Source organism: Marinomonas sargassi, from assembly GCF_025716875.1.
GTDB classification, from domain to species: Bacteria; Pseudomonadota; Gammaproteobacteria; order Pseudomonadales; family Marinomonadaceae; genus Marinomonas; species Marinomonas sargassi.
This window is the reverse complement of the sequence record NZ_JAOVZB010000001.1, coordinates 288,358-346,028: the sequence shown is the minus strand read 5'-3', so window position 1 is coordinate 346,028 and position 57,671 is coordinate 288,358. Positions and strand designations below refer to the sequence as shown.

Here is a 57,671-nt window from a genome sequence, read left to right as displayed (position 1 = left end):
GTTGTAAACGGTTTTCGATTTCTCCTAATTCAACACGGAACCCACGAATTTTTACTTGTTGGTCCACACGTCCTAGGTACTCCATGACATGTTGCTCATTCCAACGAACAAGGTCTCCTGTTCGATACATTCGCTCGCCATTATTCATAAAGGGATCAGGTAAAAAACGTTCACTTGTTAGATCGGGTTTATTTAAGTAACCACGAGCCAAACCAACTTCACCGCCAATGTATAGTTCACCAACTTGGCCTGATTTCACTGGGTTTAATAGATTATCTAGAACATATAGACGACGCTTTCCGACAGGTAGGCCAATTGGAGCATAGGCACTTTTTAATGATTCATTCTTTTCTTCAGAAGCTGTATCTGCACGCCAAATCATAGGAGTAACGACAGTTTCTGTCGGTCCATAGCCATTTATAATTCGAGGGGGCGACAACAATTGTTGCATTCGATCATAAGTTTCTTTGGTAAAGGCCTCTCCACCTAAGGTCCAAGAGCGAACTTGTAGGTTAGGTTGTACTTGTTCGATCCAATCTAATAGTGGTGCGATATAGCTCGGTGGGAAACAAGCGACAGTAACGCCTTCATCTTGAAGGGTTTGGCATGTTTTCTCGGCACTCCAAAGAGCTTGATCTCGGATGATCAGTTTCGAACCAAAAGCAAGGGGCACAGTCCAGCGTTCTACGGCCCCATCAAAGCTGATAGAGGCAAAATGAAGCTCTATATCGGTAGGTGTCATCTTGTATAGCTTGCCAATCGTTTGCACATGCATGCTTAAGCCTTGGTGATTGATGGCAACGCCTTTGGGCTTACCTGTTGAGCCTGAGGTATAAATGATATAAGCCAGCTGTTCGGGGTAAATGCGAAGGCTGAGGGCTGCTTGCGGAAACTCACTGAGCTTGATAGAGGCTAATGGCAAGTGTTGGATATGACTGTGCTGAAAATGACTGGCAATGGTACTCCAGCTGGTATTTATGTCGTTATTTACAGAGCTATTGGAAAGCACCCACTTCACACCTGAATCTTCCATCATATAAGCGAGGCGTTCTTTAGGGTAGTCCGGATCTAGTGGTAAAAAGGCACCGCCTGCTTTCATAATAGCTAGCATAGCAATGATCATTTCACTGCTTCTTTCAAATAAAACTCCGACTGGCTCATCACGTTTAATACCTAGCGTTAACAGATAGTGTGCGAGCTGATTAGATTGTGTTTCTAGTTCTGAGAAAGTGTATTCTTTCGTTGAATGCTTGATTGCGACTTTATCTGGATGTTCAATTGCTTGAGTCGCGATTAACGCTGTGATGTCTTGATATACCCATTCATACTCAGGACCCGTATGAGGCAGAGATAGCTGTTGTATTATGGCCTTTTCTGACGTTGTGAATGTGTTCTTCTGTGCGAGAGGCGTGTGCAATTCCGTGTCAATACTATTTAGAAGTGCTTGGAGAACATCATAAAGTTCACGCATTTTTTCTGAGTCAATGCGATCTTTTGCATAGGTAAGCACTACGTTGCTGGTGGTGCCGCTAGAGTCGCTGGTGGCTTGTTCTCGTATATCCAAAGCAATATCGAACAGTGCAAATTGTCCCTGTTGAGGAACAGTAGAAATACTGACATCTTGTGCAAGCTGAACCTGATTATTAGATTCCACTTGATGATTAAAGAGCGCCTGAAAGAGAGGTGTTTCACCTGCAACACGCTCTGCGTTCGTAGTTTGGGTATGGCCTTTTTCTTTTCTATTTTGTGTTAATGAAGCGACAAGTTGATCAAAAGGAAGTAGCTGGTGCTCTTGCGCCTGTAGTACTTTTTCATGTGAAGACTTCACACATTGGCTGAATCTGGAGGTTGGCTTAATGTTTTGTCGAATCACCATAGTATTGACAAAAAAACCAATGACATCGGTAACTTCTTGGCGGTGTCTATTTGCCATTGGCATGCCGATATAGATGTCTTCAACACCAGTGGCTTTTGCCAAAGCGGTTTGCCATAAAGTTAGCCAAAAGCTGGATGTGGTGACAGCCATTTGGCGTGCTAGCTGGGCCACTTTTTCATGTTGCTCTTGTGGTAACTGAAAGGAGAGTGTTGCAGCACTACGTCGTTGATTCAGCTCAACCTTTTGGTTCCATTCATAGAGCTTTTGAGGTTGCTCTGTGCCCAATTCCTTGTGCCAAAAGTCTAAGTGGTTTTTGTCCTTCCCTGCTTTTAACAATGCATTTTGCCAAGTTGCGTAGTCCCTGTATTGAATGTTTAGTGGTGCTAAATCTATACCTTGATAAGCAGTAATAAGGTCTTGCATGAATAAGCTGACAGACCAGCCATCGGACACAAGGTGATGCATGACGATTTGAACTCGGTAGCAATGCCTGTTTATTTTTACACATTGAAAGCGTATGGGCGTTTGATTGTATAGGTCGAAAGGTTTAGCGACAAAATTTTGAAGAAGTGCTGGTAATGCGTCGCTTGGTTGCGAAGAGTAATCCAATATTTCCATCTGGACGATAGGTTGCTTCTCGACATATTGACGAACTTCATAGGAGGATGTTGCCTCTTTTTCTGGTGCAGCACTCTCAGGTTTAATTGAGACAAATCGTGTACGCAAAATTTGATGCTTATCGATTATTTTGCTTAACGAGTTTTCTAGTTTTGTTAAGTCCAACTCACCCTGAATATCAAAAGCACCACTCATATGGTAAGCACTATTAGCAGGGTCTAATTCATAAATATCCCACATGCGCTTTTGCGCCGGAGATAAGGGTGCAAGGGTGCTGCTTGACTCGGATGTGTGGATATCATCAGCAGTTACGATAGGTAGCTTTTCAAAGTTAATGCCTTTGCTATCTAATAGACTAATAAATTTAGCTTGTTCTTGTGTGCCTAACTGCAAAAAACGCTTTGCTAAAGCCGTTTTGTCGGCCTGCTTATTGGTGTTAGCTTTCATTTATAAGAGCTCCAGATCGTCCATTAACGCAGCCATAGCGTCGAGATCATCTTGTTCATTTTCATTTTCTGTTTGGTAGCGGTCATTCAGGCTATCTGCTAACGACTGCAAACTGTTTGCGTCAAAAAATTCCTTGAGCGTTATCTCTAGCCCTAAGTCCTTTTGAGCTAAGGCAACAATCTTGGTGGCTAACAGTGAATGCCCACCGAGTGCAAAGAAATTGTCGTCTAGCCCCACTTGCGGCACATCAAGGACGGTTTGCCAAGTTGAAGCCAACCAAATCTCTAAATCGGTTTCGGGGGCTCTATATGCCACTTTCGAGAATGTGGGCTCAGGTAATGCTTTACGATCACGCTTTCCACTTGGTGACAGGGGCATAGTATCAAGAGGAATAAATATGGCGGGCACCATATAATCAGGAAGGTGCTGAGCTAAATGGGCTTTTATAGAAGCTTCTAACTCGTCTCCCCAGGTATTACTCACAATATAAGCAACCAGTTGAGTAGCGCTTTGATTCGATGATTCTGTTGTGGCGTAAGCGCTATAACGATGGGCAATTACGGCAGACTCCTCAATCATTGGGTGTTGATTGAGGGTGTTTTCAATCTCTTCCAGCTCAATACGAAGACCACGAATCTTCACCTGATTATCCAGCCGATCTAAATACTCAAGCCTGCCGTCAGGCATGCGAATGACCTTATCCCCTGTACGGTACATACGTGATCCAGCTTTCCCCCAAGGATTAGGGAGAAAACGTTCAGCAGTTAGATCTGGACGACCAAGGTAACCACGAGCAAGTCCATCTCCAGCGAGATAAAGTTCGCCCGGTAATCCAATAGGAGTTGGGTTTCCATAGCTGTCTAAAACGTGTAGCTGGATGTTGTTGATGGCATACCCAATAGGTGTGCGTTTTCCCACAGGTTGCTGGCATTGCCAGTAACTCACATCTATTGCCGCTTCGGTCGGGCCATATAAATTATGTAATTCGCTAGTGGATTGAGACAACACTCGGTCTACCAGTTCAGCAGGCAACGCTTCACCACTACAGATGATACGTTTTAGGCTTGTGCAGGCGGCTATGTCTGTTTCACTTTCAAAGGCGTGTAGCATAGAAGGCACAAAATGAATGGTAGAGACCTTCTGTTCAATAATGGTTTTATGTAACAGCTCTGGTTGGCGGTGATGGTCTGGTGGTGCAATGGCAAGTCGCGCACCATACATTAGTGGCCAGAAAAACTCCCAAACAGAAACATCAAAGCTAAAAGGTGTTTTTTGTAAAACACAGTCCGAGTCAGTGAGCTGATATGCATCTTGCATCCACTCTAAACGGTTCTGTAAGGCTGCTTGGTGATTGATAACCCCTTTGGGTAAGCCAGTAGAACCAGACGTAAATATGGCATATAAAGCCAATTCTTCATGCCAGTGAACAGAGGGTGGGACTAGGCTCTGTGTATTTACTTCGGGCTCGTTAAGTAGAGTGTCGATAGTAATATAACGGCATTCGGGCTTAGTCGTATCTTCTTGAGAAACTGCATTTTCTAGATCAGTCTTAGAGGTTGGCCACTGATTGATAGTTGCAGTATCCGTTAACAACAAAGGCACATCAGCTGATTCAAGAATATAGAGCAGTCGATCACTTGGGTAACTAGGATCTAGAGGAACGTAGGCGGCTCCAGCACGCGTAATAGCATGTAAGCCTATCACTAACTCAATGGATCGAGGCAGGCCTAATCCAATACGACTTTCTTCCTTTACTCCTTGAGAACGCAGCCAGTTGGCTAACTGTGTTACCTTGCGATCGAAGTCGGCATAGGTGATGGATTCATTTTGGAAAGAAAGTGCGATGGCATTTGGTGTTTTCTTCGCTTGTTCAATAATGGTAACGACAGGCGACTGGAATTGCCCCCAACTCCTTTCGGTTTCATTGAATTGACTGATGAAAGTTTGTTCACTTTTATCCACTAATGTGAGTTCAGCAATACGTTTTTTATCATTATCTTTTATGGAATCTATTGCTATTTGATCCAGTAAAATAAGCCAGTGTTTGAGTATTGAGGCAGCAAAGTTTTCATCGAAAACGGGCGAAGTGTAGTTGATAAAGCCTCCCCAGTCGCTTTCGCTGAATTGTTGTATATCAAGGCTTATTTCAAGCTGAGCGGCAACAACGCCAGGATCAAAAGGCTGTGCTTTTATATCTCCCCATAGATCAAAGAGGCTTTTATCTAACTGCTGAAAGTTGAAGCTAGTTTGATAAAGAGGGTGATGTTGTAGATTTCCTGTTACTCCAAGTGCTTCTACTACCACTTCAAAAGGTACATCCTGACGGCTAAGAGCTTGTTCATTGAATGCTTTAATGTCTTGTAGCAAGGAGGAGAATGTAGTCTCTTCGGTAAATACAGAAGAGGTGACTAGGTTGTTAATAAAGCAGCCTTGCATGCTCTCTGTAGCAGGTTGACTACGGCCAGCCACAGGAATGCCAACACGAATATCTTTACGGTCAGAATATTTGTGTAGCACCAAATGCCAAAGGCTCAACATCACATTAAACACAGTGGTTTTATGGGCGCTGGCCAGAGAAGTAATTTGCTCTATTTGTTGCTGAGTCAAAGTGAAGTGCTGACGTTTACCTATCGTTTGCAGGTCTGAACGTGAGACTTCACTTTGTAAGACTAAAGGTTCTATGTCACTTTTAAGGGTGTTCTTCCACCATGCTAAATCACGTTGAGCTTGGTCGGATTTTAGCCAGTTTTGTTGCCAATGGGCGTAATCTACGTATTGAGTGTCAGGCTGTTTAAGGGCTATTTCCACTGTTTTAGCTTGCGGATCTTGAGCTATATCAAGGTAGTTTTCAGCTAGCTCTTTAATAAAGCGCTGCATAGAGACACCATCAGAAATGATGTGGTGAATAACGAGTAAAAGTTCAAATTGAGTTGGACTATTTTCGACGATATAAGCGCGCAGTAACCTAGGTTTTGTTAAGTCAAAAGGTTGCCCAATCCACTCTAGTCTTTGTTGCTCAATTGACTCAAACTCAGCAACGTGATGACGTGATAATAAAGGTAGTTCTTTTGTATAATCGAGTTTAGGGTGAATGAGCTGCATTAGCTCACCATCTATTTGAGTGAAAGAGGTGCGTAATATCTCATGGCGATTCACAAGAAGCTTTAATGCTTCTTCTAAATGTTCTAATTGTAGCTGCCCTAATAAGGTAAGACCGAGTGGCATATGATAAGCAGAACTTTCTGGCATTAACTCTTGCACAAACCACAGTCTTTTTTGTGAGGTGCTTACAGGCATTAGGTCTAAACGAGGCACTTGAGCAATAGGTGTAAGTGCATCCGTTGCAGTGCTTTGGTTTTGAGTGCAATGAGCTGCCATGGAACATAATTCACTAGCTGAAAAAACATCTTGTAGAGGCAGATGAATGTTTTGTTGTTGTAATCGTCCGACCAGTTGCGTGGCGAGTAAAGATTGCCCACCTAAATTGAAGAAGTCATCATGACGGCTTACCTTTTCAATATTGAAAAGCTGTTGCCATTGCTCGGCAAGTTGCTCTTCCATATCTCCTTTAGGTGGAACGTAGTCGATGGTCTTTGCATGCAGTTCAGGGGCAATTAAACGTTTTTTATCTATTTTACTGGCTGGAGTTAAAGGTAATTGCTCCATTACAACTAATTGAGATGGCACCATATAGTCAGGAAGCTGCTTACCTAACTCAGTTAATATAGCTTGAAGGTCTGTATCAGAATGAGGTGCTGATGCGTGTTCATTACTTTCTAGGTAGCCCACTAAATACTTATTAAGAGAGGAACCTTCAGTTTGCTCAAATGCTACGACAGCACATTGTTTGCAGCCGCTTACCTTTTGTAAAAGACTTTCAATTTCACCTAATTCAATACGGAAGCCGCGAATTTTTATCTGGTCATCTATACGGCCTTGATACTCCATGATTCCGTCTGTGCGCCAACGAACTAAATCGCCGGTACGGTACATGCGTTCACCATTTTGGCTGAATGGGTCGGGTAAAAAACGCTCGGCTGTGAGGTCTGGTCGGTCAAGATAACCTCGTGCTAATCCTGCCTCATTGCCAATATAGAGTTCGCCTATAACACCAGCAGGAACCGGTTGTAATGCACTGTCGAGGATATACAAAGATCGTGCGCCAACGGCGTTACCTATAGGAGCATATGCGCTACTCAATGGTGTATCCGGGTAGGCTTGCCATATCATTGGTGTGACTACGGTTTCGGTTGGCCCATAACCGTTAATAATACGTCGAGGCTGCAGTGTTTCTTGAAGTTTGAAGTAGGTTTCTTTTGTAAAGGCCTCACCACCTAACGTCCATGAACGAACATTTAGATTAAGTTGGATATCTTTCTGCTGTTCTAATTCTATCCATTCAAGTAAGGGTCCGACATAGCTAGGCGGGAAACAAGCAATACTAACCTGCTCTTTTTCCAAAACATCACAGGTTTCACTGGCACTCCATAATTGCTGATCACGAATAATAAGAGAAGAGCCAAATGCTAGTGGCACACTCCAGCGTTCGATGGCCCCATCAAAACTAATAGAGGCAAAGTGCAGCTCTATATCATTGGGCTGCATACCATAGCGCTGCCCAATGGTTTGCACATGCATGCTCATGCCGAGCTGTGATACACATACGCCTTTGGGTTTTCCTGTCGACCCCGATGTGTAAATAACATAGGCGAGTTGATCAGGAAGTAAATGGGGTCTTTCTTTAAGCTCTTTCTGTATGTCTATGTCGGCGAAGAGAATGGTTTTTTCAGGTTGATAGATAGTATTCGCTAGCTCTTGGGAGACATTGTCAGTAATTAAGCTGAGAGCGTGACTATCTTCCAACATATAAGCTAGGCGCTCTTTTGGGTAGTCAGGATCAAGTGGTAAGAAGGCGGCACCAGCTTTGAGAATGCCAAGCATAGTTACCAACATATCCGTGCCTCTTTGATGTAGAGCACCGATAATATTGTCTGGTTTTACCCCCAGTTCAATGAGGTGTGCCGCAACGGCATCACTTTGTTGGTCAAGTTGTGAATAGGTCAAAGAAATTCGTTTACTGCTGTGTGAGGTGACGATTCCTAATGGGTTAGCCACAATGGCTTCTTTGGTTGGTAATGCTTTTGCTTGTTCACTAACAAGCTGAGAAAAAGGGATATAACTCCAAGGCTCGCTGGCCTTATGGTAGCTGTTTAATGTTTGTGCTTGTCTTTCATCCAGTATTGATAAACTGCTAAGAGGCTGACTAAGATGTTGTATTAATTGATCTAAGTAATGGTTTGTTGTGGAGGCTAAGTTTTCGATGTCCCATTTACTAAAGTGAGACGAATCATAGGCGAAGACAATACGCAGGAAATCACCAGGCAACACGGCTAAGGTTAGTGGGTAGTGTGTAAATTCATAGCTATCTGGTTCACCTACTTCTAAGCCGCTTTGCTTCAGTAAGTTTTTATCGAGAGGGTAATTCTCAAAAACCATTAGTGTGTCAAATATGTTGCTGTCATCTAATGGTGACTGGGCTTGTACATCGGCTAATGAAGAATAACTAAATTCACGTTGAGTACTGGTTTGTGATTGCAGCTCGTTGAGCCAATCATTTGTATTTGATGAAAAGTCGATTGAGTGAGTGACTGGGAGCGTATTAATAAACAGCCCAACCATAGACTCACTGTTTTCTAGAGAAGTGGGTCTGCCTGCCACAGTGTTACCAAATATAGGGTTGTTTTGCCCGGTATAGCGTTGCAGAGTTAGCAGCCATGAAGCCTGAATGAGAGTGTTTAATGTTAATCCTGCATTTTGCAAAGCGGCTTGCCATAGAGACAAAGTAGGCGTTTCAATATCAAGATTATAGCGAACATGACCTTGATCTGATTCTAAGGCCGTCACATTACTGTTCTTTCTTCCATAAAGGTTTGCTAGGTGAGTCGGTGCTTCAATATTAGCGAGGTAAGATTGCCAGTAGTCCACTGAATTCTTAGCATCTTGGTCGGCAACCCAGTCGAGATAATTTGAAAAATCATGATGTATTTTAGGTAGTTGCGTGCCTTGATACAAAGAGAATAGCTCACTTAGCAGCACCCCCGTGCTCCATCCATCCATTAATATATGGTGAATTGTGAAAATACATTGTAGTTCGTCTGCTGTGGTTTGAACTAAATCTATTCTCCATAAAGCTTCTAGTGAACTTGTATCTAGAGCTTGCTCTAATTTAAAGCCTTGTTGGATTAGTTGGCTTTTATAACTTTCAAGGTCAAATGACAGTGTGTGTTGAGTATCTTTTATCTTGTAATTAAGTGCGAGTTCCGGCCAGGTAACTTGATATGCCTGCCCATCAATTTGGCTAATTGTTGTGCGTAAAATTGCATGTCGTTCCATTAAACTTTGCCAATACTTGATGAGCCTTTCAGACGAAGCTCCTCTAATGGGAAGCGTTATCTGGTTGACGTAAGTGTTATTGCTATTGGACAGTTTTGCATGGAAGTACAGACCCTGCTGTAAGGTAGATAGAGGGAGGACTTTTTGTGGTAATGCACCTTTGTTATCGTGTGAATGTTGGCTTACTTTCGCTAAGGTTGCTAAAGATAATTCTGTATGCGGTGCATCACTTTTGGTTAGCGTTGGCGTGTGTGCTAAACAGTAATTCGTAATGGAAAGTATTGTGGCCTTTAATTCATGGATTAAATTGTTACTACTTTTTGCAATTGAGATGTTACTGTCTAATTCAATGTCTAACGATAAACCTTGCTCATTTTCACTAATATTAAAAGTGATTCCAGTTTCGGCTGGCATATTGCTGTTTCGCCATAAGCCAAATTTCGATACTTCTATTCCAGTGACTTTTGTATTGGTAGCACTGCCTAAATAATTAAAGAGCACATCAATTGAGTCTGAGTAAGACCAGTGTTTCTGTACAACGCCTGCCGAGTAGCCTATTCCACCAGAAGTGACCGATATAGCAAGGTCTTTAAAATGGCCTAAAGTAAGCCCTAACTCGTCATGAATATTGATCTTGTGTGGGAATAACGCAGTAAACCAGTTAATACTGTGTGATAAGTCTAGTCCAAACTGCTCTGAGTAACGGCCATGACTTTCTTTGTGCACAGTGAAGGTATTCTTACCTGTTAGCTTGGCCAGTGTACAAGATATTGCTGCAAGTAAACTGGTTTCTTTATCTAATTGAGCGAAGCGCTTTGTTTGCTCAAATAATGTATTTGCTGTTCCAGTGTCAATTTGACAGTGGAGAGATGTAATTTCACCTCGCTTGTTAGGGAAGAGGCTATCACTTACTTGTTCATTCCAATACTGCTGCTCTTTTGTAGATAAAGAATAGCCGTTGAGAGCCTGATGCCAGTCCGCTTGGTGGTGTGTCTTTTGAGGTAAAAGATACTTGCTGTTATCAAGGGTTAGGTTCTGAGTATAGAGACCAATCAGATCCTGAACCAGAGTCAACCAAGACAGAGCATCGACCACAAGGTGGTGAACAGCAATTATGACTTCGCCACTTGATGTATTGGCTCCAACAGATATATTTCTCCCTAAACTGGGGGAAATGGAAGTTTGTACCAGTGTTGCTGTACTCTCTGTTATACCCTGAGGGTTATCCAATACTTGAAAAGAAAATAGAGGTTCATTAGCGTTAATGTCAGCGTAGTTTGCCGTATCTGTCGATGAGGAAAACTTAAGTCGTAAAGCGTCATGATGAGATACTAATAAGGCGACAGCATGACGCAAAGCGTTTGGGTCAATATTGTCTGCAAGGTGAAATTGCATGTATTGATTACATAATGCATGGTCGAGTTGCTGTATAAAACGAGCTTGCATGGGTAATAAAGGTACGGGGCTATTTTGCCCGCTTGGAAGGACGTGCTGATCTGCATTTTTTATTTTCTTACTTACGCTTTCGGTTAAACGGTCAGCCATTTCTGCAAGGGTCGGCTGATCAAATACCTCTTTGGGTGTCAGTAGTAAATTCTTCTGTCTTAGTTTTCCTACTAATTGTAGTGCCATAATAGAGTCGCCACCTAGGGCGAAGAAGTGGCTGTCAGCTCCGACAGAGTCAAGACTTAGTAGCTCACACCAGATATTGGCAAGTAGTTTCTGTTTGTTTGTTGTTAATTCAGAAAATTCGGAGTCTTCCTTTTTAGGTTGCCACTCTAAATTAGCGAGCTTGGTACGGTCGATTTTTCCTGCTGGTGTTAGCGGCAGCTTTTCATGAGTTATGATATCCACTGGAACCATGTAGTCAGGTACTTGCTCTGCCAGTTGTGCTAACCAGTCATTTTTTTGTGCTTGTTCAGGGTTATTTAATTGTATGTAAGCAATAAGCTTGGTGCCTGAATGAGCTTTATGGGCAACTACAGCACACAGCTCTGATCCTGCAATAGCTTGCAGGCGCGACTCAATCTCTCCTAACTCGATTCGAAATCCTCGAATCTTGATTTGCTGGTCTGCACGGCCTAGATATTCAACAACACCATCTTGTCGGAAAGAAACTAGGTCTCCAGTACGGTACATACGTTCGCCATTATTGGCGAATGGATCTGGTAGGAAACGTTCTGCAGTTATATCCGGTCGATTGAAATAGCCTCGGGCAAGCCCTACTTCCATGCCTATATAAAGTTCACCAATTGAACCTACAGGCAGTCTAGATAGGTTTTCATCCAATACGTAAAGTTTTCGTTCTCCTACAGCGGTACCAATTGGAGCATAGGCGCCAGTGAACGACTCACCATTTTCAGCACTCCAAATCATGGGGGTTACTACTGTTTCTGTCGGACCATAACCATTAATAATTCTAGGTGGGTTGATAACAGATTTAATTCGTTCAAATGTTTCATGAGTAAAAGCTTCACCTCCTAATGTAATTGAGCGCAAAGCAAGGGATGGTCTTGTTTCTTCAATCCAATCAAGCAATGGCCCCATATAACTGGGAGGGAAGCAGGCAATGGTTACGTTTTCTTCACATAATACCTTTGTGGTTTTTTCTGGCGTCCATAGCTCTTGATCACGAATAATTAAGCGTGAGCCAAAAGCTAATGGCACGGTCCAACGTTCGACGGCACCATCAAAACTTATAGAGGCAAAATGAAGCTCACAGTCATCTGGTGTCATGCCATAGCGTGCTCCAATTGTTTGGATATGCATTGTTAGTCCCAAATGATCGACTGCAACTCCCTTTGGCGTGCCTGTAGATCCAGATGTATAAATCAAATAGGCCAAATTATTTGGGTGTAAATTGGCATTCGGTTCTGTGTCTGGAAGGTCCTCTAGCAGTAAAGAGCTAAGGGCAATGATTTCCTGTTTTGTCAGACTCTGTGCGCTTTCAAATAAATGTTGCTGAGTTAAGAGAAGTAGAGATTGGCTGTCTTTTAGCATGAAGCCTAAGCGTTCAGAGGGGTAGTCAGGGTCTAATGGTAAAAATGCAGCACCAGCTTTCATGACCCCTATCATGGCAATAAGCATATCTGTCCCACGTTCCATCATGACTCCGATTACATTATCTTTCAGTGATGGAGAGCGAGCCGCTAAAAAGTGAGCTAATTGGTTAGACCTTTTATCTAGCTGAGCATAAGTGAGTGTTTCTGCGTTGTGTTGAATTGCAATAGCATCAGGCTGTAATAATGCTTGTTCTGTGAGTAGCTGAGTAAAAATAGTAGGGGAGTACGTTTCTCTTATGGCAGAGGTTTTATCTAGCCATATATTATCTTCAGCAGTAATTATTGATAGTTGTGCCTTTGGCTTTGTAGGAGACGAGCATATCTCCGCTAAGATTTGTTTGTAGCTTGATATAAAGCGGTGGATGAAACTTTGGGTGAATTTTTCTTTCGCATAAACAAAACGCAGTGAGAGTTGATCGCCACTTATTGCATCCAGTACAAGTTCGAAAGGAGTTTCTACAACAGGGAACTCTTTAAAGACGGCTTGAAAGTCACTTGCACTCAAAAGCAAACCACTTCCGTGTGCCCTAAAGTTAAAGGCGGTGGTGGGTAGTGATAGAGTGGATTGGCCATCTGCTTGTTCACCCAATTGCTCGATGGGTAAGGCAGAGTATTTGACCGACTCTTTCATAATGCGTTGAACTTTATGCGATATTTCTTCGAGGGTTTCTAGTGGGGAAAGTGGCATGCCTAGAACGGCATTGTTTACGTAAAAACCTACTGAACGTCTAGTTTTACTATCTCTGTTTAAAGCTGGCACAATGATAGATGGGTGAGCATTGTTGGCGTACGAAGATAGGGTAAGTAAAAGAGCTGATGAAAGTAGTTCAAAGCGTGTTACACCTATTGATTTAGCAGCCTCTGTTATCTTTTGTGTTTCACTTTCAGTCAACGCATTTTCAATATGTCCTGCGGAATAAGATAGATCGCTTTTTACGTCTGCCACTGGAAGTTCAAGAGGGGTATCACCTAATAGGTTTAGCGCTCTCCAGTGCTGTTGTGATCTTTTTAGATCTTCTTCAGAGACTCGCTGAGTGGCAAACTCTAAATAGGAAGAGCCAGAGTTTTTCCCTGCTTTTCCTTTCCCTGTTAGGAGATTAAGCAGTTTTTTACAGCATAATGATAGAGACCACCCATCCATTATTAAGTGGTGTGCCCCTAGAAATATGGCAAAATGATTGTTTGATATCTCATAAACACATGAGCGAGTCAGATTTTGTTTTTTTAGATTATAGGGTTTATACATCCTTTCTTGTGCATCTTGTTCAATCCAAGTGGTCGCATCAACTATGTTTGTATTTTGACTCATATGAGATAAGTCAATGAAATCTGAACCTAAGAATAGGCTGTGATCAACCCTTTGTAGCGGCTCTCCTTTACTGTCATCAAATATTAGATTTAGGGAAGGCGTTTGTTCTGCTAAATCAGATAAGGCTGCTAATAATTGTTTTTTGTTAAGATTATTTCCCTTGAACCAAAGTAAACCTCCAAGGTTATAAGCGACACTTTGAGGTTTAATCTGGTGGAACATCCATAAACGCTGTTGTGAGTAAGAAAGAGGGTGCCATTTATGTTGTGTCGGAGTCATATTCATACTTTCCATTACAGTGCGGTAGGATGTCTAATAATCTTTTTAGTTTTTAGTTTTTAGTTTTTAGTTTTTAGTTTTTAGTTTTTAGTTAGAGTTTGTACTTGCTAAATTCTCTTTTAGGTTTTTTGGGCGCATGTCTATCCAAGTGGTTTTTATGTATGCCAAGCATGTTTCTTTATTGCCAATTACTCCTACTTCTTTCCAACCTGTTGGGGTGTTGTGGTAAGTTGGCCAAATGCTGTATTGCTCTTGTTCGTTGATCACGACAGTGAATTCTGTGTTTGGATTATCAATACTCATTTAAGGGCTCCAATAACTTTCTATATAGTGTTTGTGTAAGGCATATAGATAGCCCTACCTTTGGTTTTCGGTCGCTGTAATTGCTTCTCTGACCTGTGAACTATTTGTTGGATTAAGTTCTGATAACTTACCATTGTCCATTTTCAAAACACGGTCAGCACAGTCGAAATACTTATCGTCATGAGTGATAGCGATAATGGTGATGCCTCGCTCCTTTAATAGAGGAAGCAATTGTGTGTAGAATATTTTTCGGAAGCGAGGGTCCTGATCTGCAGCCCATTCGTCGAGCAAAATACAGCCTCTTTGTTCAGCAATAGACATGATGAGAGCTAGGCGTTTTCGTTGTCCCTGTGAATAACGAGTGTCGGATAAATAGCCATTTTCATGTGACACTTTATGCGCCATTTCTAGATGTCCCATCCAGTTGTCAATCTCATTGTTTGAGATGTTCTTTCCATTGCCATCGGTAATCTGCTGGAATAAGTGGAAGTCACTAAACACTGCGGAAAAATAATGGCGATATAGGTGCCAACTATTTGCATGAATTGTTGATCCATCGACATTCACTTCACCAGAATGTGGGCGATATAAGCCTGTAAGTAATCGAGCAAAAGTCGATTTTCCACTACCATTGCCTCCGATGATGAAGATCAACTCTCCACGCGTAATGGTCAAATCAATAGGCCCAACTTGAAACGGCTTTTCTTCGTTATTAGATCTATATTGGTAAGTGACGCCCTGAAGTGTTAGTTGTTGAAATGATAGAGTGGAGGCGCTTTTTTCATCTATTAGTTTATCGCTCTCATTAAGGGATAGTGAGGCTAGCTTTTTCATCGAGATATTTGCTGTGACAAAGGCTGGTAAGGCGCCTATGGCAGCCATCAGTGGCATTCGAATAAAAAGAATAACCAATGCAAAAGATGAAGCCACTTGAAAACTGCTCCAGCCGAGGCCTAATGCAAGAGCGTAATTCACTCCGATTAGCGCTAGCACAATGGTGTTAGCCAGATTGGCTGCAAAGCCGTTTAGTATGTCGGCGCCGATTACTTGATCTCGGTAGCCTGCGGCATTTTTGTTGAATTCCTCTTTAAAGTAGCGCTTAGCTCTAGCTGGATTTAGCGATAGCTCTTTTCGACCGTCAATGAGTGTTTGGTAATCTTGATATAGCTTGTCATCGTATTCCCTTACTTTTCTGATATGAGAAGAAATTCTGTTTATTAACCAGAACCCAAGCAGTCCTGTCATCGATAGCATGAGAAGACTAATGGAAAATAACGGTATAGATAAAAAAGCAAGATAAGCCATAGATACCGCAGAGAGAATGATGCCATATAGCAACTCTGGTAAATGGACAAAAGCGATGGTTATGTTACGTATGTCAGTGTTTAGCGATGCTAAAATCTTAGCGTCACCAATATTTTCTATTTGTTCTATATCTGTATTTATTAGCTGAGCAACCAGTCGGCGACGTTTCTTATATACAAACTGATGCCCTAGCTTGTGTAGAGATATTTGTGCAATCGTTGCAGTTAGTAGTAATGCAATGAGTAATAAGAAAAATTGAATTAGGGATTGGCTAAAAGAAGCGTGCTCGTTTAATAGTCTGTACTGGATGAAAGCAATGACGCTAATAGTGAGTAATGCGCTCGCCATACTTAAAAACATAACTAGCAGTAGAGTCTTTGATTGTTTGCCTGCTAGCTGAAGTAATAGCTTCATTTGAAATTGCCTGTAATGTTGTTGTTAATTGTATTGATAATGATTATCGTTCAATTTTATTTTCTTTATGTTCTCTTGTCTACAGCTGAAGTAAGTAATATGGATAAGAATTTACAGTGAAGGAGCGAAGCTTTATTTAAATCGAGGGTAGTGTATTCATAGCTTTCTTAGCCCCCACATTAAATACATCCCTCCGATAATTGAAGCAACAATGCCTGCTGGTATTTCCTGTGGGTATAGCCATTGACGCCCTAGCCAATCTGAGAAAAGCATTAGGGCTGAGCCAATTAATATAGCAATGATAAGGTGTTCTTTTGCTCTGCTGAAACCAAAAATACGAGCTAAATGAGGGGCCATCAAACCTACAAAGCTAAGTGGGCCGACAACAAGGGTTGCACTTACAGTAAGGCAAGCAACTAATAGTAATAGCAGTATTCGCGCACGTGAAACTTTTATTCCTAGGGAGTTGGCGCTACTTTGTCCTAAAGGCAGTACATCAAGCCAGCGACTACAAATAAAACATAAAGATATGAAAATAATTGCTGTGGCACATAGGATGGGAATGCTATCCATTGTTACATAATAGGTTGTGCCAGCCAGCCATGATAAAGCTTGATAGCTTCTTGGGTCTCCTCCAGCCAAAATAATACTCTGAATAGCATTCATTAATGCTGTGATAGCAACGCCGGTAAGTAAAACTCGCTCAGGTTGAAAACCTGACTTTCGGTTTAATAGGATTATGACGAGCATAGTGATTAAGGCGCCGATTAAGCCACCCGTATATAGGCCGATTAAGCTGGAGCCTAAACCGCTAAATAAAGTGAGGATTAATCCTAGGGCGGTACCTGAACTGATTCCTATAACTTCGGGGCTGGCAATAGGGTTACCACTTAATCTTTGTATCACTGTACCTGCTGCTGCCAACATCGCTCCTGCTAATGCGGCAGCGGCTAGTCTAGGTGCACGCCAGTCCAGCATTGACCAGTCATTAGATGAAAGAGCATTAACTAATAATATCTGCCACCCTGTTTTCTGGATGGCTAGATTATTCAGCAAGAGGAAGGCTAGTAAAAGGAAAGCTATAATTCCCCAAACTGCATTTTTGTTGAGCTGCCTAGTGTGGGTTTTATGTCGGGTTAAAACAGTGGTTGTCTGGGTTTGACTTCGTGTGGATATTCGTGGAAGTAGCCAGAGTATTAGAGGGGCGCCTAAGGCTGCCGTTGCAGCGCCTGTTGGTAAAAACATTGCGAGTGATCCAGGTAATTTTTGGATCAATAAGTCGGTTAAAGTTAATAATAATGCGCCGATGAGCATAGCAATAACAAGTTTAGGTGTGAGGCGGTGAATGCCTAAGGTTCGAGTGATTGCGGGTGCGGCAAGGCCAATAAAACCAATTACGCCAACACTAGCAACCACCCAAGAAGTTAAAAGTACCGCTAGTGTTAAACATATAAAGCGAAGTTTGCCTAATGATACGCCTAAGCTTCTTGCGCCAGAGTCAGATAGCTCTAGCAGGCTAAGGGGTTTTAAACATAGAAAGGCGATGCAAATGGCAGGGATGATTCTGGTTAGTAGGTATTGAGTGTTACTCCAGCCTGTTTGCGTTAAAGATCCTGCGCCCCAAATCATTAAGCCAGATAGTTGCTCTTGATTCATCATGAGTAGCACTGTGCCAGCTGAGCCAAAATACAAGTTAATGACAAGTCCGGAGACAACGACAACGGTTGGGGATAGTGCTCTCCTCCATGAAAGTAAAAAAACAATCCCCATTGCTAGCAGGCCTCCAGCTAGAGCTACAAAACTGTGAGATAGATCCAGAAGCCATGGCGCGTAAAGGGTGGAGGTCATAAGTGCAAAGCTCGATCCACTAGCGACACCTAGAGTGGAGGGTGATGCTAGAGGGTTTCGAAGAACTTGTTGCATTAAGACACCTGCAACCGCAAGTGCTGCACCAGCGATAATAGTGGTAAACAGTCTGGGCCACCATGTTAGGTGTAGGTTGATGGCGCTGCTGGATGACCAGTTCGGTTTGAACAAACTGCTCAAATTGTTGTTACTGAGAGAGAGTTCTTGGGTTGCCATAAACAGCACTAGAGCGAATAGAAGTGCAATTAGACCAACTGATATAGCCCGCATTATTTGTTTCCCTCGTTTAATTTTTCGGTTAATAAGCTAGCAAATCTCATAGCAGAGGGGATGGCGCCAAAGCTCCATACAGGGTCTATTTCTAGTAGCGGGTGCCCGCTTCGTTGGATCAGGTGTTGCCAAAAACGGTTTTCTTTTAAATGCTTTTCTGCGCCAGTAGGATAAGGCTTAACAACAAGAATTTGTCCCTTAATATTCATTAGTTGGTCCATGCCAACCAGTGAAAATCCCCAGCTATTTGTGTTCTCTGTCCAAGCGCTTTGTAGGCCAATTTGATTAGCTGCGGTTTTATAGAGACTGTTATTACCAAATACTCGCACGTGTTGCGAGTCCATGAATTGAACCATTAGCAGGGGAGGGGTGTTGTTTGGTACTTGTTTGGATAGTTGATTGAATAGATGCTCTGCAGATGAGGTGAGGGTGTCTGCTGCTTCATCTGCATTAGCTTCTCTTGCTATTGCGTAGGTCGCTTCTTTTATCGAATCCCAAGAAACATTTCCTTTTTTGTATAGACCAATATTGGAGACTGGGGCAATACGCGATAAAAGAGGCTCTAAGTTATGAAACATGGGTGAAACTAATATTCTATCTGGCTTTAATTCTGATAAAAGTTCCATGTTTGGTTGTGTGCGCAAGCCAATGTCGATTACTTCATCGGGTACCTTCGGCTCGTTTACCCAAGATTTGTACCCTGCTTTTTTCGCCATAGCAATTGGCTGTACTCCGAGTGCCAATAGTGTTTCTGCGTGTGTCCAATCAATTACGGCAATGTTCAGATGTTTTGGGTGTTTGGGTTGATCGTAATCTTTTCTTGGTTCTTCTGCATGAGAGGTGCTTGCTCCATACGTAAGTAGGCAAAACATTATGAAGAGAGGGATGGATCTCATTATGTGTTTTCCATTGAGTGTACTGTTAGTAGGGGATGGCTATTGGATGGCCAGTAGGATGTTGGCTTATATGCATCTCAATGCCGTAAATTTTTTGTAGTTGTTCGCTGCTAAATATATTTTCTACCGAGTCTGAAGCAATCATGGTTCCATTGCGTAAAGCAACAATGTGATCACAAAAACGAGCTGCCATATTGATGTCATGTATGACAATGATGACGCCTAGGTTGAGCTCTCTGCTTAGTTTTTTTATTAAATTGAGGATGTCTATTTGGTGGGCGATGTCGAGGGCTGATAGTGGCTCATCTAGTAGTAGGTATTGGGTTTTTTGAGCGAGCAGCATAGCTAGCCAAATACGTTGGCGTTCACCGCCAGAAAGTGTATCAACCAAACGGTCGGAGTACTTAAGGGTGTTGGTGAGTTTCATTGCGTCTTCAATGTATTGTTTGTCTTTGGTGGTCAACCTTCCTAGTAATCCGTGCCATGGGTATCGACCAAAGCTAACTAGGTCTCTGCCTGATAGGCTGCTTGTATCTGGAGTGTGCTGAGGTAGATATGCGACTTGTTGAGCAAACTGCTTAAGGGGCCATGATGTCAGTGGCTTTTGATTAAGATAGACGTTACCAGATGAAGGCTGCTGCTGTTGAGCTAGAAGTTTTAATAGGGTGGATTTTCCAGATCCGTTGTGCCCTATTAAGGCATATATTTTTCCAGTCTCAAAAGACATATTGAAAGAGCTTAATAACTCGGTTTGACTAGCACTAAATGTAAGTTCTTTTGCCTCAATCATTATAAGTCTCAATTCAGGTGTCTATAAAATTGAATTTATATAGTAACAATGATGCTAATGCAAATCATTTTCATATATATTTTCGAGTCTAGATCTTATTGTTTTTAAGCTTTTATAGATAGTTTGTCCGACTGGCTGGCTCTTGAGTCTATATTTATGGCTCTACTATCTAATGTAGTGTGATGGTGTACAAAAAGAGCGCCAACTCTTTCATCACCTAAAAGAACAGGTTCGAGTGTGTTGTGCTTCGCCTTCCATATGCGTAACCCGTGGGTGCTTTTAGGGATGTTACTTTCTTCTGTCAACCGGCTCTGATTGACAAAGGTATATAAAGGAGAAAGCTGGTCTACTTCCCCATCTTGATCTATGAATACGTGATAGTGAGACACCTGCTGGCGCAGAAATTCCGGCGAATAGGGGGTGCTTAGCATAGGTAGCCAGCTTTCTTGTTGGAAATTCTGGAAAAACTCTGGTATTTCAGGTGAGCCGCTGTGTGGCGATAGCATGAGTGTCATTTCCACCGCAGGGCCGTAAGAGGGTTTAACTGGAATATGAAAAATAAGTGGCTTTGTAGTGTTTTGATATCGCTGAGGTGGTAAATATCCAGCAATCGTTTTTTTCTTTTCAATGGAAATGGGAGGAACTTGTAAAAAAAGCTTCCAATCTTTGTTGTCTAGCCCTAATTCCTCAGGGGAGTGCAAATAGATTTTACTGTTTAGCAAATAAGTAAGTGCGTGCTCAATAAGGTTGGCAAACACGCTAGAGCTGGCTGTGAGAGGCTGTTTGGCATGACTGTCTAGGTGTATTTCTTTCACCTGATGGCCAGCCGAACTTAAGTCAACAGAGTCTTTGTTTGTGACAGACGAGCGCCTTTTGCCTTTAACGAGTAGCTTCTTTTTATCTGGGTGAGCGGCGACTTTGTTGATCGCCTCTATGAATAACATGGTTCGACTCCTCTGCTAGCTATTAAAGAGTATCGACCGTTGTGGGAAAGAGTTTAGAGATAACCGCTATTTCATAAAAAGAAGTTATCTCAATTTTTGGCTTTTAGCGAAGTAGATTAGACAATTTAGGGTTTGGCTCTAAAGCTGCACGATAAAATAGCGCTACCTTGCCAATAGTTTGAACCGTTTCACATTTCATTATTTTACTGATTTCTGCGATAAGTGAACTACGAACTTCACGATCCATCACACTGATGCGAACTTTAATAAGCTCGTGATCTTCCAATGCTCTGTCTATTTCTGTTAATACGGCTTCTGTTAAACCGTTGCCAGCAATCATAACCACAGGATTAAGGTTGTGACCTATTAGGCGATATTGCTTTTTTTGTGCGTTTGTAAGACTCATAGTCAATATTTCTCATCTTAGTTGGCCCTCTTTATTGGAGGCTTTCGAGGTTAAGCGATATTATAGCGGAATATTGACTGATTTAGGTATGAAGAAAACGTGGCAAGATCAAAAAGTAGTAATAGTTGGATGAAGGAACATTTTGATGATAAATATGTCAAAAAATCCCAGCAAGATGGTTATCGCTCTCGAGCAAGTTATAAGCTGCTTGAGATAAATGATAAAGATAAGCTATTTCGCCCTAAAATGAGGGTGGTTGATTTAGGCGCTGCTCCTGGTGGCTGGTCTCAAATTGCCACTAAATTGGTGGGTGATCACGGTACTGTTATTGCCTCAGATATTTTAGAGATGGCGCCATTGCCTGGTGTTACCTTTGTACAAGGTGATTTTACAGAGCAAAGTGTGTATGAAGAAATACTGTCAAAAATGGGAGATGAAAAAGCAGATCTTGTAATTTCAGATATGGCCCCCAATATGAGTGGTAACAGCTCTGCAGATCAGCCACAAGCTATGTATCTTGTAGAGCTTGCGTTAGATATGGCTTCTCAAGTACTTCGACCTGGTGGAAACTTTCTGGTGAAAGTTTTTCAAGGTGAAGGATTTGAAGAATACCTTAAAGTTATGCGGACACAATTTTCGTCTGTTGTTACACGTAAACCCGATGCGTCACGAGCGAGAAGCCGTGAAATTTATTTATTAGGAAGACAATATAAAGGTTAATGGGTTATGTTCTGGTACTATTGCCAGTGACATTATTACTAATAACCGTTTAGAGGTGTGCTCTTGAACGATATGCTGAAAAATATACTGTTGTGGTTAGTGATAGCTGCTGTACTGCTTACGGTATTTAACAACTTTAATACATCAACTGATACCAATAGAATTTCTTATTCTGAATTTGTGAAAGAGGTTCAAGATGGCCGAGTCGCAAAAGTCACAGTAGATGGTTACATTATTAGCGGTACTAGAATCGGTGGCGATAGCTTCGATACAGTTCGCCCTGCCGCTGCAGACCCGAAAATCATGGATGACTTGCTAAGTAATAACGTCATTGTTGAAGGTCGATTGCCTGAGCAGCAAAGCATCTGGACACAATTGCTTGTTGCCAGTTTTCCTATCTTAATTATTCTTGCCATTTTTATGTTCTTCATGCGCCAAATGCAAGGCGGTGGCGGCGGTAAAGGTGGCCCAATGTCTTTTGGTAAATCCAAAGCGCGTTTGTTACCTGAAGATCAAATTAAAACGACTTTTGCAGATGTTGCTGGTTGTGATGAAGCGAAAGAAGATACAGAAGAACTTGTCGATTTCTTACGTGAGCCGGGTAAGTTCCAGCGTTTAGGCGGTAAAATCCCACGTGGTATCTTAATGTGTGGTCCTCCAGGTACGGGTAAAACCCTTTTGGCTAAAGCCATCGCTGGTGAGGCGAAAGTGCCCTTCTTTACTATCTCTGGTTCTGATTTTGTAGAAATGTTTGTTGGTGTTGGTGCTTCTCGTGTGCGAGATATGTTCGAACAAGCTAAGAAGCATGCGCCTTGCATCATCTTTATTGATGAGATCGATGCTGTTGGCCGTAGTCGTGGTTCCGGTATGGGCGGCGGTAATGACGAGCGTGAGCAAACATTGAACCAGCTGCTGGTGGAAATGGATGGCTTCGAAGGTAATGAAGGTATCATTGTCATTGCAGCGACAAACCGACCTGATGTATTGGACTCTGCTTTGCTTCGTCCGGGTCGTTTTGACCGTCGAGTAGAGGTAGGTTTGCCTGATATTCGTGGTCGTGAACAGATTCTAAAAGTACACCTTCGTAAAGTCCCTTGTGATGATAATGTTGAACCACGTAATTTAGCACGCGGTACGCCTGGTTTCTCAGGTGCGCAATTGGCCAACTTGGTGAATGAAGCAGCATTATTCTCAGCACGTTCGAATCGTCGTTTAGTCAGCATGGAACAATTAGAGCTTGCTAAAGATAAGATTCTAATGGGTGCGGAAAGAAAAACTTTGGTTATGTCTGAGAAAGAGAAGCTAAATACGGCTTATCATGAAGCGGGCCATGCCATCGTTGGTTATGTGATGCCAGAACATAATCCTGTATATAAAGTGACTATTATTCCTCGTGGTCGAGCACTAGGTGTCACTATGTTCTTGCCTGAAGATGACCAAACGAGTCAGAGTAAGCAAGGCTTAGAAAGTATGATTGCCGGTCTATATGGTGGTCGTATTGCTGAAGAAATGACCCTTGGTTTCTCTGGTGTAACCACGGGTGCATCTAATGATATTGAGCGTGCTACAAGCATTGCGCGAAACATGGTGACTAAATGGGGCTTGTCAGAAAAGCTTGGCCCATTTGCATACGAAGAAGAAGATCGCTCTGGTGGCTATGTTGCAAGCTCAACAGGTGAAAAAGCAAATTACTACTCACCTGAAACGGGTAAGGTTATTGATGCGGAAGTACAGGGGATTATTACTTCTTGCTACAACAAAGCTAAGCAAGTGTTGCAGGATAACCGCTCAAAATTAGATGTTATGGCAGAAGCGTTAATGCAGTATGAAACGATTGATGCCAAACAAATAAAAGAAATTATGGATGGTAAAAAGCCGACTGCACCTGAAGGTTGGTCTGATCCTGGAGCGACACCACCTACGGGTAACGCTCCTGAATCTGAGCCGGAAGATAAGGGTGCACCTATTTCAGATGATGAGCTTGAAGAGGCTCCAGCTCAGTCGACAAAACCAGCTGGTGAATAAAACGTGTTCATTTTAGATATGGATGTTTCATGTCAGTAATGCCTTTTGGGGACAAGTCGTTAGACTTGTCCCTTCCTCATGTTATGGGGATCTTAAATGTTACACCCGATTCGTTTTCTGACGGGGGCTCCTTTAATTCCTTAGATAATGCATTGCAGCAAACGGAAAAAATGTTGCAAGAAGGCGCTAGCTTGATTGATGTTGGCGGTGAGTCCACAAGGCCTGGTGCATCACCGGTTTCTACTCAGCAAGAGCTGGATCGTGTCTTACCTGTTATAGAGGCAATCAAAAAGCGTTTTGATACTATTGTGTCGGTCGATACAAGTACGGCAGAGGTAATCCGAGGTGCGGCTGCTTTAGGTGCTGGATTGATCAATGATGTTCGTGCATTGGAGCGTGAAGGTGCGCTTCTAGCAGCTTCAGAAACTGAGTTGCCTATTTGTTTAATGCATATGCAGGGAAACCCTGAAAGTATGCAGAATAGTCCTAGTTATCAGTCTGTTGTGGATGACGTGTCTGGTTATCTTCTATCTAGAGTGGCTGTCTGTGAAAAGCTTGGTATTGCTAAGTCTCGTTTACTTCTTGATGTGGGTATAGGGTTTGGTAAGTCCTTAGAGCATAATCTCACCTTGATCAATCAAATGGGGCGCTTCAAAGAGCTAGGGTTTCATCTGCTGACAGGTGTATCGCGTAAAACTATGATTGGTGATGTGCTTAATTTGCCAGTGAGTGATCGTTTATTTGGAACCATGGGGGCAAACGCTTCTGCTTATAAAAGTGGTTCCCGTTTATTTAGAGTTCATGATGTTAAGCCGCATGTGGAAATGTTGGCGTTAATGTCTCGTATTGAGAGAGAAATTTAATGCGTAAATATTTTGGTACAGATGGTATTCGCGGCAAGGTTGGTACATCTCCGATTACGCCTGAGTTTATGCTCAAGCTAGGTTGGGCTGCTGGGCAGGTATTTAAAGAAAAAGATAAAAAAATTCTTATCGGTAAAGATACGCGTATCTCAGGTTATATGTTCGAGTCGGCTCTTGAGTCAGGTATCGTTGCTGCTGGTGCGGACGTGCGCTTAGTGGGTCCTATGCCAACTCCTGCCATTGCGTATTTGACTCGTACTTTTCGTGCCAGTGCTGGTGTTGTTATTAGTGCGTCCCATAACCCTTATTCAGATAACGGCATTAAGTTTTTTTCTGCAGAGGGTGGGAAAATTTCTGATGAGATGGAAGAAAGAATTGAGTACTACCTTGAGCAGCCAATGGACGTGGTTGAATCAAGTCTGTTGGGTAAAGCAAGACGTATTGATGATGCGGCTGGGCGTTACATTGAATATTGTAAGGGCACCTTTCCAATTGGCTTGCAATTAAGTGGTTTAAAAATCGTTGTTGATTGTGCTGATGGGGCGACTTATCACGTGGCGCCTCGAGTCTTCTCTGAGCTCGGCGCGGATGTAATTGCTATAGGAGCTAACCCTGATGGCCTGAATATCAATGAGTTTAGCGGTGCTACAAAGCCTGAGTTATTAAGAAAGAATGTTTTGGCTGAAAAAGCAGACCTTGGTATTGCTTTAGATGGAGATGGCGATCGACTTATTTTGGTCGATGCCAAGGGTGTGGTGCGTGATGGTGACGATATTCTTTATATTATTGCTAATCACTTGATGAAAACAGGACGTTTCAGTGGCGGTGTTGTTGGGACGCTCATGAGTAACTTTGGTCTTGAGTTAGCTTTTTCTGAAACAGGCATTAGCTTTAGTCGCGCAGCAGTGGGTGATCGCTATGTTAATGAGAAGTTGATGCAGCATGGTTGGAGTCTGGGCGGTGAGCCTTCTGGGCATATAGTCTGCCGCTCAATCACGACGACTGGAGATGGTATCATCGCTGCTCTTCAAGTTCTTCGCGCTATGGTGGAAGAGGATAAACCTCTAGAGGAGCTTCTTGTAGGTTTAGTTAAGTTCCCTCAAAAGCTTAAAAACATACGTGTTGCTAAGCGCTTTGTGCCTAATGAAGAGCCTGCTCTACAAAAAGCAATTGCCAACGCTAATGAGCGTTTAAATGGTTTGGGTCGAGTTTTATTGCGAGCATCCGGAACTGAGCCCCTTATTAGGGTAATGGTTGAAGGGCGTGATGACGAAACCGTGGATGAATTGGTTGATTATCTTGTGAAAGAAGTTGAAAAGGTTGTAGCGTCTAAGCAGGCTGAATAAAATAAAGATGCTTGTATAGAATTAATACTTGAAACCATGTTGGGCTTTCCCTAAAATGGGCGCCTCGAATTAGGATGGCAATATGATTCGCAGAAAAATAGTAGCTGGTAATTGGAAAATGAATGGCTCGAAAGAGTCAGTTGATTCACTGGTTAATGGCTTGCTAGAGATTGAAAGTCAAGCCTCAGAAGTAGTTGTTGCTCCTTCTTTTCCGTACCTTTCTCAAGTCGAACAACTTGCTTCAAAAAGCCAGCTTGTATTGGCGGCTCAAAATGTGAGCGATGAATTGAAAGGGGCTTTTACTGGAGAAGTATCAGCATCTATGTTGGACGATTTTGGTGTCAAGTATATATTGCTTGGGCACTCAGAAAGGCGCTCCTTATTCGGTGAAACAGATTCTCTAGTAGCGAAAAAAGTTGCCATTGCGTTGAATGCAGGTTTTGCCCCGATGCTTTGTATTGGTGAGACTCTAGAAGAGCGCGAGTCTGAGCAAACTTTAGAAGTTTGTAAGCGCCAAATTCAAGCGGTTATAGATACGGTAGGTATCGATAAATTTGACAGTTTAGTAATTGCTTATGAGCCTGTTTGGGCTATTGGCACTGGCTTATCAGCAAGTGCAGAGCAAGCGCAGGAAGTGCACAGTTTAATAAGAGCCTTTTTGGCTGAGTCATCAAAGTCTGTTGCTGAAAAAGTACAAATTTTGTATGGCGGTAGTGTTAAAGCATCAACGAGCTCGGCGTTATTCAAAATGCCTGATGTAGATGGTGCTCTGGTAGGTGGTGCATCACTTGATGCAAAAGAATTTATAGAGATAGTAAAAGCGGCAGGTTAATTAATGGAAGCACTTATTTTGGTTTTGCATGTACTTGCAGCAGTGGCAATTATTGCTTTGGTTTTATTGCAGCAAGGCAAAGGTGCAGACGCTGGTGCCTCATTTGGTGGCGGTGCCTCACAAACAGTTTTTGGTAGTCAAGGTGGTGGTAGCTTCTTTGGTAAGCTTACGGCACTTTTTGCATTGATTTTCTTTTTGACTAGCTTTGGTTTGGCGTTTTACGCAAGCGAGCAAGCAAAAGGTATTTCTGGCGCTTTAGACGCTGTTCCTTCAATTCCTCAAGTTGAAGATGCAGTTAGCTTGCCAGAACTTGGTGATGCACCAGCTAACTCAGACATTCCAGTTACAGAGTAGGTTGGATTGACACTCAATTTTTCTATTTGAGTGTGTTGAGTACAGTAAAAGATTTGCGGATGTGGCGGAATTGGTAGACGCGCCATCTTGAGGGGGTGGTGAGCAATGCTCGTGGGGGTTCGATTCCCCCCATCCGCACCATAATTTGGTGACAATTAAAAAAGAGCTTCAATACAGTTTTGTGTTGAAGCTTTTTTTATGGCTTTGATAAGTGTCTATTTCTTTCTGGTTGAATTTGATGAGTTGAATTAGATCTATGTTAAGTGTAGATGATCAAAAAACTCAGTTCTGCTTCGTCCTTTAGCCTTTGCCTCATATAATGCTATGTCAGCTTGCTTTATGTACTTTTCCATAATGTCAGGCTTGGTTAAATTATTTTCTTCTAAGTTGCTTCCCCCAATACTAATTGATAGGTTCTCGCTGCCTGAGAGCGTGATGCTACTGGCCTCTATGTGTAATTTTTGACAGAACACTTGTGTATCTTTGGTGTTTGAATTATTCAGAATGACTAGGAATTCTTCCCCTCCCCAACGAGCCACAATATCACTAGCGTTAGTTGATCGTTTTAGGGTTTGAGATAGGGTGATTAAAACCTCATCTCCTCTATCGTGCCCGTAGATATCGTTTATTTTTTTGAACCAGTCAATATCAATTAAAAGGATTGAAGTCGGTGTGAAATTGATGTCTAGCTCGTTGGTTTTTTGGTTGAAGTCATCAATTGCGGCTCTACGATTTAGTAGGCTTGTTAAAGGGTCCACCCTAGTGAGTAAGGTTAGTTCTTCTGTTTTTGCTTCTAAGTGCTCTCTGGCGGAGAGAAGTTCTTGATATAATTTGTCTCGTGCCACAGCTACGTAGATAGACCAGTAGATTTTCGAATCGGCGAGTTTTGCATTAGCTACAGAGGCAACCTTTTCATTGGTATTGGGTGTTAGAGATATTTGTACTTCTTGGCACGAACCTGTGCTTACAATGGTTGGTCGAATATAGCTTTCAAAGAATATCGAACTAGCCTTAGAAATAATGTCAAACAAGCCATATGTCATAAGCTTGTCTGAATCTAAGTTCAACAATTCTGTTCCGTATTGATTACAATATTCAAGTTTATTGGTGTGTATATCCGTTACTACCAAGATGCATGGGAAGCATTCTAGGGTAGGTGTTTTCATTCTATAAAGTTCTTAATCGCTTGAAATACAGTGTTAGGTTCTGTCATATGTAAACAGTGTCCTTGGGCTTTAATGACTTCTAAAGTCGAGTTGGGTATTTGCTTATTCATGTACTCGCCAATTTCAATTGATGCTAAGTTGTCGTCACTGCTCTGCAGTATCATAGTCGGTGTGTCCAATTTACTTAAAGCGGCTCTATCATCAGAAAAGAAGGTGGCCTTAGCAAATGGCTTAGCGTAATTAGGGTCGGTGGAGCAAAAGCTGTCATCTAGCTCTCTGATTAGTTCTGGATTGTTGTTTTGTCCCATGACTAAAGGAGCTAAATAGTTGGCCCAGCCGATATAGTTTTTATCCATAAGATTGAGCAGCTCTTCTAAGTCGTCTTTTTCAAAACCGCCAAAGTAATCTGGAGGAAGGTTTAAAAAACAAGGTGAAGGGGAGACCATTACTATTTTTGAAAATATCTCTGGAGATTTAAGTGCAGCGTGCATTCCAATAATGCTGCTTACTGAATGCCCAACAAATACAATGTTTTGGAGCTTTAGCTCTCCGCAAATATCAAGAACGTCTTGGGCGTAGCCATCAAGAGTCTGGTAACGTTTTCTATCGAACGCCGAAGTATCAGATTGACCGCATCCAACATAGTCAAACAATACAACCTTATAATCAGATGTTAAGGAGGGAAGCATGAAGCGCCACATATTTTGGTCACAACCAAAACCATGTGCCAACATAAGAGTTATTTTGCCATCGCCTATAACTTTGACATTGTTTCGCGCTTTTACATTGAAAGGTATGTCTTGGTCTCCTAAAGTTGATGCCGCAAGAGTCTATTCATATGATGGGTAAAAATTATACGATAGCTATAGTCTTAAATTCTATTGTTAAGCACAAACAAAAGATAGCTTTATCCACAATTGAGTCAAACTGGATGTTTTAGACGGTTTCTTCTTCGTTATTAGTGTTCGCTTTTTATCTATATGTAGCATTATTTTTGATGTTACTAATATATCATTGTTCATATTCCTCGTGCCTGACATCATTGAATAGTAGTGTTATTTTGTGTACAATGGCGCGAAAACGTACAAAGAGACTTGTTTAGTAATGTTTTGCTTTTTGTATGAGTGCCGTTAAGAGCCCCTATATGGGGTTTTTTGTTATCTGCACTGTATATAAACGATGGGCCTTGAGCCCGTTTTTTGTTTCTGTGTTTTATAAAATGATTTTCGGAGTAAACGATTGTCAGCAAAATATACGATTTTAGAAGAATATATCCGCCCTGTTGTTGAGGGTTTAGGGTTTACATTCTGGGGCATGGAATACTTATCTCAAGGTAAGGATTCTGTGTTGCGTATCTTTATTGATACGGATGAAGAAAAAGGGATAGACGTCGAAGATTGTGCACGTGTTAGTCGTCAAGTGAGCTCAATTTTAGATGTCGAAGACCCAATTACGGGAGAATACAACTTAGAAGTATCCTCTCCTGGTATGGATCGACCATTATTTAATTTAGACCAGTACCAAGCTTATATAAATGCAGTTGTTTCATTGCGCTTACGAGTTCCGTTTGATGGACGTCGTAAATTCAAAGGACAATTAATGGGGATTGAGAACGAAGATATTGTTATTCGTGTCGATCAAGAAGAATACTTGTTGCCTATTGAGTTAATTGAAAAGGCCAACGTTGTACCACAATTTTAATTATTAACCTTGAAGAGAGGCTAAAAGGATGAGCAAAGAAATTCTTTTGGTAGTAGAAGCCGTTTCCAATGAAAAAGATGTTTCGAAGCAAGTTATTTTCGAAGCCGTTGAAATTGCTTTAGCAAGTGCTGCCAAGCGTCGTTTTGAAGACAATGCGTTGATTCGAGTCTCTATTGACCAGCGTACAGGTGACTACAAGACGTACCGTCAATGGAATATTGTAGCAGATGAAGATTATTCTGATCCTGCGGCAGAGTTAACAATTGATGATTCAGAAGAGCAAAACTTAGGCGTAGGTATTGGTGAAGTATACGAGGAAGAAGTTGAGTCTGAAACTTTTGGCCGTATCGCTGCCCAAGCTGCTAAGCAAGTTATCGTACAAAAAGTTCGTGAAGCTGAACGCGCTAAAATGGTCGCTCTTTATGCGCAAAAAGTTGGCAAGTTAGTTCATGGTCAAGTTAAGAAAGTAACACGAGATAGTTTGATTGTTGACCTTGGTGAGAACGCAGAAGCATCACTGCCAAAAGATCAGTTAATTGCCCGTGAAAGCTTCCGCATGAATGATCGTATTCGCGCATTGTTGCTAGAAATTCGTGATGATAGCCGCGGAGCGCAATTGGTTCTTTCTCGTACGGCTCCTGAGTTCATGATTGAGCTTTTCCGTCTTGAAGTGCCAGAAATCGCCGAAGAAATGCTTGAGATTCGTAGCGCTTCTCGTGATCCAGGTTTACGTGCAAAAATTGCCGTTAAAACTAATGACCGTCGTATCGATCCAATCGGTGCTTGTGTCGGCATGCGCGGTGCTCGTGTTCAAGCGGTTTCGAATGAATTGAGCGGTGAGCGAGTTGATATTGTGCTTTGGGATGACAACCCAGCACAGCTTGTTATCAATGCCATGGCGCCAGCAGAAGTAGACTCTATTGTTATTGATGAAGATGCCCACTCAATGGACGTTGCTGTGAAAAGTGACAACCTAGCGCAAGCAATTGGTCGTAATGGACAAAACGTTCGTTTGGCTTCTGCTTTGACAGGTTGGACTTTGAATGTGATGACCAGCGAAGACGCTGAAGCTAAGCAAAGAGAAGAGTCTCAGAAATTGATCGACATCTTTGTTTCTGGTTTAGACATAGATGATGACTTAGCCATGCAAATGGTTGAGGAAGGCTTCACTTCATTAGAAGAAGTTGCCTATATTCCAATGGAAGAAATGTTAGAAATTGATGGATTTGATGAAGATTTAGTGAACGAATTACGTTCACGTGCAAAAGAAGCTTTACTCAATAAAGCGCTTCAAGCAGAAGAACAATTAGATGATGCAAAACCTGCAGCAGACTTATTGGAAATGGAAGGTATGGATAATCACCTTGCATTGGTTCTGGCCTCTACTATAGGTGTTATCACTATGGAAGATCTGGCTGAACAGTCTGTTGACGAGTTGCTTGAAGTTGAAGGCATGACTGAAGAGCGTGCTGCGAGCCTGATTTTGACTGCTCGTGCACCTTGGTTTGCTAAATCTGAATAAAATCTGAGTACATAAGGGGGAACTTAATGACAGTTCAAACCGTAAAGATACTATCCGAGCTGGTAAAAACACCAGTCGATAAGCTACTAACTCAGATGAAAGATGCTGGTTTACCTCAAACGAGTGCAAACCAAGAAGTCTCTGAAGTAGAAAAACAAACCTTGCTTAATTACCTAAAAAGCCAACATGGTGAAGGTGATAAGAAGGATCAGCGCATCACGCTACAAAGAAAAACCACAAGTACCCTGTCTCGTGCAGATGGCGGCAAAGCGGTTAACGTAGCTGTGAAGAAGAAGCGTACTTACGTTAAGCGTGATGACAGCGAAACAGATGCTCAGAAGCAGGAAGAGTTAAAAGCTCAACGTGCAGCGGAAGAGAAAGCTCGCGTTGAAGCAGAAGAAAAAGCGAAAGTAGAAGCAGCTCGTAAAGCAGCTGAAGAAGCAAAAGCTAAGGCTGAAGCAGAAGAAAAAGCGAAAGCTGAAGTAGCTGCTACACCTAAGTCAGACGCTTCTGCTAAGAAAGATGCAGCCGCTGCTAAAGAAGCTAAGCGTAAAGAGCTTGAAAGTAAAAAACCAGCTGCTGCGCCAAAAGGTAAAAAAGGCTCTGGTCGTTCTGATAATGAGAAAGACAAGCCTCGCGGTGGTCGTAATACAGATAATAAGCGTAATTCTCGCGTTAACCTAAATGGCGAAGAAGAATATGGTCGCCGTAAATTAGGTCGTAAGAATAAAAAGTCTCAAGTGAAACAAGAGCATGGTTTCCAAAAGCCAACAGCGAAAATTGTTCACGAAGTGGCTTTGCCTGAAAGTATTACTGTTGCAGACCTTGCTGAGAAAATGACAGTGAAAGGCGCAGAAGTAATTAAGGTGATGTTTAAAATGGGCGCCATGGCGACTATTAACCAAACAATCGACCGTGATACTGCGACACTTGTTGTTGAAGAAATGGGTCACACTGTTAAGTATATCGACGAAAATGCGGTAGAAAACGACATGATGGAAGCCATTGATTACGAAGGTGAAGCGACTAAGCGTGCACCAGTAGTAACAGTAATGGGTCACGTTGACCACGGTAAAACGTCTTTGCTTGACTACATTCGTACAACACGAGTAGCGGCAGGTGAATCTGGTGGTATTACACAGCACATCGGTGCTTACCATGTAGAAACACCACAAGGTATGGTCAGCTTCCTAGATACACCTGGACACGCGGCATTTACCGCAATGCGTGCTCGTGGTGCTAAGGCAACGGATATTGTTATCTTGGTTTGTGCTGCAGATGATGGTGTTATGCCTCAGACAATTGAAGCGATTCAGCATGCTCGTGCTGGTGATGTGCCTTTAGTTGTTGCTATCACTAAAATAGATAAAGAAGGCGCTGATATTGAGCGTGTTCAAAACGCTTTGGCTGCTCAAGAAGTTATCCCTGAAGAGTGGGGCGGCGACGTTCAGTTCGTTGGTGTTTCTGCTAAAACAGGTGAAGGTATCGACGAGCTTCTAGAAGCGGTTCTTCTTCAGTCTGAAGTGCTTGAATTGAAAGCCGTTCCAAGTGCACCTGCGAAAGGTGTGGTAGTAGAAGCTCGTTTGGATCGCGGTCGTGGTTCTGTAGCAACCTTGTTGGTTCAAAACGGTACTTTGAGAAAAGGTGACGTAGTACTTGCAGGCCTACAAATGGGTCGTGTGCGTGCCTTGCTTGATGAAAACGGTAAGCCGATTCCAGGTGCGGGTCCATCTATCCCAGTTGAAATTTTAGGCTTGGACGGCACTCCTGATGCAGGGGAAGAATTCATCGTTGTTGCCGATGAGCGTAAAGCTCGTGAAGTAGCTAACTTCCGTCAAGGTAAATACCGTGAAGTACGTTTTGCTCGTCAGCATTCTGCTAAGTTGGAGAACTTGTTCTCTGAAATGGGCAAAGACGAAATTCGTACCCTTAACGTTGTTCTAAAAGCCGATGTTCGTGGTTCTCTTGAGGCTCTGATCAAATCATTGACAGACCTAAACACAGACGAAGTACAAGTGAATGTTGTATCGAGCGGTGTAGGTGGTATTACTGAAACAGATGCGACTCTAGCACTTGCTTCTGATGCGGTTATCTTTGGTTTCAACGTTCGTGCTGATAGTTCTGCTAAGCAGTTTATTGAGCGTGAAAGTGTTGACCTTCGCTACTACAGCGTAATCTACAACATTATTGATGATGTTAAACAAGCGCTTTCAGGTATGTTGTCTCCTGACTTACGTGAAGAGATTAAAGGTACTGCAGAAGTACGTGATGTCTTTAATTCGCCTAAGTTCGGTCTGATTGCCGGCTGTATGGTTATTGAAGGTACTGTTTACCGTAACAAGCAGATTCGCGTACTACGTGACGACGTTGTTATTTATGAAGGTGAGCTTGAATCACTTCGTCGCTTTAAAGATGCTGTTAACGAAGTTGGTCGTGGCGTTGAGTGTGGTATCGGTGTGAAAAACTACAACGATGTCAAAGTCGGCGACAAGATCGAGGTTTTCGAAACCGTCGAAGTTGCGCGTACACTTTAATAGGACAAGATCATGGCAGGCGAATTTAGTCGCACAAGTCGGATTGGTGACCAGCTCCAAAAGGAGCTGGCTTCTATTATCCAGTTTGAAGTAAAAGACCCCCGCTTAGGGTTGGTTACTATCAACGAAGTGCGTGTAGCAAAAGATTTAGGCTATGCAGATGTGTATTACACTGTGCTTGGCAAAGACGATCAGCCAGAAGTGCTGGCAGAAAACCAAGCTGCGCTTGATAGTGCAAAAGGTTTTTTACGTCGCCGCTTAGCGAAAGAAGTACAACTCAGAGTGATGCCGCATTTGCGTTTCCATTATGATCAGAGTGTGGTCAATGGTTCAAGAATGTCTTCAATCATCGACGATGCAATACGTGATGATGAGTTGAAAAACGGTAATCAAGACGAGTAAGTACTTCGTATGTCTAAAACAAAATGGCGCTCGTTAGATGGTATTGTCTTACTGAACAAGCCTATCGGTTTAAGCTCGAACCAAGCATTACAGCGAGTTCGTCGTCTTTATAGGGCGGCGAAAGCTGGACATACAGGGGCTCTTGACCCACTGGCAACAGGAATGTTGCCTTTATGTTTGGGGGAAGCCACTAAGTTTTCTCAATTCCTTTTAGACGCTGATAAGCGTTATCTCACTTGCATTAGATTAGGTCAAAGAACCACAACGGGAGACCGTGAAGGCGATATTTTGACTGAAGAAGTTGTTCCTGATTTAACAGAAGAAGAGTTAGAGTCTGTCTTGAACCGCTTTCGCGGCGATATCGAGCAAATTCCCCCTATGTATTCAGCGTTAAAGCATGAAGGTAAACCCCTTTATGAATACGCTCGAAAAGGCATAGTGATCGAAAGAAAGCGCCGTCAGGTGACGATTTCTAATATCACTCTTGTTTCTAGAACAGCGAATACTCTGACGTTAGATATTCAATGTAGCAAAGGCACTTATATTCGCACCATTGGTGAAGACATAGGTGAAGCGCTTGGCTGCGGTGCGCATTTGCACTCTTTACATCGAATTTCGACAGCAGGTTATTCTCCTGAGGGTATGTTGACGTTAGAAGAATTTGAAGCGTTAGCAGAGCAGGGTGAGGAGATTCTAGACACCAAATTAATGACGATGGATACTGCCGTTGAACATTTGGATAGGGTAGAATTGTCATCTCAGCATACGAGAGAAATGCTGTTTGGTCGTACCGTTTCTCATGCGGATCTTTCAGTACCTACTGATGAAGGTGTGCTATTTAGAATGTATGATCAAGCGACTCAGCGTTTTTTAGGCTTAGGAGTGCTAAAAGGTAGTGTAATTAAGCCCCATAGGCTGGTAAATACCAGTGAGTTAACTAATTTTTAGTGTTAGAATAGCTCACTTAGGGTAACTGAAAATATGCTCGGCTATCCTTTATTCTTAAATAGCATATTAATTTGGAGATATAGATTATGGCATTGTCTGCAGAAGAAAAAGCAGCGTTGGTTAAAGAATTTCAAGTAGCTGAAGGTGATACAGGTTCTCCTGAAGTTCAAGTCGCTTTGTTGACTAAGAACATCGTTGGTCTACAAGATCACTTTAAAGCTCACATTCACGACCATCACTCACGTCGCGGTCTAATCCGCATGGTAAACCAACGTCGTAAATTGTTGGATTACTTGAAGCGTAAAGATGCAGCTCGTTACACTAGTTTGACTAAAAAACTAGGTCTACGTCGCTAAGACTTAAGAAAGGGCCATAAAATATTATGGCCCTTTTTTTATTGGACTCCCAAGGGACAGCCTGTACTTCATATAAGTTTTTTACTTTTCCTTAAAAGGTTATTGAGAATTTATATGAGTACTGGCTTTAAAAGAGGTCTTTGGGAGAAAAGACATTTTTAAAAAGAAAAGGAATACGTGTGAGTATTACTACAAAAACTTTCCAGTTCGGTAACGATACCGTAACTCTAGAAACAGGTCGTATTGCTCGTCAAGCAACCGGTGCTGTTCTATGTACTATTGGCGATGCACAAGTACTTGCTACTGTTGTTGGTGCTAAGTCAGCTAAACCAGGTCAAGACTTCTTCCCATTGTCTGTTCATTACCAAGAGCGTGCTTATGCCGTTGGTAAAATTCCTGGTGGTTTCTTAAAGCGTGAAGGTCGTCCTTCTGAAAAAGAAACACTAACATCTCGTTTGATTGACCGTCCTATTCGTCCATTGTTTCCTAAAGGTTTCATGAACGAAGTTCAGGTTGTTTGTACTGTTATGTCAACAAACACTGATTTAGATGCAGATATTGCTGCAATGTTAGCAACATCTGCTGCATTGACTATTTCTGGCATTCCATTCAATGGCCCAATTGGTGCTGCTCGCGTTGGTTTTAACGACGAGTCTGGTTATGTTCTTAACCCAAGCTATTCTGCATTAGAAGGCTCTCTACTAGACATGGTAGTAGCGGGTACAAAAGATGCCGTACTTATGGTGGAATCTGAAGCACAAGAATTGACTGAAGATGAAATGCTAGGTGCGGTTCTTTATGCTCATAAAGAAATGCAATCTGCTATTTCTGCTATTGCAGAGTTCGCAGCAGAAGCAGGCAAACCTCGTTGGGAATGGGAAGCAGAGCCAGCAAATGCTACTTTGGCTGAAGCCCTAGAAACAGGTTATGCAGCACAAATCGAAGAAGCTTACGGCATCAGTGAAAAAATGGCGCGCTACGCTAAATTAGGCGAAGTTCGTGAAGCTGCGGTTGCTGCTCTTGTTTCTGAAGAGGGTGAAGTTACTGAAGCAGACGTAACAGGTGCTTTCTCTAAACTTGAGAAACGTACTGTTCGTCGCCGTGTTATTGATGGTCAGCCTCGTATTGATGGTCGTGACAACAAGACAGTTCGCCCAATTAATGTTGAAGTAGGTATGTTGAGCAAGACTCACGGCTCTTCTTTGTTTACACGTGGTGAAACTCAAGCGATTGCAACTTGTACTCTTGGTACAAGCCGTGACGCACAAATGTCTGATGGCTTAGCTGGCGAAAGCAAAGACAGCTTCATGTTGCACTACAACTTCCCTCCATACTCTGTGGGTGAATGTGGCCGTATGGGTGGTGTTGGTCGTCGTGAAATTGGTCATGGTCGTCTAGCTCGTCGTGGTGTACAAGCTGTTCTTCCTACTGAAGATGAGTTCCCATACACAATCCGTATCGTATCTGAAATTACAGAATCAAACGGTTCAAGCTCAATGGCTTCTGTATGTGGTGCATCTCTTTCTATGATGGACGCAGGTGTTCCTCTAAAAGCGCCAGTTGCAGGTATTGCAATGGGTCTTATCAAAGAAGACGACGGCTTTGCTGTCTTGACTGATATCTTGGGTGACGAAGATCACCTAGGTGATATGGACTTTAAAGTAGCAGGTACTGAAGAAGGTATTACTGCACTGCAAATGGACATCAAAATTGAAGGTATCAACGAAGAAATTATGGATATCGCTCTAAGCCAAGCGCTTGAAGCTCGTACTCATATCCTTCGTGAAATGGCGAAAACAATTGGTTACGCTCGTCCAGAAGTGTCTCCAAACGCTCCTTCAATGGCGACAATCAAAATTGATCCTGAAAAAATCCGTGATGTCATCGGTAAAGGCGGTGCAACAATCCGCTCTATCACAGAAGAAACAGGTGCCTCTATCGACCTTGATGATGATGGTACAGTACGTATTTATGCCGCTGATAAAGCAGCATCAGATGCAGCATTGTTGAAAATCCATGAAATCACGGCTGAAGCAGAAGTGGACAAATTGTACAAAGGTACTGTTGTTCGTTTAGCTGAATTCGGTGCATTCGTGAACATCTTGCCAGGTAAAGACGGTTTAGTTCACATTTCACAAATTGCTGAAGAGCGTATTCGTGCAGTGACTGACTTCTTATCAGAAGGTCAAGAAGTTATCGTTAAAGTACTAGATGTTGATGCACGTGGTCGTATCAAACTTTCTATGAAAGATGTGACAGAAGAAGATAAAGCAAACTTTTCTGAATAATCTTCCATTGGGTTGATTAAAAGGGCGCTATTGAATAGCGCCCTTTTTTATTGCCTGTAAAATGACTACACTGTTTCTATTGCTGTTTAACTGAAACGGTTGGCTTAATTATAAATAAAGGGAAATAGAATGAAGTTGAAAATTTTAAGTCTATTAGCGTTAAGTGTCGCTTTGGTAGCTTGTAGTAAAGATGCTGAGAAATCACCAACTGTCGCGGTTCCAGATTGTGTCTTCGCTGATGGCTCTAACCAAGCAGCACCAAATTGGGTATGTGGTGCGCCAGTTGAAGGTGTAGCCTTGTCTGCTGTGGGTTATAGCGAGAAGTCTGCCGCTGGACCAAATTACATGAAGCAAATGGCGGCGACAGCAGCAAGGGTTGAGCTAGCACAAGTACTGAGTGTTGATCTGCAAAATATGGTGAAGCAATACGTCGAAACAACTGGTGCGGGTGATGCGGAAACGGTGGATCGTGTTAATTCTGTTGTGACAAAACAAGTAACGGAGCAGCAATTAATTGGCTCACAAGTCATTCGTCAAATGCCAACCCCATCTGGTGGTTTAGTCGTCTTAGTTGGTTTAGACCCTTCACAAGCTGAAGGTGTTGCTGAGAGCATCTTACGTACTTCCATGAGAAATGAAGCGGCACTGTTTCAAAAACTAGAAGCAGAAAAAAGCTTTGATGAGTTAGCAGAAGAAATAGCGAAACGTTATTAATATTTCGCTAAACAGGTGGTGAATAAAGCATTTAATTTTCACCGCCTGTTTTTATGATGAGAGTTAGTTTTATATCTCTTCTTCAAAGATGGGTGTAGGCTTTTTATTTTCATCCACTGCGACAAAATTAAAATGACCTGTGATCGCTTTGGTCGTTTTATCGCTGTCTAATTCCTCAAGAAAGATTGATACCTCGACCTTTAAAGAAGTGCGACCTACTTTTACAACCCGTGCAACAAGCTCTATTAATATTCCTGAAGGAATGGGATGTTTGAAATCGACCTGTTCTGTAGAGATGGTTACCATGGGCTTTCTTGAAAAGCGGGTGGCTGAGATATAAGCCACTTCATCCATCCATTGCAGAGCTATTCCTCCAAATAGGGTGTCGTAGTGGTTTGTTGTTGCAGGAAAAACCATCTTTGCGACACGTGTTTCGGAGATGTCTTCACGCTTTTGAATGAGTAGCTTATTCATGTTGATACAACCTTTTATTTCGATGAATGCATTATGGCTTATTATACTGTTTGTCGTAACAGGATGTGACTCCCGTTTTAAGACTGAAGATGTTTTAGCTCAATATGTTACCGATTTAGATCGTTCTAAATACATTTCTATTTCTGTACCAGAAGTTTCTCTACCTAATGGCTTGCCTTCGAAAAGGTATCGCCAAAACAATCTATCTCAATTTGATATTGGCCTGTTGGACTTTTTATCTCTACAGCAATGTGATGTGGGTCATGTGGTTGGTCAAAAGAATAGTATTCTCGGTAAGGTGATGCCCAATAGCCAGCGTTTTTTATATGAGTTGGATATTATTAAAGCGATTGAATCTTGCGAAATAAAAGACGCAGATTTGTCTAGAAAATTAGATACTGTTGTAAATCAAAAACGTCAAGAACTGCCTATTGCGTTTGCTAATGCCTTGTTTGATAGCGCTGAAGGAGAGGCATTCTTTAGTCTTTCCAATGGTTTTTTACCTATGAATTATAGCTCTGGAAGCGATCTGGAGTTATTAGCTGCGCTGGATCGATTTATAGGTTTGGGGAAGGTGTTGCAGAGCGCTCCTAATATCAATGGTAATACTTTTGAAAATGATCTGAAGACCTTGATGGATAGTGAATACGCAGGCCGACTACTTTATAGTTTGGTAAGGATTACTCAGTATCTGAATCAGGTATCTAATGCTCTCGATGCGACGGATACTGAGGTGTGTGGCACGCCTCTGAATTATTTACGTCAGCAATTTAAGCAACATTATGTCGAAGTCATTCAGCCTTATATGGGGCGTATTCATACAAGTGCTTATGGAGTATTGCCTCGTCTTAATGAATTAATTGAAATGGGTAATTTTAGTAACAGCTTTCGTGAATATTTAGAAATATTTCTTATGAACTCTGAAGTAGGTATTTGGCGACAGTATCAGCTTGCCTCTCAGAAACACGCTAGAGCTTGGACTCGAGTGTTTGAAACCTGTTCGGTCAGAATTGCTTCCAATACTAAAGGTTAACTATCTAAGCGCTATAGTGTATTTGTTGTTCAACAGTATCAATTATATCGTGTTGATACGCTTGCCCTGTCGCTAAAGGTTCATTACTCAGTGCTTTAATAAGAGCAATATTTGCGATGGGATCCCCTGATAGACCTTGGGACAGTTGAATAGGACGAGTGATGGCATGGGGCTCATGCTTGTTTAAGGTATCTTGATTGTTGACGATCGAGGGGCCAGGCTGGCTAAAAAGACTCATCATCAAAGCGAAATTGGCATTACCAGACATGACTGGGCTGGTTTTGGCGCTTTGGGTGACTTGTGTTTCAACAATTTGTCTAATGTTCATCTTTTACCTGAGTGCCATTGCTTTCGATATTGATATCGGCTGCGATTGTATTTTCTTAATTAAAAAGCATTAGGTAATCGGTGAAATGTATAAACAATTAGAATTAAACTGCATATGGGGCTTTAGTGGGCTAATCAGATGATTTATTGTTATTTTTTGTCTGCTAAACTGAGATATCTTTGCCATTGTATGGTTCTAATTGGATAAGCGTCGTAATATTGTATTGAGAGAAGGTGGACTACCACTTTCATATATGGCAAACGCCTGAGATGATTCGTTAAACTCTGGATAATTGTGCGGTAAGGCATATGAATGCATGACATCAATGAATTGATAGACAATGTTAGGCACAACGAAGAAATTGCACGCAAGTTTTTTGAAATAGAGCGCTGTATTCTTTCTATTGGGCGTTGTGATCAATTTGTTTCAACTTTGACTAAAGAAGTTCAAAAGCAATTCTGTGTTCCTTATGTATGGATTAATCTAATCCCAGAGGCGCCGCTCTCTCATCTAGTTGAAAGCTTAGAAAAACTGCCTGATTTACGTGATCGAGTATTGTTTACTCCTCGCCGTTCAATGGTAGATATAATAAAGTCGAGTAACAAAACAATATTGATAAACTCCGATATGCCCCAGTGCTTATCCATTATTCCTGAAACCTACCGTCACATTGTTTCTTCTGTTGCTATTTCACCCCTAACCATAGATGGAGAATTAGTAGGCTTATTCTGTCAGGCTGATTCAGATAGCAGTCGTTATGACGCTACGACAAAAGACACTTTTTTGCTTGATCAGTTAGCCATAAAAATTTCTATTTGCCTTAGTAATGTCACGGCACGAGAAAAACTTGAATACTTAGCTACGCGTGATTCGTTGACAGGGCTGTTGAATCGTCGCCAACTTGAACTGATGCTAGAGCGTGAATTTATACGATCTAAAAAGCAGGGACGTGATTTAACGGTTGTTTTTATCGACTGTGATGCTTTTAAGGCAATCAACGATACCTTGGGGCACAATTGTGGAGATGAGGTTCTAGAATATATTGCTAGGCGTTTATTGAGGTCAGTCAATAAGCAGGGCTTGGTGTTTCGCTTTGCTGGAGATGAGTTCGTTTTTGTTGTTCCAGGGAAGTCATCGGATACAGCGGCTTTGATTGCGGAAAAGACACAAGAGTATTTACAAGCTAATCCACTGAGGTATAAATCTAACCTAGTACCAATTACGATTAGTTATGGTAGTGCAAGCATGTTGTCAGATAAGCCTAATAACTATAAGCATTTATTGAAAATTGCAGATGAGCGGCTGTACGATTATAAAAATAGTCGGCGACGTTCTGTACCTACAAAAGTGTTTAAATTTTTGAATAAATTACGCTGATCATGTAATAAAATTACATTTTTGGCGTTTATGGTTCGTTTATTAAGTGTTTTTAGAGGCATTTTGTTGTAAAGTTTCATTAATCATTATTAAGGTTCCTGTATGTCCTATGCTTTAATTGCCGATCTTGGTGGTACAAATGCACGTTTTGCTTTAGCTCCAATTCATAAAAACGATCTTTTTGAAGTAAAGGTTTACCCTTGTAAGGACTACCTTGACTTATTTTCTGCCGTTACTGAATATTTGAATCAGAGTAGTGTGGATTTTGAGCAGGTATCGGCCGTTGTTTTTGCGATAGCAGGGCCTGTGAATCAGCCCGTAATACGTTTTACCAATAATAATTGGCAGTTTACCCATGAAGATGTGGAAAACTTCTTCGGTAAAGAGAAAAAAATTGCTTTAATTAATGACTATGATGCCCTTGGTCATTCGTTGGATGCCTTGCCTAAGAGTGAGCTTGCTGCGGTTGGTGATAGTTCTAAATTAGACCTTAATGCTCCTCGTTGGGTAATAGGGCCAGGAACGGGGTTAGGTGTGTCATGTGTTGTTCCTCAAAAAGAGGGGGCTAATATCATTTTACCTGGTGAAGGTGGGCATGTTGATTTGTCCCCTTGTAATGATCTCGAAGATGATATTGTTAAGTTTTTGCGTAAGAAGTATCAAAGGGTATCGGCAGAGCATGTGCTTTCCGGAAGAGGCCTTGAGAATTTGTATGAGGCCCTTGCCTTACGAGAAGGCGTTGAAAAGCGCATTACTGCACCACAAATAGGAAAGGCCGTTTCTTCAGGTGACCCTATCGCTGTTGCAGCATTAAATCAGTTCTTTGTGTTTTTAGGTCGCGTTGTTGGTGATCTTGTACTGTCTGTGGAATCTCGCGGTGGTGTATACATCACAGGTGGGATTGTTCCACGTTATATTGAGGAAATTCGAAAAAGTGATTTCCGTGACGCTATGCAAGACAAAGGTCCTATGAAGGGGCTTGTTTCACCCATTCCTACTTTTGTTGTTATGTCAGAATACCCTGGGCTGATAGGGTGCGCTTGTTATGCGTCTTATCTTGTCTCGAATACCTAGTTTAGTTGGAGAGTAAAAATGAAGGCCAGTTTAAAAGCCTGTGATGTTGTAATCTTTGGTGGTGGTGGAGACCTTGCAATGCGCAAGCTGCTTCCTGCTTTGTACCATTTGGATATGGATGGGCTTCTTGCCCCAACAACTCGAATTACTGGTGTGTCTAGACGAGAGCTTAGTGCGCAAGATTACCAGCAGAAAGTACGAACTGCGTTAGATGAGTTTGTACCATCTAGTATTGGTGATGAGAAAACTTGGCCTCGTTTTAAAGAGCGTCTTAGCTATGTATCGGTTGATGCTGGTCAAGAGTCTGACTTTGCCCGTTTAAATGATCATCAAGTGGGCGGTGATGACCGAGATGTGGTTTTTTACTTGGCAACTTCACCTGACTTGTTTGGTTCAATTTGTTCTTCTCTAGCAAGTCATGGTTTAAACGCCGATAGAATGCGTGTTGTTCTAGAAAAGCCTCTGGGGAGAGATTTGATTTCTTCTCGAGCAATTAATGATGAAGTAATGAAAAACTTCAAAGAGCAGCAAGCATTCCGTATAGACCATTACTTAGGTAAAGAAACGGTTCAAAACCTCTTAGCTATTCGTTTTGGCAATACTCTGTTTGAACCTCTATGGGATAGCGCACATATAGATAATGTACAGATTACTGTTGCAGAAACGGTTGGTGTTGAAGGTCGTTGGGGTTATTACGATAAAGCGGGTGCCATGAGGGATATGGTTCAAAACCATCTTATCCAGCTATTATGTCTAGTGGCTATGGAACCACCGGGTCGTATGGATGCCGACTCAGTACGAGATGAGAAGATTAAAGTATTAAAAGCATTGCGACCTATTAGTGGTGCGAATGCTTATACGAAAACAGTGCGTGGCCAATACGCTAAAGGCCGTGTGAACGACAAAGATGTACAAGGCTACTTTGACGAAGAAGGTAGTAACCCTGAATCCCGCACTGAAACCTTTGTTGCGCTTCGAGCAGACATTGATAACTGGCGTTGGGCTGGCGTGCCGTTCTACTTAAGAACAGGTAAGCGTTTAGGTCAGCGATATTCTGAAATCGTTATCCAATATAAAGCGGTACCACATAGTATCTTTAGTGATGAGAGTAACCGCCAATTGCAAAGAAACCAGTTGGTTATTCGTTTACAGCCAGAAGAGAAAATCTCTCTGACAGTTATGAATAAAGTTCCTGGTGCGAGCGAAGGTATGAATCTTCAGCCTGTTGATTTGAACCTGAGTTTAACAGAAGCATTTAATGACAAGCGTAGCCCAGAAGCTTATGAGCGCTTATTACTAGATGTTATGCGCAATGATGCAACTTTATTTATGCGATATGACGAAGTTGAGGCCGCTTGGAAGTGGGTTGATGGTATAATGTCAGCTTGGAGCCAAACCAGCGAGAGACCGAAGGAATATGCTTCTGGCTCTTGGGGTCCTGCGGCGTCTATGGCATTGCCTATTAAAGATGGCCGTAATTGGCACGACTACTAAATAAATAAAAGGATAAAAGAATGAGTACCTCTTATACTGCAGAGCAGGTAATGACGGCGACACCTGTAGTTCCTGTTATTGTTGTTGATGACACAGAGCAGGCTGTTGCACTTGGCAAAGCGCTTGTTGCTGGTGGTGTACCTGTTTTAGAAGTAACACTTCGTACACCTGCTGCTTTAGAAGCTATTACCGCACTTCGTAAAGAAGTACCTGAAGCAATTGTTGGTGCGGGTACTGTATGCTCTCGTGAGCAATATGTACAAGCTATCGAAGCAGGCTCACAATTCATTATCAGTCCTGGAATGACAGCGGATCTATTGGCTGTTGGTAAAGAGTATGATGTTCCTTACTTGCCTGCTGTTGCGACTATTTCTGATATCTTATTGGGTATGGAATACGGTTATGACCGCTTCAAATTTTTCCCTGCTGAAGTTAACGGTGGTGTAAAAGCGCTAAAAGCGTTTGGTGGCCCATTGTCGCAAATTAAATTCTGCCCAACAGGCGGTATTGGCGCAAATAATTTCCGTGAGTACCTAGCTTTACCAAATGTTCTTTGTGTTGGCGGTTCTTGGATCGTACCAACCGATCTTGTTCGTGCTGGAAAGTGGGACGAGATTACAGAGTTAGCGAAATCTGTTTCTCAGTAATTTGCTCTGTTCTTAAAAAAGGGGAAAGGTGTAAACCTTTCCCCTTTTTTGTCTTCACCCTTAATAAGGTTATAAATTTTCTTCTGCAAATTCAGCAAGTCGACTACGTTCTATACCGTTGACATGCATAATGCTTGAGTACTTAAAGGCTTTGGATTTCTCTACTAAGTAGGTCAAACCAGAGGTGAGAGGGGTAATGTACTTGTTATCAATTTGGGCAAGGTTACCTAAGACGATGATTTTTGAATTACTACCAACACGTGTGACAATGGATTTTAATTGGAACTGAGTGAGGCCTTGGGCTTCGTCGACAATGATTAAAGCGTTGTTAAAAGACCTTCCTCGCATGAAGTTAAGCGACTTAAACTGGATGTTAGCTTTTTGCTTCACATAATCAATGCTGCTGAATGAGTGTTCGTCTGCTCCATGCAATATTTCAAGGTTATCATCAAAAGCGGCCAGCCAAGGCGCCATTTTCTCTTCTTCTGTACCGGGTAAAAAACCAATATCTTCTGCGATTGGCGGCGTAGAGCGAGCGACAATGATTTTATTAAAGCGCTTTTCTTCCATAGTAACTTGTAATGCGTAAGCTAAAGCCAATAATGTTTTACCTGAGCCTGCTGGCCCTGTCATTACCATGAGGTCAGAGTTTTCATGGCGTAATAAGTAGAAGGCCATGGCTTGTTCTAAGTTACGGGGGTGAATACCCCAGAAATTTTGATTCATTAGATGTTGTTTATTAACATCCAGTAGGTAGATGAACTCTTCGTCTAAATTAACAACAAAGCCGACAAAATCTTCCTCATCAATAATAAACATATTTAAGTAGATGTTAGGTAGAGCGCTTTTTTGAATGACATGAATGGTGTGTCTTCCATGGGCTTCTGTCTTTACGCTATCTATTCTTGACCAAAAGCTACCTTCAAACTGCATATAGCCTTTGCTCATCAGATCTAGGTCATCTAGCACCTTATCCTTGCGATAGTCTTCAACACGCTCTAGACCAGAACCCTTTGCTTTGATACGCATATTGATGTCTTTAGTGACTAAACAGACGGTGGACCTTGGGTGCGTGGCCTGTAGGCTAAGGCCAACATTAATAATGCGGTTATCGTTGGCATGGTCATGGCTGCCGTTTAAGAAGGGTACATTATCCGTCATAGTAATTTGTTGATCAGGATAAATCGCCAAATTACCTTCATTTTGAGAGCTGTCACTGCCTTCCTCGTGGGTTCTTATGGGTACTCCAGCTTGGAGTGCTTTGGGTGAGGCATTGCCAACGATCTTATCTATGGTGTTGATAGCAACCCGAGCTTCGCGGCTGACATCTTTATCACGTCTATCTTTAATGACGTCTAATTCTTCCAGTACTGTCATTGGTATGACGACTTTGTGTTCCGCAAAAGCGTATATGGCTAAAGGGTCATGAAGTAAAACATTAGTATCAAGGACGTATATTTTTTCCATAGAACATAGCTCCTATTAGGGGTACGATTTTTTGAAAATAATGAACGAATGAAACAAGTTGACTGTATCTAAGTGAATCTTTGTTTGAGATATAAATGTTCTGGGTGTGCTTTGCCTTCAATGGCTTGCATCGAAATGAGAAGGGGTAGATTGAAAAGTTATGGTTTTTGGGCAAGTAATACCTCACTGTCTTATCCATACTCTATCTAGAGTGTATGACAGTTTGGTGGCCGAATCTTCATTTATTTTTTATTTAGGCATAAAAAAACCGCTGTTTTGGCAGCGGTTTTTTAGAAAGCTAAGTGCTTTTACTCATCTAAGAAGCTTCTTAGATGCTCTGAGCGGCTTGGGTGACGAAGCTTACGCAACGCTTTAGCTTCGATTTGACGAATACGTTCACGTGTTACATCAAATTGCTTACCAACCTCTTCAAGAGTGTGGTCAGTATTCATATCAATACCGAAACGCATACGTAGAACTTTCGCTTCACGGGCGGTTAAGCCTGAAAGTACCGTTGTCGTAGACTCACGTAGGCCTTCGATTGTTGCTATGTCAATTGGTGACTCTGCAGCATCGTCTTCAATAAAGTCGCCTAGGTGTGAATCTTCATCATCACCGATAGGAGTTTCCATCGAAATAGGCTCTTTCGCAATTTTCAATACCTTACGGATTTTATCTTCAGGCATGTCCATTCGAACAGCGAGCTCTTCTGGTGTCGCTTCTCGACCCATTTCCTGTAACATCTGACGAGAGATACGATTCAGTTTATTAATCGTTTCAATCATGTGTACTGGAATACGAATCGTTCTAGCTTGGTCAGCAATTGAACGTGTAATTGCCTGACGAATCCACCAAGTCGCATAAGTAGAGAACTTGTAACCCCTACGGTATTCGAACTTATCAACCGCTTTCATCAGGCCGATATTACCTTCTTGGATTAAGTCCAAGAACTGTAGGCCACGGTTTGTGTATTTCTTCGCAATAGAGATTACCAAACGAAGGTTGGCTTCAACCATTTCTTTTTTCGCACGGCGTGCACGAGTTTCACCAATCGAAATACGACGGTTTATCTCTTTTAGTTCCGCAATGGTCAAATCGGTTTCTTTAGTGATTGCGCGTAATTTACGCTGGCTACGAGCAAATTCAGCTTCGTGTTCTTCAAGTGCAGCAGAGTAGTTTGCATCTAAGGCGATTTGCTCTTTCAACCAAGCTGTGTTTGTTTCATTGCTTGGGAAGCGCTTTAGAAACTCAGTTCTTGGCATACCAGATTTATGAACACAAACTTGCATGATCAAGCGTTCTTGAGCACGAACTTTGACCATTCTAGAACGAACGCGATCAATTAAATCATCAAAGATTTTAGGCACTAACTTGATTGGTGCGAAACTAATGCTTAGCTCTTCTTGCTTGCTCTTCACTTCAGGATCTTGACGACCTTTGTTTTTCAGAAGTTCTTTAACTTCTTCATGAAGGCGGGCAATTTCACCAAAGCGTCGCGCTGTCTCTTCAGGATCAGGACCGTTATCGGTTTCTTCTTCCTCTTCATCAGAATCATCGTCGTCTTCATCATCCGTTGTTTCTTCTTCAACAACTTCTTCGACAACTTCTTCAAAGACTGGCTCTTCACCATCGCCGTCGATAAAGCCACTAAAGATATCACTTAAGCGGCCTTCTTCTTCTTGTACTTTAGCGTAAGTATCAAGTAGTACATCAACAGCGCCTGGGAAATATGAGATTGCAGCCATAACTTCACGAGTACCTTCTTCGATACGTTTAGCTATGGCGATTTCACCTGCACGAGTTAGTAGTTCAACGGTACCCATTTCACGCATATACATGCGTACTGGATCTGTTGTTCGTGTGATGTCGCCTTCAACGGCTGCTAATGCTGCTGCAGCTTCTTCTGCTGCGGCTTCGTCTGTGGCATCACCTTCTTCCATGAGAAGGTTATCTTTATCAGGAGCCATTTCAGAAACAGGTATCCCCATGTCATTGATCATGGAAATAATTTCTTCAACTTGCTCCGGGTCAGAAAGGTCATCTGGGAGGTGGTCATTAACTTCAGCAAAAGTTAGGTAACCTTGTTCTTTACCTTTAGTGATCAGCTCTTTGAGACGTGACTGTTGAGTGTCTGGCATTCGACAACCTACCGTTAGAATATGTTTTGGATGTTTAGCAAGCCGCGGATTATAACAAAATCAATTGTTTTTATCCACTCAATCGCCTTTTTTTAGCGATAATTTCGAGTTTTATTGTGATTTGTTTTTGCGTATCAAATCCATCAAATTACGTAATTCTTGCTTGCTGCTATTATCCTTTATGGATTCATTACCCTTACTTTTCAACCGTTCAATACTACTATTTAATCCAAGGTTATTTTCCATGGTCAAAATCATGTCTTGAACTTCTTGCAAAGCATTGTCGATCTTGAGTTTTGTGGCAGCATCTTGATGGTTCAGTAAGGCGTAAACGTTTGAAATAATAGCGTTATCTTGTTCTTCTGAAAGAAGATTGCCGACATTTTTTTGTGGGTTCTTCAAAAAATAGCGCCATATCTTACAAAAGCATTGTAGGTCTTCATCTGCTTGATTGATGACAGGATCAGGCACATCAACATCTTTTGATATGTGAGGGTGAAGCAACAAACACAAGGAGGCTTGTTTAATTTGATTTAAACTCGGTGCTGCTGGTGGGAGATAGTTTTCTTTGCCTTTTTTATTTTTGTATTGGCTTTTTCCCTTAAAGTTACTTTCTTGGCTGCTTGATGGAGAATAGGGAGGATAATAGTCAGCACTAGAGTGTTGGTCGTACTCATCATAGTCAGGAGTGTAGGGTATTTCGTCTGGAGTATAGCTATTTGGTACTTCATCAGACGAGTTACTTTGTGGTGCTACTGACCTATATTTTTGGGTGACAGTATTGTTTAGTGTTTCACTGTCTATGCCTGATTGATTACTTAATTGGTTAATTAATACGGAGCGGAATGTCAGTTCCTTCGGCATCTGTTGGATCATCGCCATGGCATGACGTGTGAACTGAGCTTCGCCTTCTTCATCCCCTAAGGTGACTTGATTACGGGCATGTTCAAAGAGTACATGCGACAAAGAGTGCGCATCTTCCAGCCTTGAATTAAAGGCTTCTTTACCTTCTTGACGAACTAATGAATCAGGGTCTTCGCCATCAGGCAAGAATAAAAATCGAACTTGTTTCTCATCCTGCATGACGGGTAACGAAGCTTCTAGCCCTCGAATCGCAGCACTGCGTCCCGCTTTGTCGCCATCAAAGCAAAGAATGACCTTGCTGACGAGCTTGAATAATTTGCGGATATGTTGGCTGTTTACAGAAGTACCTAATGTGGCTACGGCATTAGTAATCCCGTGCTGGGCTAGGACTATGACATCCATGTAGCCTTCAACAACAATTATCTGATCGAGTGTTGGAGAGTTTTGTTTGGCTTCAAATAGGCCGTATAGCTCTTGGCTTTTCTGAAATACAGGGGTTTCAGGAGAATTTAAATATTTGGGCTTTTCGTCACCAAAAGCGCGCCCACCAAAGGCAATAACTCGGCCTCGGGAGTCTCTAATAGGGAAGATAATACGATCACGGAAACGGTCGTAGTATTGGCCGGGCTGCTCTTTCTTCTCAATTAGCATGCCGCCATGCAACAGTTGCTCTTGGCTCTCGGCTCTGGTGCCCACACTTTTAAGAAGGTTATCCCAGCCAGATGGGGCATAACCTAGTCCAAATACCTTGGCAATTTGCCCAGATAAACCTCGATCTTTTGATAAATAGTCCGTGGCTTTCTTTTTGTCTGGGTGCTGAATGAGTTGTGCTTGATAAAACTGCGAGCTTTCAGATAGTCGTTTGAGCAATTCAGCATTTTGCTCATATCGATCTGGAGCGCCTTGTTCCCTAGGGACTTCCATGCCAGCGTCTTTAGCCAGTACTTCAATGGCATCGACAAAGTCGAGGTGGTCATGCTCCATTACAAACGAGATGGCATTGCCGCCAGCTCCACAACCAAAGCAATAATAAAACTGTTTATTTGGATTTAAGCTAAAGGAAGGGCTTTTTTCGTTATGGAAAGGGCAGAGGGCACTGTAATTCTGTCCTGTTTTTTTTAGGCTGATGCGGGACCCAACCACGTCGGTTAAGTCGGTTCGAGCGAGAAGCTCGTCAATGAACTGATCAGGAATGCGTCCCGCCATCGAGTTAGCCTAATTGTGCTTTTACTTGTTTACTGATTTGCGCCATATCGGCACGGCCTTGTACCTGTGGTTTTACCAGTGCCATCACAGCGCCCATTTGTTGCATTGAGCTTGCACCTGTTTCGGCAATCGCCGCTTTGACAATCTCACCGACTTCGTCATCTGTTAGTGGTGCTGGTAAAAACTCGCTGATGATCTGCATTTCTTCTTGCTCGATCTTCGCTAAGTCTTCTCGTCCGCCATCAATGAATTGCTGATTAGAATCTTTACGTTGTTTATTCATTTTATCCAACACAGCTAAAACACGAGCATCGTCTAATTCGATACGCTCATCGACTTCTATTTTTTTGCACTCAGACAAAATGGTACGAATAACGGTAACGCGTTGCTTCTCTTTTGCGCGCATCGCGACTTTCAATGTATCTGAAATATGTTTTTTTAGCTCTGACATGATGACCTCTTTACTTTCTAGTGGGCAAGTATATAAACAAAAAAAACGGCTAGTTGTATAACTAGCCGTTTTTTATAAGCCTAAATGTGTGTCACGTCTAGGCAAACATTTGTTTTTTAGCAAATTGCCAAACGGCAGATTGGCCTAGTACAAACGTTGGAATTTTTTCTGCTCGCGAGAAACTTTCTTCTCGTGACGCTTAACAGCAGCAGCTGCAGCACGCTTGCGAAGAGTTGTTGGCTTTTCGTAGCATTCGCGGCTACGAACTTCAGCAAGAACACCTGCTTTTTCACAAGCACGTTTGAAGCGACGTAGAGCGATGTCAAATGGTTCGTTATCTTTTACTTTTACTGCTGGCATGTTTATTTACCTTTAAATAATGTTTTTAATTTAAGTATTCACAAAAACGGCGTGAATCATACCCTTTGATTAGGGGCTTTCCAAGCGCGCTTTTGTTGAACAGAGTGAGGTCAAATAGACCAATTTTTCTTACTCTGGACAGACTGTGGTCGCGTCTGTAACTGTATTTTTCGTATTTCAAGAGTGGGTTTGATTCTCATAAAAACTATGAGTCAAACAAGAAAAAATCACCTGCCTTTTAATTTAAACATTGAAAACGCGCGCATTATAAAGCTTTCCCCGCCTATTGTCTAACATCTAGACATAACTAATGTGAGTTATCTTTATAGAGTTAAGATGACTAACGCTATGCAATGGCAGTGGGAGATAAGGTACAATGCACGCAATTGATGTGGGTAAATTATTAGTGAGATTGTTTAAATGAAAGTATTAGGGTTAGAAACCTCTTGTGATGAAACAGGAATTGCCATTTATGATACAGAAAAAGGGTTGATGGCTCACAAGATTTACTCTCAAATTGCTCAGCATGCAGAATACGGTGGTGTTGTCCCCGAATTAGCTTCCCGTGACCATGTGCGTAAAACCTTGCCCTTAATTGATGAGGTATTAGAGGAAGCTGGAATGGCGAAAAATCAGTTAGATGCGGTTGCTTATACGAGTGGCCCGGGTTTAGTTGGTGCCTTAATGGCAGGAGCAACGATTGGTCGTTCTCTAGCTTACTCTTTGGGAATTCCTGCCCTTGGTGTTCACCATATGGAAGGGCACCTTTTAGCGCCCATGCTAGAAGAATCACAGCCTGCTATGCCTTTTATTGCTTTGCTTGTCTCTGGTGGTCATACCCAGTTGGTACGAGTGGACGGTATCGGACAATATAAGCTACTAGGCCAGTCACTAGATGATGCCGCTGGTGAAGCGTTTGATAAAGCAGCAAAAATGATTGGTTTGCCTTATCCGGGTGGGCCGCAAATCGCAGCCTTAGCGAAGCAGGGTAACCCTAATTCAGGTTTGAAGTTTCCTCGCCCAATGACAGATCGCCCCGGGCTGGATTTCAGTTTTAGTGGTTTAAAGACTGCTTTTTTGACGGCCGTTCACCAAGCACTTGATGATGACGCATGTGATGAGCAGTTCAAAGCAGACGCCGCTTTGGCATTTGAAATGGCTGTAGTCGATACCTTGGTGATTAAGTGCCGTAGAGCGCTTGAGTCTGAAGGTTTGAAGCAGTTAATTATTGCGGGTGGCGTAAGTGCGAATCAGCGTTTACGTGAGCAGCTTGAAACGCAATTGAAGAAAATTCGCTCTTCGGTATTTTACGCTCGCCCTGAGTTCTGCACCGATAATGGCGCTATGATTGCGTACGCTGGCGCGCAACGACTTGTAAATGGCCAATCATCGGAATTGAACTTATCCATTCGTGCTCGTTGGCCTTTATCTGAATTGCCGCCACTGGAGAAAGTATAAGATGCAAGACCTAGTATTTATCGAGGGGCTAAAAGCAAAAGCAGTTATTGGGGTCTATGACTGGGAAAAGAAAATTCAGCAAGACTTGGTATTTGACTTAGAAATGACCCATGACAATCGAGTGCCGGCAGAAACCGATGACTTATCGAAAACCCTTGATTATGAAGCGATTTCGAATTTTATTTTAGATTTCTGTGCGAAAAAGCAATTTGAGTTAATCGAAACGCTGGCTGAAAAGCTGCTTATAGAACTTGCCGATAAATTTAAGTTGAGCACTGTGACTCTTACTTTACGCAAGCCTGGAGCTGTTCCCGCAGCAAGTGCAGTAGGTGTGAAAATCCAACGAACTTTCTAATTTACTTCTTAAATAATAAGTGGCGAGGTGGTTTTCTCTAGGGTAGCTACTCGTGCTTGCTTCAGGGCTTGACCAAGCTCTGCTCCGCTAAACCCCTGTTTGATTAAGTCGGCAGCACTAATACCGGCAATAGTATCTCTTAAATGCAGCCATTCACTTGAGTTTGTGTTGGTAAGCTTACTCAACACATCAATAAGTAGTTGAAAAGGTTGAGGCTTTTTAATGGCATTTACCGACATGAGCCAGCTTTCCCATTGAGGTGCTGTCATCTGAGTCTCTTGATCCTCCACAAAACCACGAACTTGCTCTGCTAGCAACTTGAACTGATTGGGGCTACGAATAGACTTACCTAGTTCAATAAGATCTGATAAGGGCGTTTGATGGCAAAGCATGGCCCAACGTTGGGCAGGAGTCATGTTATCAAACGTCGAATTCTCTGCTGGTTGCCATACGAAATTTGGAAATAAGCAGGCCAATGCATTTGCTTGCTCTAATACGTCAAAAAAAGTATTGGGACTTGTTGTAGTTAATGCTTTTTCTAACTCTTTCCAAATGCGCTCTGGGGTAAGAGCGGACAGCTCACCTGAGCGACTAATGGTTTGCATTAGCTTCATCGTCTCAGGGGCGACAACAAACCCTAGCTCCGAAAATCGAGCTGCAAAACGCGCTACTCGAAGCACACGAAGAGGGTCTTCTACAAAAGCATCGGATACATGGCGAAGGATGCGTTTGGTTATATCTTGCTGGCCGTCAAATGGGTCGATTAAACTGCCGTCGTCCGCTTGAGCGATAGCATTGATGGTTAAGTCTCTGCGCTCTAAATCTTCTTCTAGGCGGATATCTGCAGAAAAGTCACAAATAAAGCCAGTGTAGCCTGCACCTTGTTTCTTTTCCCGACGGGCTAGGGCGTATTCTTCTTTCGTCTTTGGATTGAGAAAGACAGGGAATTGTTTGCCAACCTGCTGGTAGCCTTGTTGTTCTAATTGTTCGGGTGTTGCACCTGTCACCACCCAGTCGCGGTCGATAACGGGCAAGCCTAATAAGGCATCCCTTACCGCACCGCCAACAAGGTAAACAGAGTATGGCATTTAGTTACCCATTACACATTGGTCTGGGAACATGGCACTCCATTGGCTGAAGCCACCATTTAGCGAGTAAACTTCTTTAAAGCCTTCAGATGCTAAATACTCGGCAGCCCCTTTGCTGCTGTTGCCATGGTAACAGCAGACGATAAGTGGCTGTTGTTTATCGGTAGAGTCAATAAATGTCTGGAGATTGTCGTTTGTCAAATGAACAGCATTGCTGATGTGGCTGTTGTCGTAGCTCACCAAATCTCGAATATCTACAATGTTCGCATTATTCTCAATGATTGGGAGTGCGTCAGCTATGTCGATGCAAGTATAGGTCATGGATTTTTCCTGTCGGTGGAGCATGGGGTACTAAAGCGTTTTTTATCTTCTAAACGTAAAGCCGTCAGTCTTCCGCCCCAAACACAGCCTGTGTCGAGAGCATGAACGTTTGCCATACGAGTTTTTCCTTCGATTGCTGCCCAATGGCCAAAAACAATATGACAGTCTTTGGGGAGTTGGGAAGGGTGTTGAAACCAAGGTGCGTAACCTTTGGTCTCTGTCCCAATTCCTTCCTTAGAGTCGAGATCCAGTTTGCTGTTTTCATCACAAAAACGCATACGGGTTAAATAGTTTGTAATGGTACGAAGTCTGTCCATACCTTTGAGTTTTTTCTTCCACGTGTCTGGTTGGTTGCCATACATTTCTGAAAAATACTGGTCTGCTGAGTCAGAGCGCAATGTGTCTTCGACCTCTTTTGCCAGCTTTATCGTTGTTTCTAAATCCCAGCATGGAGGAACGCCAGCATGAGTCATGATGACATTAAGTTTTGCGTCGTATTGGCAAAGAGGCTGTCGAACTAGCCAATCAATTAATTCATCTCTGTCTGGTGCTGTAAGAATGTCACCTAGAGTGTCTTTGCGTTTTAGATCGCCATGCCCATAGGCAATAGCGAGTAAATGCAAGTCATGGTTGCCCAAAACAAAGGAAGCATTTTTGCCTAACGATTTTAGAAAACGTAATGTTTCTAATGACGCTGGGCCACGGTTAACTAAGTCGCCGGCAAACCACAGTCGATCATGCTTAGGCTTATAATTAATCTTCTTTAATAGTGCCAAAAGCTCAGTCAAACAGCCCTGTAAATCACCAATTGCATAGGTCGCCATAATCGTTTTTTAATGCACCTGATTGGGAACGAATAGAGTGAAAGGTTTAATTGGTGCATCGAACTCTGTGCCATCATCAGCTAGGAACTGGTAGCTGCCGTGCATACTGCCAACAGCGGTTTCTAGAACTGTACCACTGGTATAATGGAAAGATTCGCCAGGCTGTAAATAAGGGTATTCACCGATCACACCGCTGCCTTTGATCTCTTGTACCTGCTCGTTACCATTGGTGACTACCCAATGGCGAGACTGTAGTTTCGCTGCTTCTGTACCGCAGTTTGTCATGGATATATGGTAGGCAAACACATAACGTGAGTCCACTGGTGCCGACTGCTGGTCTATATATTCTGTTCGCACAGACACGACGACATCGTATTTCTCCATCTAGATACCCTTTTGTATTGCATAGTTGGTGATGTTAACAAAATCTTCTACGTCTAATCGTTCAGGCCTTAGGCTGGGATCGATTCCAAGAGCAGAGAAGTCATCATTATCTAATACACCTTTGTAGTTATTGCGCAGAGTCTTTCTACGTTGCTGGAAACCAATACGGACCATATCTTCCAGTTTTTTAATGTCACTGACGGAGTAAGGTGCTTCTTTGTAAGGTGTCATACGGACAATGGCGGAGTCGACTTTCGGAGCTGGGTCAAATGACTCAGGGCCGACAATGAATAGAGATTCAACAGCACAATAATATTGAGCCATAACGCTCAAACGGCCATATAGGCTATCGCCGGGGCGGGCTGCTAAACGATCAACGACTTCTTTTTGCAGCATAAAGTGCATATCAGCAATAACATCGGCATGACTGAGCAGATGGAAAATCAGCGGAGTAGAGATGTTATATGGTAAGTTGCCAACGACACGAATGAGTTGATCATCTGTTTTTAGAGACGTAAAGTCGAACTTCATCGCGTCCGCTTCGTGTACTGTTAGGTCTGGATAACGGAACAAATTCACCTTTAAAATTGGAATAAGGTCTCTGTCTAATTCCACTACATCCATGCGTTCGGTGACACTGATAATGCCTTCTGTTAGGGCGCCTTTACCGGGCCCAATTTCAACCACTCGTTGGCCTTTTTTAGGGGCTATGCAAGCGACAATACGGCGAATGACACCGTGGTCATGAAGGAAGTTTTGGCCAAATCTTTTTCTAGCCTTGTGAGATTGTGGTTTGCTCATTTAGAAAACTTTTTTGTGTTGTTTGCCATATTAATAGCATGGTGAATGGCCACTTTTAGGCTACCGTTATTTGCTTTGCCTGTGCCAGCTAAATCAATTGCTGTACCGTGGTCGACGGAAGTTCTAATGATAGGGAGGCCAAGTGTAATGTTGACGGCATTTCCAAATCCTGAGTATTTTAACACAGGTAAGCCTTGATCGTGATACATGGCCAAAGCGCAGTCAGCATTGTTCAAATACTTGGGTGTAAATAGCGTATCAGCGGGCAGTGGGCCAATGAGATCCAGTCCCTCTTGGCGAAGTGCATCGAGAGTAGGGGTAATAGTTTCTATTTCCTCTCTACCTAAATGGCCGTCTTCTCCTGCGTGCGGATTTAAACCACATACTAAAATTCTTGGCTTCTCTATGCCGAACTTTTCTTGTAAATCCAGATGTAATGCCTTAGTCACTAAACGGATAGCTTCTTCTGTAATTGCTTCAGAGATATCTTTTAATGGTAAGTGAGTAGTTACTAGTGCAACCTTCATGGCTTCTGTCGCCAGCATCATCACCACATGGGGGGATTGGCATTGCGCTTG

The 57,671-nt window shown here is 42.3% G+C and carries 45 protein-coding genes and 1 tRNA gene (2 of these 46 only partly in view); 22 read left to right on the top strand and 24 right to left on the bottom strand.

From position 1 onward, the window contains the following. The 9 genes from OFY17_RS01640 to OFY17_RS01600 form a co-directional block, all read right to left on the bottom strand. Positions 1 to 2,941, bottom strand: the 5' portion of a protein-coding gene (locus OFY17_RS01640) for a non-ribosomal peptide synthetase (protein WP_263528948.1). The gene continues 2,690 nt to the left of window position 1, outside the view; the window shows 2,941 of its 5,631 coding nt (coding positions 1-2,941); its start codon is at positions 2,939 to 2,941; its stop codon lies off the left edge, out of view. Continuing rightward, positions 2,942 to 13,984 carry a non-ribosomal peptide synthetase gene (locus OFY17_RS01635; RefSeq protein WP_263528947.1) on the bottom strand — a complete coding sequence of 3,681 codons (11,043 nt, stop codon included), beginning with the start codon at positions 13,982 to 13,984 and terminating at the stop codon, positions 2,942 to 2,944. An 87-nt stretch (positions 13,985 to 14,071) separates the two neighbouring features. After that, positions 14,072 to 14,287 (bottom strand): MbtH family protein, encoded by a 216-nt coding sequence (locus OFY17_RS01630; protein WP_263528946.1) that lies wholly within the window; start codon positions 14,285 to 14,287, stop codon positions 14,072 to 14,074. Positions 14,288 to 14,341: 54 nt separating this feature from the next. After that, positions 14,342 to 16,006: a multidrug ABC transporter permease/ATP-binding protein gene (locus OFY17_RS01625; protein ID WP_263528945.1), complete on the bottom strand. Its 1,665-nt coding sequence runs from the start codon at positions 16,004 to 16,006 to the stop codon at positions 14,342 to 14,344. Positions 16,007 to 16,162: 156 nt separating this feature from the next. Next, positions 16,163 to 18,142 (bottom strand): Fe(3+)-hydroxamate ABC transporter permease FhuB, encoded by a 1,980-nt coding sequence (gene fhuB, locus OFY17_RS01620; protein WP_263528944.1) that lies wholly within the window; start codon positions 18,140 to 18,142, stop codon positions 16,163 to 16,165. Then, the gene (locus OFY17_RS01615; RefSeq protein WP_263528943.1) at positions 18,142 to 19,038 is read right to left on the bottom strand and encodes an iron-siderophore ABC transporter substrate-binding protein; all 897 of its coding nucleotides are present in this window, start codon (positions 19,036 to 19,038) and stop codon (positions 18,142 to 18,144) included. Before OFY17_RS01615 ends, fhuB begins: the two co-directional genes overlap by 1 nt. Before the next feature lie 25 nt (positions 19,039 to 19,063). After that, a complete protein-coding gene (locus tag OFY17_RS01610) occupies positions 19,064 to 19,828 on the bottom strand; it encodes an ABC transporter ATP-binding protein (protein ID WP_263528942.1) in 765 nt (254 codons plus the stop codon). Between the two features lie 104 nt (positions 19,829 to 19,932). Beyond that, positions 19,933 to 20,772, bottom strand: coding sequence for a hypothetical protein (locus OFY17_RS01605; protein ID WP_263528941.1), 840 nt, complete (start codon positions 20,770 to 20,772; stop codon positions 19,933 to 19,935). 103 nt (positions 20,773 to 20,875) lie between these two features. Then, complete coding sequence (locus tag OFY17_RS01600) at positions 20,876 to 21,178, bottom strand: YhbY family RNA-binding protein (RefSeq protein WP_263528940.1); 303 nt, start codon at positions 21,176 to 21,178, stop codon at positions 20,876 to 20,878. A gap of 99 nt (positions 21,179 to 21,277) precedes the next feature. On the opposite strand from OFY17_RS01600, the gene rlmE reads away from it, so the two are divergent. The 7 genes from rlmE (at position 21,278) to OFY17_RS01565 (ending at position 27,459) form a co-directional block, all read left to right on the top strand. Beyond that, positions 21,278 to 21,898, top strand: coding sequence for a 23S rRNA (uridine(2552)-2'-O)-methyltransferase RlmE (gene rlmE, locus OFY17_RS01595; RefSeq protein ID WP_263528939.1), 621 nt, complete (start codon positions 21,278 to 21,280; stop codon positions 21,896 to 21,898). A gap of 72 nt (positions 21,899 to 21,970) precedes the next feature. After that, entirely contained in the window at positions 21,971 to 23,923 is a 1,953-nt protein-coding gene (gene ftsH / locus OFY17_RS01590) for an ATP-dependent zinc metalloprotease FtsH (protein ID WP_263528938.1), read from the top strand. Positions 23,924 to 23,952: 29 nt separating this feature from the next. Further along, positions 23,953 to 24,786 carry a dihydropteroate synthase gene (gene folP / locus OFY17_RS01585; protein ID WP_263528937.1) on the top strand — a complete coding sequence of 278 codons (834 nt, stop codon included), beginning with the start codon at positions 23,953 to 23,955 and terminating at the stop codon, positions 24,784 to 24,786. After that, complete coding sequence (gene glmM / locus OFY17_RS01580; protein WP_263528936.1) at positions 24,786 to 26,132, top strand: phosphoglucosamine mutase; 1,347 nt, start codon at positions 24,786 to 24,788, stop codon at positions 26,130 to 26,132. Before folP ends, glmM begins: the two co-directional genes overlap by 1 nt. An 82-nt stretch (positions 26,133 to 26,214) precedes the next feature. Continuing rightward, positions 26,215 to 26,964: a triose-phosphate isomerase gene (gene tpiA, locus OFY17_RS01575; protein ID WP_263528935.1), complete on the top strand. Its 750-nt coding sequence runs from the start codon at positions 26,215 to 26,217 to the stop codon at positions 26,962 to 26,964. Positions 26,965 to 26,967: 3 nt separating this feature from the next. Beyond that, entirely contained in the window at positions 26,968 to 27,318 is a 351-nt protein-coding gene (gene secG / locus OFY17_RS01570) for a preprotein translocase subunit SecG (protein ID WP_263528934.1), read from the top strand. A 55-nt stretch (positions 27,319 to 27,373) separates the two neighbouring features. Beyond that, positions 27,374 to 27,459, top strand: a tRNA-Leu gene (locus OFY17_RS01565). A gap of 113 nt (positions 27,460 to 27,572) precedes the next feature. Here OFY17_RS01565 and OFY17_RS01560 read toward each other — a convergent pair. Further along, a complete protein-coding gene (locus OFY17_RS01560; RefSeq protein ID WP_263528933.1) occupies positions 27,573 to 28,484 on the bottom strand; it encodes a GGDEF domain-containing protein in 912 nt (303 codons plus the stop codon). Continuing rightward, a complete protein-coding gene (locus OFY17_RS01555; RefSeq protein WP_318013643.1) occupies positions 28,481 to 29,218 on the bottom strand; it encodes an alpha/beta fold hydrolase in 738 nt (245 codons plus the stop codon). The genes OFY17_RS01560 and OFY17_RS01555 overlap by 4 nt, the downstream gene beginning before the upstream one ends. Before the next feature lie 505 nt (positions 29,219 to 29,723). Here OFY17_RS01555 and rimP point away from each other — a divergent pair. The 8 genes from rimP to OFY17_RS01515 all read left to right on the top strand — a co-directional run bounded on the left by rimP (position 29,724) and on the right by OFY17_RS01515 (position 38,949). Then, positions 29,724 to 30,185: a ribosome maturation factor RimP gene (rimP, locus tag OFY17_RS01550; protein WP_263528932.1), complete on the top strand. Its 462-nt coding sequence runs from the start codon at positions 29,724 to 29,726 to the stop codon at positions 30,183 to 30,185. Positions 30,186 to 30,213: 28 nt separating this feature from the next. Continuing rightward, the gene (gene nusA / locus OFY17_RS01545; RefSeq protein ID WP_263528931.1) at positions 30,214 to 31,707 is read left to right on the top strand and encodes a transcription termination factor NusA; all 1,494 of its coding nucleotides are present in this window, start codon (positions 30,214 to 30,216) and stop codon (positions 31,705 to 31,707) included. 26 nt (positions 31,708 to 31,733) lie between these two features. Further along, positions 31,734 to 34,241, top strand: coding sequence for a translation initiation factor IF-2 (gene infB / locus OFY17_RS01540; protein ID WP_263528930.1), 2,508 nt, complete (start codon positions 31,734 to 31,736; stop codon positions 34,239 to 34,241). Between the two features lie 12 nt (positions 34,242 to 34,253). Further along, the gene (rbfA, locus tag OFY17_RS01535; RefSeq protein WP_263528929.1) at positions 34,254 to 34,643 is read left to right on the top strand and encodes a 30S ribosome-binding factor RbfA; all 390 of its coding nucleotides are present in this window, start codon (positions 34,254 to 34,256) and stop codon (positions 34,641 to 34,643) included. Positions 34,644 to 34,652: 9 nt separating this feature from the next. Next, positions 34,653 to 35,591 carry a tRNA pseudouridine(55) synthase TruB gene (gene truB, locus OFY17_RS01530; protein ID WP_263528928.1) on the top strand — a complete coding sequence of 313 codons (939 nt, stop codon included), beginning with the start codon at positions 34,653 to 34,655 and terminating at the stop codon, positions 35,589 to 35,591. Between the two features lie 86 nt (positions 35,592 to 35,677). Continuing rightward, a complete protein-coding gene (gene rpsO / locus OFY17_RS01525) occupies positions 35,678 to 35,947 on the top strand; it encodes a 30S ribosomal protein S15 (protein WP_263528927.1) in 270 nt (89 codons plus the stop codon). Positions 35,948 to 36,126: 179 nt separating this feature from the next. After that, positions 36,127 to 38,235, top strand: a complete 2,109-nt coding sequence (gene pnp / locus OFY17_RS01520; RefSeq protein WP_263528926.1) for a polyribonucleotide nucleotidyltransferase — start codon at positions 36,127 to 36,129, stop codon at positions 38,233 to 38,235. Between the two features lie 129 nt (positions 38,236 to 38,364). Beyond that, positions 38,365 to 38,949, top strand: a complete 585-nt coding sequence (locus OFY17_RS01515; RefSeq protein WP_263528925.1) for an LPP20 family lipoprotein — start codon at positions 38,365 to 38,367, stop codon at positions 38,947 to 38,949. Between the two features lie 69 nt (positions 38,950 to 39,018). Here OFY17_RS01515 and OFY17_RS01510 read toward each other — a convergent pair whose 3' ends face one another. Further along, positions 39,019 to 39,423: an acyl-CoA thioesterase gene (locus tag OFY17_RS01510; protein WP_263528924.1), complete on the bottom strand. Its 405-nt coding sequence runs from the start codon at positions 39,421 to 39,423 to the stop codon at positions 39,019 to 39,021. Between OFY17_RS01510 and OFY17_RS01505 the strand changes: the two genes are divergently transcribed. Continuing rightward, positions 39,422 to 40,456 carry a DUF3080 domain-containing protein gene (locus tag OFY17_RS01505; protein WP_263528923.1) on the top strand — a complete coding sequence of 345 codons (1,035 nt, stop codon included), beginning with the start codon at positions 39,422 to 39,424 and terminating at the stop codon, positions 40,454 to 40,456. The genes OFY17_RS01510 and OFY17_RS01505 overlap by 2 nt on opposite strands. 4 nt (positions 40,457 to 40,460) lie before the next feature. Here the strand turns inward: OFY17_RS01505 and OFY17_RS01500 are convergent, their stop codons facing one another. Beyond that, complete coding sequence (locus OFY17_RS01500; protein ID WP_263528922.1) at positions 40,461 to 40,784, bottom strand: hypothetical protein; 324 nt, start codon at positions 40,782 to 40,784, stop codon at positions 40,461 to 40,463. Positions 40,785 to 41,096: 312 nt separating this feature from the next. Between OFY17_RS01500 and OFY17_RS01495 the strand changes: the two genes are divergently transcribed. The 4 genes from OFY17_RS01495 to OFY17_RS01480 all read left to right on the top strand — a co-directional run bounded on the left by OFY17_RS01495 (position 41,097) and on the right by OFY17_RS01480 (position 45,376). Next, positions 41,097 to 42,161, top strand: coding sequence for a GGDEF domain-containing protein (locus OFY17_RS01495; protein ID WP_263528921.1), 1,065 nt, complete (start codon positions 41,097 to 41,099; stop codon positions 42,159 to 42,161). 102 nt (positions 42,162 to 42,263) lie between these two features. Further along, positions 42,264 to 43,235, top strand: coding sequence for a glucokinase (glk, locus tag OFY17_RS01490; protein ID WP_263528920.1), 972 nt, complete (start codon positions 42,264 to 42,266; stop codon positions 43,233 to 43,235). A gap of 18 nt (positions 43,236 to 43,253) precedes the next feature. Then, entirely contained in the window at positions 43,254 to 44,729 is a 1,476-nt protein-coding gene (gene zwf / locus OFY17_RS01485) for a glucose-6-phosphate dehydrogenase (protein ID WP_263528919.1), read from the top strand. A 20-nt stretch (positions 44,730 to 44,749) separates the two neighbouring features. Continuing rightward, a complete protein-coding gene (locus OFY17_RS01480) occupies positions 44,750 to 45,376 on the top strand; it encodes a bifunctional 4-hydroxy-2-oxoglutarate aldolase/2-dehydro-3-deoxy-phosphogluconate aldolase (protein ID WP_263528918.1) in 627 nt (208 codons plus the stop codon). 69 nt (positions 45,377 to 45,445) lie between these two features. Here the strand turns inward: OFY17_RS01480 and OFY17_RS01475 are convergent, their stop codons facing one another. The 5 genes from OFY17_RS01475 to rpsU all read right to left on the bottom strand — a co-directional run bounded on the left by OFY17_RS01475 (position 45,446) and on the right by rpsU (position 51,862). Further along, the gene (locus OFY17_RS01475; protein WP_263528917.1) at positions 45,446 to 46,843 is read right to left on the bottom strand and encodes a PhoH family protein; all 1,398 of its coding nucleotides are present in this window, start codon (positions 46,841 to 46,843) and stop codon (positions 45,446 to 45,448) included. Between the two features lie 308 nt (positions 46,844 to 47,151). Further along, a complete protein-coding gene (gene rpoD / locus OFY17_RS01470) occupies positions 47,152 to 48,981 on the bottom strand; it encodes an RNA polymerase sigma factor RpoD (protein WP_263528916.1) in 1,830 nt (609 codons plus the stop codon). A gap of 111 nt (positions 48,982 to 49,092) precedes the next feature. Next, positions 49,093 to 51,051, bottom strand: coding sequence for a DNA primase (gene dnaG, locus OFY17_RS01465; RefSeq protein ID WP_263528915.1), 1,959 nt, complete (start codon positions 51,049 to 51,051; stop codon positions 49,093 to 49,095). 4 nt (positions 51,052 to 51,055) lie between these two features. Continuing rightward, positions 51,056 to 51,502 (bottom strand): GatB/YqeY domain-containing protein, encoded by a 447-nt coding sequence (locus OFY17_RS01460; protein ID WP_263528914.1) that lies wholly within the window; start codon positions 51,500 to 51,502, stop codon positions 51,056 to 51,058. Positions 51,503 to 51,646: 144 nt separating this feature from the next. After that, the gene (gene rpsU, locus OFY17_RS01455; protein WP_263528913.1) at positions 51,647 to 51,862 is read right to left on the bottom strand and encodes a 30S ribosomal protein S21; all 216 of its coding nucleotides are present in this window, start codon (positions 51,860 to 51,862) and stop codon (positions 51,647 to 51,649) included. Between the two features lie 420 nt (positions 51,863 to 52,282). On the opposite strand from rpsU, the gene tsaD reads away from it, so the two are divergent. Next, positions 52,283 to 53,320 carry a tRNA (adenosine(37)-N6)-threonylcarbamoyltransferase complex transferase subunit TsaD gene (gene tsaD / locus OFY17_RS01450; protein ID WP_263528912.1) on the top strand — a complete coding sequence of 346 codons (1,038 nt, stop codon included), beginning with the start codon at positions 52,283 to 52,285 and terminating at the stop codon, positions 53,318 to 53,320. Between the two features lies 1 nt (position 53,321). After that, the gene (gene folB / locus OFY17_RS01445) at positions 53,322 to 53,675 is read left to right on the top strand and encodes a dihydroneopterin aldolase (RefSeq protein ID WP_263528911.1); all 354 of its coding nucleotides are present in this window, start codon (positions 53,322 to 53,324) and stop codon (positions 53,673 to 53,675) included. A gap of 8 nt (positions 53,676 to 53,683) precedes the next feature. Here folB and OFY17_RS01440 read toward each other — a convergent pair whose 3' ends face one another. The 6 genes in view from OFY17_RS01440 to pdxA are tightly spaced (at most 9 nt apart) and all read right to left on the bottom strand, a layout consistent with a single transcriptional unit that may run on beyond the window. Next, complete coding sequence (locus OFY17_RS01440; RefSeq protein ID WP_263528910.1) at positions 53,684 to 54,763, bottom strand: tRNA nucleotidyltransferase; 1,080 nt, start codon at positions 54,761 to 54,763, stop codon at positions 53,684 to 53,686. After that, complete coding sequence (glpE, locus tag OFY17_RS01435) at positions 54,764 to 55,084, bottom strand: thiosulfate sulfurtransferase GlpE (RefSeq protein ID WP_263528909.1); 321 nt, start codon at positions 55,082 to 55,084, stop codon at positions 54,764 to 54,766. Then, a complete protein-coding gene (locus OFY17_RS01430; RefSeq protein WP_263528908.1) occupies positions 55,081 to 55,908 on the bottom strand; it encodes a symmetrical bis(5'-nucleosyl)-tetraphosphatase in 828 nt (275 codons plus the stop codon). The genes glpE and OFY17_RS01430 overlap by 4 nt, the downstream gene beginning before the upstream one ends. Positions 55,909 to 55,917: 9 nt before the next feature. Next, positions 55,918 to 56,292, bottom strand: a complete 375-nt coding sequence (gene apaG, locus OFY17_RS01425) for a Co2+/Mg2+ efflux protein ApaG (protein WP_263528907.1) — start codon at positions 56,290 to 56,292, stop codon at positions 55,918 to 55,920. Then, complete coding sequence (rsmA, locus tag OFY17_RS01420) at positions 56,293 to 57,093, bottom strand: 16S rRNA (adenine(1518)-N(6)/adenine(1519)-N(6))-dimethyltransferase RsmA (RefSeq protein WP_263528906.1); 801 nt, start codon at positions 57,091 to 57,093, stop codon at positions 56,293 to 56,295. It lies immediately after the preceding gene. Continuing rightward, positions 57,090 to 57,671, bottom strand: the 3' portion of a protein-coding gene (pdxA, locus tag OFY17_RS01415) for a 4-hydroxythreonine-4-phosphate dehydrogenase PdxA (protein WP_263528905.1). Its footprint extends 438 nt past the window's final position; the window shows 582 of its 1,020 coding nt (coding positions 439-1,020); the start codon falls outside the window, past its right edge — the gene reads right to left on this strand; its stop codon occupies positions 57,090 to 57,092. The genes rsmA and pdxA overlap by 4 nt, the downstream gene beginning before the upstream one ends.

Coding starts and splice junctions, on each gene's coding strand:
- OFY17_RS01430 (WP_263528908.1), bottom strand. CDS start 55,908: ATGGCGACCTATGCAATTGGTGATTTACAGGGCTGTTTGACTGAGCTT.
- OFY17_RS01460 (WP_263528914.1), bottom strand. CDS start 51,502: ATGTCAGAGCTAAAAAAACATATTTCAGATACATTGAAAGTCGCGATG.
- rpsO (WP_263528927.1), top strand. CDS start 35,678: ATGGCATTGTCTGCAGAAGAAAAAGCAGCGTTGGTTAAAGAATTTCAA.
- ftsH (WP_263528938.1), top strand. CDS start 21,971: ATGCTGAAAAATATACTGTTGTGGTTAGTGATAGCTGCTGTACTGCTT.
- OFY17_RS01500 (WP_263528922.1), bottom strand. CDS start 40,784: ATGAACATTAGACAAATTGTTGAAACACAAGTCACCCAAAGCGCCAAA.
- truB (WP_263528928.1), top strand. CDS start 34,653: ATGTCTAAAACAAAATGGCGCTCGTTAGATGGTATTGTCTTACTGAAC.
- OFY17_RS01555 (WP_318013643.1), bottom strand. CDS start 29,218: ATGTTGGCACATGGTTTTGGTTGTGACCAAAATATGTGGCGCTTCATG.
- OFY17_RS01475 (WP_263528917.1), bottom strand. CDS start 46,843: ATGGAAAAAATATACGTCCTTGATACTAATGTTTTACTTCATGACCCT.
- OFY17_RS01560 (WP_263528933.1), bottom strand. CDS start 28,484: ATGAAAACACCTACCCTAGAATGCTTCCCATGCATCTTGGTAGTAACG.
- OFY17_RS01505 (WP_263528923.1), top strand. CDS start 39,422: ATGTTGATACAACCTTTTATTTCGATGAATGCATTATGGCTTATTATA.
- rsmA (WP_263528906.1), bottom strand. CDS start 57,093: ATGAGCAAACCACAATCTCACAAGGCTAGAAAAAGATTTGGCCAAAAC.
- OFY17_RS01510 (WP_263528924.1), bottom strand. CDS start 39,423: ATGAATAAGCTACTCATTCAAAAGCGTGAAGACATCTCCGAAACACGT.
- dnaG (WP_263528915.1), bottom strand. CDS start 51,051: ATGGCGGGACGCATTCCTGATCAGTTCATTGACGAGCTTCTCGCTCGA.
- infB (WP_263528930.1), top strand. CDS start 31,734: ATGACAGTTCAAACCGTAAAGATACTATCCGAGCTGGTAAAAACACCA.
- tpiA (WP_263528935.1), top strand. CDS start 26,215: ATGATTCGCAGAAAAATAGTAGCTGGTAATTGGAAAATGAATGGCTCG.
- OFY17_RS01440 (WP_263528910.1), bottom strand. CDS start 54,763: ATGCCATACTCTGTTTACCTTGTTGGCGGTGCGGTAAGGGATGCCTTA.
- rpoD (WP_263528916.1), bottom strand. CDS start 48,981: ATGCCAGACACTCAACAGTCACGTCTCAAAGAGCTGATCACTAAAGGT.
- folB (WP_263528911.1), top strand. CDS start 53,322: ATGCAAGACCTAGTATTTATCGAGGGGCTAAAAGCAAAAGCAGTTATT.
- OFY17_RS01515 (WP_263528925.1), top strand. CDS start 38,365: ATGAAGTTGAAAATTTTAAGTCTATTAGCGTTAAGTGTCGCTTTGGTA.
- OFY17_RS01480 (WP_263528918.1), top strand. CDS start 44,750: ATGAGTACCTCTTATACTGCAGAGCAGGTAATGACGGCGACACCTGTA.
- glk (WP_263528920.1), top strand. CDS start 42,264: ATGTCCTATGCTTTAATTGCCGATCTTGGTGGTACAAATGCACGTTTT.
- OFY17_RS01615 (WP_263528943.1), bottom strand. CDS start 19,038: ATGAGATCCATCCCTCTCTTCATAATGTTTTGCCTACTTACGTATGGA.
- OFY17_RS01495 (WP_263528921.1), top strand. CDS start 41,097: ATGCATGACATCAATGAATTGATAGACAATGTTAGGCACAACGAAGAA.
- tsaD (WP_263528912.1), top strand. CDS start 52,283: ATGAAAGTATTAGGGTTAGAAACCTCTTGTGATGAAACAGGAATTGCC.
- nusA (WP_263528931.1), top strand. CDS start 30,214: ATGAGCAAAGAAATTCTTTTGGTAGTAGAAGCCGTTTCCAATGAAAAA.
- zwf (WP_263528919.1), top strand. CDS start 43,254: ATGAAGGCCAGTTTAAAAGCCTGTGATGTTGTAATCTTTGGTGGTGGT.
- OFY17_RS01605 (WP_263528941.1), bottom strand. CDS start 20,772: ATGTTATTCATAGAGGCGATCAACAAAGTCGCCGCTCACCCAGATAAA.
- OFY17_RS01625 (WP_263528945.1), bottom strand. CDS start 16,006: ATGAAGCTATTACTTCAGCTAGCAGGCAAACAATCAAAGACTCTACTG.
- fhuB (WP_263528944.1), bottom strand. CDS start 18,142: ATGCGGGCTATATCAGTTGGTCTAATTGCACTTCTATTCGCTCTAGTG.
- rpsU (WP_263528913.1), bottom strand. CDS start 51,862: ATGCCAGCAGTAAAAGTAAAAGATAACGAACCATTTGACATCGCTCTA.
- OFY17_RS01600 (WP_263528940.1), bottom strand. CDS start 21,178: ATGAGTCTTACAAACGCACAAAAAAAGCAATATCGCCTAATAGGTCAC.
- OFY17_RS01610 (WP_263528942.1), bottom strand. CDS start 19,828: ATGATTGAGGCAAAAGAACTTACATTTAGTGCTAGTCAAACCGAGTTA.
- apaG (WP_263528907.1), bottom strand. CDS start 56,292: ATGGAGAAATACGATGTCGTCGTGTCTGTGCGAACAGAATATATAGAC.
- folP (WP_263528937.1), top strand. CDS start 23,953: ATGTCAGTAATGCCTTTTGGGGACAAGTCGTTAGACTTGTCCCTTCCT.
- OFY17_RS01630 (WP_263528946.1), bottom strand. CDS start 14,287: ATGAGTATTGATAATCCAAACACAGAATTCACTGTCGTGATCAACGAA.
- glmM (WP_263528936.1), top strand. CDS start 24,786: ATGCGTAAATATTTTGGTACAGATGGTATTCGCGGCAAGGTTGGTACA.
- OFY17_RS01635 (WP_263528947.1), bottom strand. CDS start 13,984: ATGACTCCGACACAACATAAATGGCACCCTCTTTCTTACTCACAACAG.
- secG (WP_263528934.1), top strand. CDS start 26,968: ATGGAAGCACTTATTTTGGTTTTGCATGTACTTGCAGCAGTGGCAATT.
- glpE (WP_263528909.1), bottom strand. CDS start 55,084: ATGACCTATACTTGCATCGACATAGCTGACGCACTCCCAATCATTGAG.
- rbfA (WP_263528929.1), top strand. CDS start 34,254: ATGGCAGGCGAATTTAGTCGCACAAGTCGGATTGGTGACCAGCTCCAA.